Source organism: Calidifontibacter indicus, assembly GCF_003386865.1.
In the GTDB taxonomy this organism is placed as follows: domain Bacteria; phylum Actinomycetota; class Actinomycetes; order Actinomycetales; family Dermatophilaceae; genus Yimella; species Yimella indica.
This window is the reverse complement of record NZ_QTUA01000001.1, coordinates 1646907-1703361: the sequence shown is the minus strand read 5'-3', so window position 1 is coordinate 1703361 and position 56455 is coordinate 1646907. Positions and strand designations below refer to the sequence as shown.

Genomic DNA, 56455 nt, shown 5'->3' with positions numbered 1-56455 from the left:
TCCGGACCCTCACCCAGACCGACGAGCTTCACCGGCACGCCGAGTTCGCGCTGCACGAGCACGACGATGCCGCCCTTGGCGGTGCCGTCGAGCTTGGTGAGCACGACACCGGTGATGTCGACGGCCTTGGCAAACACCTCGGCCTGACGCATGCCGTTCTGGCCAGTGGTGGCATCGAGCACCAGCAGGCACTCGTCGATGGGGCTCTGCTTCTCGATGACGCGCTTGACCTTCGACAGCTCGTCCATCAGTCCGACCTTGTTGTGCAGGCGGCCGGCGGTGTCGATGATCACGACGTCGACCTCTTCGTCGTGGCCGTCCTTCACCGCGTCGAACGCCACCGCGGCCGGGTCGGCGCCCTCCTTGTCGGAGCGGACGGTGGCCACGCCGACGCGGGCGCCCCAGGTCTCGAGCTGGTCGGCGGCCGCTGCACGGAAGGTGTCGGCCGCGCCGAGCAGCACCTCCTTGTCCTCGGCGACGAGCACGCGGGCGAGCTTGCCGACGGTGGTGGTCTTGCCAGTGCCGTTGACGCCCACGACCATCACGACGGCCGGACGGTCGCCCTGGCGGCTGGCCGCGATGCGGCGGTCCATCGTCGGGTCGACGAGCTTGAGGAGTTCGTCGTGCAGCCACATCTCGAGCTGCTCGGGGCTGGCCGAACCCTCGACCTTCACCCGCTGCTTGAGGTTGTCGACCAGCTCGGTGGTGGCCTCGACGCCGAGGTCTGCACCCAGCAGGGTGTCCTCGACCTCTTCCCAGACCGACTCGTCGAGGGTGCCCGCCGCAAGGATGCCGAGCAGGCCCTTGCCCATCGAGTTGTTGGAGGCGGCCAGCCGGCTGCGCAGCCGGGTCATGCGGCCGCGCGCCGACTCCGGCTGCTCGATCGTGGGCTCGGGAGCGGGGGCCGGTTCGGGGGCCTTCGGGGCCGGCTCAACCGGGGGTTCCTGGACGGCGGTGCCGCCCTTGTTCTCGACCGGCTCGGCCGGGGTGACCGGCTTGACCGGAGGTTCGTCACGCTCGTCGGTGTCGGCCGGAGGGGCCGTCGCGGTGGAGCCCTTGCTGGTGTCGATGGTGACACCGGAGCTCGGTTTGTAGGTGTTGGCCTTGCGTTGCGGCGCATCCTTGGCGGCCGGCGGCGGCTCTTGCGGCGGCAGCTCCTTGGTCTTGCCACCGCGTCCGCGTAGGAAGGCGACCGCCAGGCCCACTGCACCGAGCAGGACGACGGTGAGGACTACAAGGATTTCCCAGAGCTGATCCACCCGCCCATCATGGCAAACGAGGCCGACATGGTGTCAGCCCCGGTGTGCATCGCGACTGCGTCGCGTCTGCGCTGCGGGCATCGCCGCAGGTCGCCCCCGTGCGGGGGGTGTCCCTATGGTCTTCGTCAAGCGGCGGCTGGGGTTTTCTGTTGGTAGAGGGTTCCGTCGCGAAGCATCGCGTACAGCACGTCGCAGCGTCGTCGGGCGAGGCAGATGAGGGCGGCGTTGTGCTTCTTGCCTTGGCCGCGTTTGCGGTCGTAGTAGGCCCGCGAGGTCGGGTCGTGCAGTGCGGCGAACGCGGCGAGGAACATCGCTCGTTTGAGGTGCTTGTTGCCGCCTCGGGCGGGGTGCTCACCGCGGATCGAGGTGCCGGATCGGCGGGTGACGGGTGCGAGGCCGGCGTACGCGGCGAGGTGGCCGGAGGTGGGGAAGCTCGAACCGTCGCCGACTTCGAGCAGGATCCGTGCGCCGGTCCTGACGCCGATGCCGGGCATCGAGGTCAGGACCGCGGCAAGAGGGTGGGCATCGAGCATGTCCTCCAGTTGGGTTCCCAGCTCGTCCCGGTCGTGCAGCAGGCGCGCCAGTCCGGTCGCGAGTTTGGGCAGGACGAGCTCGGCGGCTCGGGTGCCAGGGACGGTGACGGTCTGCTCGGTGAGCGCTGTCTGGATGTCGTCGACGAGGCGTTGGTAGGAGCGGGGCGCGCGGGGTTTGGCGACGGCGAGCAGACGTCGCCGGCCGGCCGCGCGCAGGCCGGTCGGGCCACCGAAGCGGGTCAGGAGTTCGAGGGCTGCCGGGTGTTGGATGCGTGGGCCGAGGACACGTTCGAGGGCTGGGTTCACTTGTGTCAGAAGGCCTCTGATCCGGTTTGCTTGCGCGGTGACCTGCCCGGCCAGGTCGTCATCGAAGCCGACGATGACTTCCAGGTCGGCCAGGGTGTCGTCGCCGACATCAACCCGTCGCAGGGCGTGCGGCATCGACCGGGCAGCTTCGGCGATGACGTACGCGTCCCTTGCGTCGGTCTTGGCGTTGCCGGGGTGCAGGTCGGCGATACGGCGCATCGCCAGCCCGGGCAGATAGGCCACATCGATACCCATGGCTCGGGCGACCGCGACGGGCAGCGCGCCGATCGTTGCGGGTTGATCGACCACGACCAGCAGGCGACCGTGCGTGCCGAGTTCGGTCAGCAGGCCACGCAGCGACGACTCGTCTTGGGGCAACGGTTTGTCGTGCAGCCGTGTGCCATCGACGTTCAGCGCGCAGGCGTGGTGCGCCTGTTTGCCGACATCGAGCCCGATGTACACCGCGTAGTCAGGTCGGGACATGGTCCCCTCCTCGTGCGTCCGAGCGGCTGGTCACCAGATCAGGCGCAGGAAGCCGACATCCACGTTACGAAGAGACCTACCCAGGCGTTCGGGCGGCCCGGTCCCTATCAGCGGTCCACCAGCGCCACCAGCACCCGGTGACAACACCCCCCGGATCATGCAAGCGACAGGGGCAGTCAGTCATGCCGGGGCCGGCGACCAGGAGCCTTGCTTCAAGGCCCACCCAAAACGGTAACGGGCGGTCAGCAAGCCCTGATCAGGCCTGCGAGCGCTCGCGCTTGACGGTGCCCACGACGTTCTCGGTGGCGTCCTTGGCGCGGGTCGCGACCTTGTCGGTGGTCTGCGCCACGCTGGTCACGAGGTTTTCCCCACGAGGGGTGAGCACCTGCCGTCCCTCCCTACGGGCGGGCACGGCCACCATGCCGAGGACGGCGGAAGCGAGGGCGACACATACCACGAGCGCAAGGATGAGCCAGAACATGCCTTCATCTTGACCCACAGATTTGTGAGCGCCCAATCAGAAACACCAGAAACACGCGAAATTCTGGTGAATTCGCAGATTTGTGGCCGATCTCACCGCATCAGGCGCCGAGAGCCTCGTCGTCCGGGCGCACATCGCTCATCCGTTGCGACACGACATTGGTCACACCGTCGCCGCGCATCGAGATGCCGTAGAGGGCGTCCGCGACCTCCATCGTGCGCTTCTGGTGGGTGATCACGATGAGCTGGCTGGAGTCGCGCAACTCCTCGAACAGCGTGATCAACCGGCCGAGGTTCGCGTCGTCGAGCGCCGCTTCGACCTCGTCCATGATGTAGAAGGGGCTGGGCCGCGCCTTGAAGATCGAGACCAGCAGCGCGACCGCCACGAGCGAGCGCTCGCCACCCGACAGCAGCGACAGGCGCTTGATCTTCTTGCCCGGCGGCCGGGCCTCGACCTCCAGGCCGGTGGTGAGCATGTTGTCGGGGTCGGTCAGCACGAGGCGACCCTCGCCGCCGGGGAAGAGCCGGCCGAAGACACCTTCGAACTGGCGCGCGGTGTCCTCGAACGCGCTGGCGAACGCCTCCTCGACCCGCCGGTCGACCTCGTCGACGATGTCGAGCAGGTCGCGCTTGGAGGTGCGCAGGTCTTTGAGTTGCTCGACGAGGAACTTGTGCCGTTCCTCCAGCGCCGCGAACTCCTCCAGGGCCAGCGGGTTGACCCGTCCGAGTTGGCCGAGCTTGCGCTCGGCCGAGCGCAACCGCTTCTCCTGGGTTTCGCGCACGAACGGTTTGGGTTCGGGCTGGTCGTCCGGGTCGTCGTCCGGGCCGGGGATGTGCGGGATCAACTGGTGCGGGCCGTACTCCTCGACCAGCACCTCCGGGTCGACCCCGTGCTCCTCGACCGCTTTGGTCTGTAACGCCTCGATGCGCAGCCGCTGCTGCGCCCGCGCCACCTCGTCACGGTGCACCGTGTCGGTGAGTTCACGCAGTTCGTCGCCGATCGCGGTGACGTCCTTGCGGTGCTGGGCCAGCGCCTGGTCGCGCACGGTGCGTTCGCGGTCGGCCTCGGCCCGGCGTGCAGTGGCGAGCGTCAACGCCGACGCGACGTGCTGGGCGAGCTCGGCCGCGGCGCCTTGCACTGTGCGGGCGGTGGCAGCCTCGCGGGCACGCTTCTCCCGCCGCGCCTTCGCCTTCTCGCGTGCCTCCAACTCCGAGCGCGCGGCGGCTTCCAACCCGTCGGCACGGCCCGAGATCGACCGTGCCTGCTCCTCGTGGGTGCGCAACCCGAGCCGGACGTCGGTCTCGCGTGACCGCGCCGCCGCGGCTTCGGCGGCGAGCCGGTCGCGCTCGTCGGTGGTCGGTTCCTCCTCGCTCGGCTCGTCCTGAGCCGACGCGAGCCGCTGCTCGAGGTCGGCGAGTTCAGTGCGCGCGGTGGCGAGGTTCTGCTCGACGGTGGCCTGCGCCTGCACGAGGCGCTCCTGCTCCGAACGCGCGTTCCGCAGGCCCTGGCCGAGGCGACTGAGCTGCTCTCCCACCGAAGCCATCCGGGCGTCGGACGCGTTGAGCCGGTCGAGCGCGGCGTCGAGGTCGACCTGGATCTCCTGCACCGCGTTCTTGGCCTTCTCGACCGCGAACTGTGCCTGCTCACCACGCCGCTTGGCGGCTTCGGCCTTGGCGCGGCTCTCGTCGACCGCCGCTTGGATCTCGAGCAGCGACGGCGCCGACGACGACCCGCCGCGCACATACCCGGACGCGAACACGTCGCCTTCCGGGGTCACCGCGACGACCGAACGGTCCTGGGCAACAAGGGTTTTCGCGGTGTCGACATCGGGCACCAACGCAACCCCGGTGAGCAGGTGAGCCACGGCCGACGCGACATCGTCGTCGGCGGACACGACCCGGGCGGCCCACCTCGAACCGTCCGGCAGGTCGGCCTTGCCGGCCGCGGCCGGTGACCCCGGTGCGGCGATCAGCACCGTGGCACGCCCCGCGTCGTCGTCGCGCAACCGGCCGAGCGCCTGTGCGCCGGCGTCGAGGTCGTCGACCACCACCGCGTCGGCGGCCCACCCGAGCGCCGCCGCGATCGCCGCCTCGTGACCGGCCTCCACCCGCAACAACTCGGTGATCGACCCACGCACCGCGCCCCGCTCCAACAGGTGCGCGGCACCGTCCTTGCGGGTCAGGCTCAACTCGAGCGCCTCGACCCGCGCCTGGTGGGTGGTGCGCTCCTTCTCGGCCTCGGCGAACTGCTGACGGGCCGTCTCCAGGTCCTGCTGGGCGGTCTCCATCCGCTCCTGCGCTGCTTCGTAGGCGGCGTCGAGGCCCTCCTCTCCCTCTTCGTCCTGCGCCACGGTCGACTCCAGCGCACGGTGATCGCGCTCGATCGCGGTGATGCGGTCGGCGACCTCCTTGGCGTTGACGCTCATCCGGCCGAGTTCGGCCTCGCCCGCCTCGATCCGGCTGCGGCGGGCACCGACCTGGCCCTCGAGTTTGGCGAGACCCTCCCGACGGTCGGCGGCGGCACGCGCGAGTTTGGTGAGGCGCTGCTGTTCGGCGGCGTGCGCTTGCTCGAGGTCTGCGCGGCGTTGCACGGCCTCCTCCAACGCGGCGCGGCCCTGCTCGATGCGCTGGTTGAGCTGGGCGAGTTCCTCGCGCGCGGCGGCGGCCTGCTGTCGCAGCTTCTCCGGGTCGCGCCCCGAACCCTGCTGCTGCTCGTGTGCGTCGTCGTCGGCGAGCAGCCGCACCCGCTCGGCCGCGAGACTTGCCGTCGCCTCGACCCGCTCCTTGAGTGACGACAGGGTGAACCATTGGTCTTGCACCTTGGTCTGCAACGGTGCCGCGGCCTGTGCTTCGTCCTCCAGCTCGGCGAGGGTGCGCTGCGCGACCACCAGACGTTCCTGCACCCGCTTCTGCTGCTCCAGCAGGGCCGTCTCGTCGGCCACTTCCTGCTCGAGGGTGTTGGTGAGCTGCACCAGGTCGTCGGCGAGCAGCCGCAGCCGCGAATCGCGCACCTCGGCCTGGATCGTGGCCGCCTTGCGGGCGGTCTCGGCCTGCCGGCCGAGCGGGCCGAGCTGGCGGCGGATCTCGGTCGTGAGGTCGCTGACGCGGGTGAGGTTGCCCTCCATCTGCTCCAGCTTGCGCAGCGCCTTCTCCTTGCGCTTGCGGTGCTTGAGCACGCCGGCGGCTTCCTCGATGAAACCGCGCCGCTCCTCCGGGGTGGCCCGCAGCACCGCGTCGAGCTGCCCCTGGCCGACGATCACGTGCATTTCGCGGCCGATACCGCTGTCGGACAACAGTTCCTGGATGTCGAGCAGTCGACAGGAGGTGCCGTTGATGGAGTAGTCGGACCCGCCGCCCTTGAACATCGTGCGGGTGATCGTGACCTCGGTGTAGTCGATCGGCAGCGCACCGTCGGAGTTGTCGATCGTCAGCGACACCTCGGCCCGACCGAGGGCCGGACGCGTCGGGGTGCCGGCGAAGATGACGTCTTCCATCTTGCCGCCGCGCAGGCTCTTGGCCCCCTGCTCCCCCATCACCCAGGCGAGCGCGTCGACCACATTCGACTTGCCGGAACCGTTCGGGCCGACGATGCAGGTGATGCCGGGCTCGAGCTTCATCGTGGTCGCCGAGGCGAAGGACTTGAAGCCCTTCAGGGTCAGGCTCTTGACGTACACGGTGGTTCGGCGCCTTCCGGCAGGTTCTCGGGTCGGCCCAGCGTACCCGCCGACCACCGGGAACCCGCCGGATCCCGCGACGTTGTTGTGTCCATTCCGTCGTGGCTACCAGGCGGTACCCGCCTCGGCCGGTACCCTACGGCCGTGCAGCACAATGACGAAGCGGCCGAAATGGACGCCACCGACCGCCACCTCCAGGTGTGGGATGCGATGTTCACGGCGCCCGACGGGCGTGACCGCGAGACCGAAGGCGCGCTGCACCGTGCCGTTCGCATCCATCAGGCGTCCGACCGCCGGTTGAAGGTCGTGCTGCAGGACGACCCGATGTCGCACGACGAATACATGACGTTGCACGTGTTGGTCGGCGGCCAGACCAAGGGTCGACCCCGCTCCACCCCCGCCCAGCTCGCCGACCTCGCAGGCGTCAGCCGGGCCGGCATGACGGGGCGGCTCGACAAGCTCGAGCGCTCCGGCCTGGTCACCCGCACCCCCGACAGCGACGACCGCCGCAGCGTGATCGTCGAGATCACCCCCGCCGGCCGCGCCGCCTGGGAGCGTGTCGCGCACCGCTGGTCGAGCGAGGAAGGCACCCTCTTCGACGGCCTGTCGACCGAGGAACTGCGCACGCTCAACGCGCTGCTGCGCAAGGCGTTCGTGGCGCTGGAGCGCACCGACCGCATCTGAGCCGGCGCGATCTGCGTCCGCTCGAAGTCTGCTCAGTCGCGGCCGGTCAGCACCAGTGCATCACCCTCGGTGACCGCGATCGTGTGCTCACTGTGCGCCCCGCGCGAGCCATCGACGCTGCGTAGCGTCCAGCCGTCGGGGTCGGTGTAGATCTCGTCGGTCGACTCCATCAACCACGGTTCGATCGCGATGACCAACCCCGGCTGCAGCTTCAGGCCACGCCCGGCACGCCCGTCGTTGGGCACGTGCGGGTCGCCGTGCATGGTGCGACCGACGCCATGACCACCGAACTGGGTGTTGACGCGGTAACCGGCGCCCTTGCACACCTGCGCGATCGCGGCGGAGACGTCGCCGAGCTTGTTGCCCGGCCGGGCCGCGGCGATACCTGCCTCCAGCGCCCGCTCGGTGGTCTCGATGATCTTCAGGTCCTGCGGACGCGGCGTGCCGACGACGACCGACAGCGCGGAGTCGGCGACCCAGCCGTCGAGTGACGCGGCGAAGTCGACGCTGAGCAGGTCGCCGTCCTGCAAGGCGTAGTCGAACGGCAGGCCGTGCAGCACGGCGTCGTTGACGCTGGTGCACAGCACCTTGCCGAACGGGCTCGCCCCGAAACTCGGGTGGTAGTCGATGTAGCACGACTCCGCGCCGGCATCACGAATCATCTTGTGCGCCAACGCGTCCAGCTCGAGGAGGTTGACGCCGACGGCGGCCTTCTCGCGCAACGCGACGAGCACGTCGGCGACGAGCTTGCCCGCCGGACGCATCTGCTCGAGTTCCTTGGGTGAACGCAGCTCGATCAACGGCTCTCTCCTTCTTCGGTGCCGGTCTACCCGGCGGCGAAACACGGCACGTGGGTCAGCGCGCCAGCCACTCGGCGTACGCGTCGAACGTGTAGTCGCGGCCCAGGAAGTCTCGCACCAACTCGGCGGCGTCCTTGCGGCCGCCCATGCCCAGCACCTTCTCCCGGTAGCGGGTCGCGACGTCCTGGTCGAACAGGTCGGCCGGGTCGAACGCGCTGAACATGTCCTTCGCGATGACCAGCGACCACATATAGGTGTAGTAGCCCGAGCTGTAGCCGTCGAGGTGACCGAACGAGCAATGGAAGTGGTTGTCCGGCAGCGGCGGGAACACCGAGTAGGTGCGTTGGGTCTCCTGCAGGTATGCGGTCATGTCGTCCGGACGGTCGACGTGCAGCCCGAGCGACACCGCCGCGTAGAACATCTGGGTGCGGGCGAGGAAACCCTTGCCGAACTCCTCGGCCTCCTTCATCCTCGCGACGAGGTCGGCCGGGATCGGCTCACCTGCATCGTTGACCGCGAAGGTCGCCAGAACGCTCGCGTCCCAAGCCCATTCCTCGAGCATCTGACTCGGCGCCTCGACGAAGTCCCACTCGGTCGCGACCCCGGAGAAGCGTGCCCACTTGTGCTGCTGTCCACCGAGCACGTGGTGCACCAGGTGGCCGAACTCGTGGAACAGGGTGACGACCTCGTCGTGCTCCATGAGGCCGCGGCTGAAGTTGCAGACCAACACCCCCTCGGGCAGTTGCACCCCGTCGACACCGGAGACGAGGGTGAACTGCGCCGCGTGCTTGAACTTGCCCTCGCGCGGGTGCAGGTCGAGGTAGATGCGTCCGATCTGCTCGCCGTCGCGCACCACGTCGTAGCCGGTGACGTCCTCGTGCCACACCGGAGCGTCGGGCACCTCGCGCCACTCCAGCCCGAACAGCCGGCCGGTGACGTCGAGCAACCCCTGGCGCACTCGGTCGAACCGGAAGTAGGTGCGCACCAGCTGCGCGTCGACGTCGTGCTCTTCCTTACGCACGACCTCGCTGTAGAAGGTGGTGTCGACGGCCGTGACGTCGTCGACCTCGGGGTGGTCGCGGCGCAACCGGTCGAGCAGGATCTGCTTGTCGGCGTGGGCCCGCTCGTCGGCGGCGTCGGTGATCTTGTCGATGAAGGTGCGGATCTGCTTGCCTTCGCCGATCATCTTGACCTCGGCGTCGAAGTCGGCCCAGTTGGCGTAGCCGAGCAGCGCGGCGTGCTCCTGTCGCAGGCCGAACAGCTGCGCCAGCACGGCATCGTTGGCCGGCCACGCGATGTTGTTGCGCTCGTGCGTCATCGCGGCGCGCACACCCCGATCGGCGCAGAAGGTCATCAGCGGCACCGAGTCGGGGTAGTCGGTGGTGACCGTGATGGTGCCGTCGGGCCCGGCCGGGTGGGCGTCGAGCCAGTCCTGCGGCATGCCGGCCAGTTGTTCGGGGCGGACGGTGATCGACCGCACGCCCTCACGGATGTTCTTGGCGAACTGCTGACCGGTCGTGAGCTCGGCACGGGCCAGTTCGCGAAGCCGCTCGCGGTCGGCGTCGGACTTGTCGACGCCGGCACGACGGAAGTCGCGCCGGGTGAGGTCGAGCAGGCGCTGCGCGTCGGGGTCGTCGCCCGCCTCGGCCTTGTCGAGCACCGCGAACAACTCGCCGTCGACGCCGAGCTCGGTGGAGTAGTCGTCGACCCGCTGCGCCGCCTCGTCGGCTGCTTCCCGCACGCCCGCGTCGGGGTGCACCTCGGAGAACAGCGACGCCGCCGCGGCGGCGTTACCCAGCTCGATCTGGACGGCGTTCCAGGTGGCCAGCACATCGGTGACCGTGCCCTGCTTGAGCCGCTCGACCAGGGTGCGGGCGTCGTCGAGCGCACCGTCGCAGCGGTCGGTCAACCAGTCGTGGGCGTCGTCGGTGGGCAGTTCGAGAGCGGTGATCGTCACGGCGCCACCCTAACCGTCGGCCCCGACAGCATGCCCGGCGCGAGCGGCTACTTCCACACGGCGGGCGGGGTGTAGGCGCTCGAGCCGGTGTCGGCGTACTGCATCGCGAAGGTCTCGATGCTCGATCCCTTCGGCACGGCGAACGCAAGGGTCTCCTGGCTCGGCTCGTCGGGCGTCACGAGCAGCGGTGCGAAGGCTTTGATCTTGTCCGTCGGGTCGGTCGGGCAACGGCGTCCGCCACCGGTCAGCACGAAGTCGCTGCGTCCGAGCGAGGCCAGCCACTGGGTCGACACCGTCACCTTGACGTCGACGAAGTCGGTCGGCTCGTCGGCGCTGCCGGCCCGCTTCACAGGCGCGGCGACGGTGACGGTGGCGATCACCCGTCCGTCGCTCATCAGGTTGTGCGGCTTGCCGAACGCGAGCGTGGTCGCTCCGGCCGGGACGGCGGTCTTCGTGCCGGTGCACGCGGTCGGGTCGGCCGATGCGTCGGTGGCTCCGGTGGGCGCGAACAGCGCCACCGCTTTGCCCGAGCCGTCGAGCACCACGGCGCGCACGTCGGTGCCGACCGCCTCGGGCACGTCGAACATGATCGAGTCGTACTGCACCTTTCCAGCAGCCATTGCCTTCATCGGCGGCACGGTCGCGGCGTCACACAGTCGTCCGCCCTCGTCGATCAGCCTGATCACTCCACTGTTGAAGGTGGCGACGTACTCGTCCTTGACCAGCACCCCGAACTTCGCAACCACCCGCTGCTTGCCGTCGGTCGTCGCGCCCGCCGTGGGCGCCGAGACGTTGAGTGCGTAGCGCTTGTCCCACAGCTCGAAGTTGGCGGTGTTGCCCCACTTCGTCGCTTCGGGCAGCGAGCCGACCTGCTCCCCGGAACAGCCGCCACCACCCGCGCTGCTACCGGTGTCGCCGGTGCTGCCAGGTGTCGCCGTGGTCGCCAGGTTCGGTGCCTGCGGCGATTGCGCGGGGTTGCCCGCGTCGTCCGAACCGGCGCAGGCGCTCGCCGCGAGCGCGACTGCCACGATCACGGGCACGGTCGTCATTCCCCTTGTGAGTCTCCCCATGGCTCACACGGTGGCACAGCCGCCCGGGTCAGCGGCCGTTGCCGCCCGCACGAACCACCTGTCGGCCCTATTCGCCGGCGCGGACGGGGCTGACAGACCGGGCAGGAGAACGAACTGCGGTTCATGAACTGCTCGCGCACCATCAGCGCACCGCAACGGTGACACTCCTTGCCCTCCCGGCCGTAGGCGTCCAGCGACCGGTCGAAGTAACCGCTGGCACCGTTGACATTGACGTAGAGCGAGTCGAAGCTCGTGCCGCCCTGCGCGAGCGCCGCGGTCATCACGTCGGTGGCATGTCCGAGCAGTTCGGTGGCGACCTTCGCCGGCACCCTGTCCGTGAAGCGCTCACCGTGCAGCCTTGTGCGCCAGAGGGATTCGTCGGCATAAATGTTGCCGATGCCCGACACGAGGGTCTGGTCGAGCAGTGCCCGTTTGATCTGGGTGTGTTTGCCCCGCAGCCGGCGGACGGTGCCGGTCAGGTCGAACGCGCTCTCCAGCGGGTCGGGAGCGATGTGTTCGACGACGCTGGGCACCCGCGCGCCGGAGTGCCGGTCGGGCACGAGGTCGACGAGTTGCAGACCGCCGAAGGTGCGTTGGTCGACGAACCGCAGCTGCCGTCCGTCGGACAGGTCGAAGAGTGCGTGGCAGTGCTTCTCGCGCGCAGCGTTGGCGTCCTCGACGAGCAACTGACCGCTCATGCCGAGATGCACGACCAGCGCACGGCCCTCGTCGAGTTCCAGCCAGAGATACTTGCCGCGGCGGCGGGCGGCCTCGACGGTGACACCGGTGAGCTCGGCGGCGAGCGCAGCGGGACCGGCCGCGTGCCGACGGGCGACGCGGGCACCGAGCACCTCGGCGGTCTCGAATCGGCGGCCGACGACGTGGTCGGCGAGCCCGCGGCGGACCACCTCCACCTCGGGCAGTTCAGGCAAGCTCGATCTCCTCGCCCGCGTGGTCGGAGGTGCGGGCCTTGAGCGTCTTCCAGGCGGCTTCGGCGGCCACCTGCTCGGCGGCCTTCTTGTTGCGTCCGACGCCGGTGCCGAGCACCTCGTCGCCGAGCAGCACGGACGCGGTGAACACCTTGTCGTGGTCGGGGCCCTCGTCGGTGACCCGGTAGTGGGGTGCGCCGAGGTCGGTGCCGGCGGCGAGTTCCTGCAGGGAGGTCTTCCAGTCGAGACCGGCGCCGAGGTCGGCGGCTTGTTCGATCAGTCCGTCGACCATGTGGTGCACCAGCTTGTCGGCCGCCTCGATGCCACCGCACAGGTAGACGGTGCCGATGACGGCCTCGACGGTGTCGGCAAGGATCGAATCCTTGTCGCGACCTCCGGTGCTCGCCTCGCCGCGTCCGAGCAGGATGTACTCCCCCAGCTCGAGGGCACGGCCGACGCCCGCCAGGGCGCGGGCGTTGACGACGGATGCGCGGAACTTCGCCAACCGACCCTCGGGGAGGTCGGGGTGGGCGAGGTAGAGCGTCTCGGTCACGACCACGCCGAGCACGGCGTCGCCGAGGAACTCCTGGCGTTCGTTGTGCGGCAGGTTGCCGTTCTCGTACGCGTAGGAGCGATGGGTCAGGGCACGCAGAAGCAGCGGCTCGTCGATGTCCGCGCCGCTGATCTGCGTGAGCAGAGCGGCGAGATCACCGACGGGCCGCTGCGAAGCCTTCGCAGAGGCAGCCCGTTTCGACGAACTCACGTCGACCGGGTGTCTCAGGCCTGGTGAGCGGTCTGCTCCGCGGCGCTGTAGTGACGACCCTTGTAGGTGCCGCACGACGGGCACGCCATGTGCGGCTGCGCGAGGGCGTTGCAGTTCGGGCAGGTCGTGGTGGCGACCGGAGTCGTCTTCCAGTTCGCGCGGCGCGAACGGGTGTTGGAGCGCGACATCTTCCGCTTCGGGACGGCCACGTCAGTTCCTCTTCTCGTCGTTCTCGGCGTCGCCGGCAATGCCCGCGAGCGCCGACCATCGGGGGTCGATCACTTCATGGTGGTGGGTCGGGTCGTCCGCCAGGCGTGCTCCGCATTCGGAGCACAGTCCCGGACAGTCGTCCTGACACACCGGCTGGAACGGCAGTGCAGGCACCACCGCATCACGCAGCACGGGTTCCAGATCGGCGAGGTCGCCGTCCAGAGCGTGCAGGTCTTCGTCGTCGTCGGCGGCCACCTCATGGTGGTGAGCCGCGCGGTCGGCGTAAGCGAACAGCTCCTGGAACTCCACATCCACGGGTTCGTGGACGGGCTCCAGGCACCGCACGCAAGCACCGGTCGCCGTGGCGGTGACCGAACCGGAGATCAGCACACCTTCCATCACCGACTCGATCCGCAGGTCGAGCTCGATCGGCTCGCCCTCACGGATCTCGATCACGTCGTTACCGAGGTGTTCCGGTGCCGGAACGGTGCGGTCGATCTGCGCCATCTGCCCCGGACGGCGGCCCAGTTCCTTGGTGTCAAGGACGAGCGGGTTACGCGGGTCGAGGTGCATGTCGGCTCGTTGATCGGTGTGATGAGTCATGGTGAAACGGTCTTACTCGGTTCGGCCCACGTCTCGGACGACGCAGACCGACACACAAGGTTACCGACGGGGAGGCTTTTCCCCAAACCAGCCGGTCAGGCCGACGTCAGTTGCCGCGCATGCGTTCGAGCAGCGGCTCCAGCACCGGCGGCGGCACCATCTTCGACACGTCGGCGCCGTGCTGTGCACAGACCCGGATCAGCGACGAGGAGTAGTGCGACACGGCCGGCGTGGCCGCCATGAAGAAGGTCTCGACGCCGGTCATCTGGGTGTTCATCTGGGCCATCGGCATCTCGTAGGAGAAGTCGGTGCCGTCGCGCAGCCCTTTCACCATCACCGCGGCGTCGACCTCACGACAGACGTCGACCACGAGCCGGTTGCCGAACGCCTGTGCGCGCACGTTGGGCAGGTGCGCCACCGTCTTCTCGATCAGCTCGACCCGCTCCTCGGGGCTGAAGGTGCCCTTCTTGTCCGGGTTGTAGACGACTGCGACGATCACCTCGTCGAACAGCTTCGCGGCCCGCTCGATGACGTCGAGGTGACCCATCGTGATCGGGTCGAAGGAGCCGGGGCTGACGCACCGGCGGGCGGATTCGATGGTCTGGTCACTCACGCGGCATCTCCTTCGGGCACATATTCAGCGAACCACACGGTCGTCTCGCCGTAGCGGCGCGGCCCGATGAGCTCGACGTCGGCCGGCCACACGGGTTCGGGTGACCGCGACGAGCGTTCGACCACGAGCACGGCGTGCTCGGTGAGCAGTCCGTCGGCCAGTTCGGCGAGCACACCTGCGAGCACCTCTTCGCCGAGGTCGTAGGGCGGGTCGATGAACACGAGGTCGAACGGCTCACCGGGCGCGGCTACTACCCGTTCGACGGCCTCGGCGCGCACGCTCACCCCGGCCAGGCCGAGGTCGCGCACGTTGCGTCCGGCGACGGCTGCGGCCTTGCGGTCGCGCTCGACCAGCACCACGCGGCTCGCGCCGCGGCTCGCGGCCTCCAGCCCGAGGGCGCCGGATCCGGCGTAGAGGTCGAGGGTGCTCGCGCCGTGCAGCGCGTCGAGGTGTTCGAGCCGGGCGAAGAGCGCCTCGCGCACCCGTTCGCTGGTGGGGCGGGTGGAGTCTCCGGATGGGGTCGCAAGCCGCCGTCCACCGGCCGTGCCGGCGATGATGCGTGTCACCTCAGCCTCGTTCCAGGAAAGCTACCTGGTCGTCGTCGAGTCGTTCGGCGAGCAGGTCGGCGAGCGCCGGGTGCGCCCGCAGGGTGGGGTCGGTGCCGACGAGTTCGGTGGCGTCGACGCGCGCGAGCTGGATGAGTTCGGCGTCCTTCGGGTGGGTGATGCGCAGCAGACGCAGCCCGGAGCGTCCGCCCGACTGGCTCGCGCCGAGCACGTCACCCTCCTTGCGCAGGTTGAGGTCGAGGTCGGCGAGTTCGAAGCCGTTGTTGCTGGCCGCGACCGCTTCGAGGCGCTGCAGCGTCTCGGGCTTCTCGGTGTCGGTGACCAGCAGACAAAGGCCACCGCCCGCGCCTCGCCCGACCCGGCCGCGCAACTGGTGCAATTGGGAGATTCCGAAGCGGTCGGCGTCCATGATCACCATCATCGTCGCGTTGGGCACGTCGACCCCGACCTCGATGACGGTGGTCGAGACGAGCACGTGCACCTCCCCCGCCGCGAACTCGCCCATCACCCGATCTTTGTTGTCGGCGGACATGCGACCGTGCAGCATCTCGACGCGCAGGCCGGCCAGCGCCGGCTCGGCGCGCAGTTTGTCCAGCGTGCTGAGCACCGAGGCCATCACCGGTTTGCCGTCGTCTTCGGGGTCGTCGTCGGCCCAGGGGTTCTCGATGCCGTACTCATCCAGGAACGCGTCGGGGTCTTCGCCTCCGATCCGCGGGCACACGACGTAGGCCTGATGACCGCGGGCGACCTCCTCGGCGATGCGGCTCCAGGTGCGCTCCAACCAGCCGGGCTTCGCGGCGGGCACGACGTGGCTGACGATCGGCGCACGCCCGGACGGCAGCTGCCGCAACTCGGAGGTGTCCATGTCGCCGAAGACCGTCATCGCGACCGTGCGCGGGATCGGGGTGGCGGTCATGACCAACACATGGGGCGGGTGAATCGCTTTGCTGCGCAGCGCATCTCGCTGCTCGACGCCGAACCGGTGCTGCTCGTCGACGACGACCAGCCCGAGGTCGTAGAAGTCGACCATGCCCTGGATGAGGGCGTGCGTGCCGATCACGATGCCGACCTCGCCGGAGACGATGCCGAGCATCGCCGCCTGCCGGGCCGACTTGCTCATCGAGCCGGTGAGCAGCGCGACCCGCGTGCCGTGTTCGTCGCCGCCGAGCATGCCACCCTCGGCGAGATCGCCGAGCATGCGGCGGATCGAGCGTTCGTGTTGCTGGGCGAGCACCTCCGTCGGCGCGAGCAGCGCCGCCTGGGCGCCGGCGTCGACGGTGGCGAGCATCGCGCGCAGCGCCACCACCGTCTTGCCCGAGCCGACCTCGCCCTGCAACAGGCGGTGCATCGGCCGCTCGCGGGCCATGTCGGCCGCGATCTGCTCGCTGACCTCCACCTGCCCCGCCGTGAGCTGGAACGGAAGGCGCTCGTCGAAGCGGCTGAGCAGACCGCCCTCCCGGGCGACGCGCGGGGTGCCGTGCTGGGCGTCCTGCTCGGCCCGCCGGGCGGCGAGCGCGGTCTGCACCACGAGCGCTTCGTCGTAGCGCAGCCGGCGCTTGCCGCGGCCGATGTCGGCGCGGGACGTGGGCAGGTGCAGCAACCGGTAGGCCTCGTGCAGCGACGGCAGACCGTGGCGGTCGACGAGTTCGGCGGGCACCGGGTCGTCGCCCTCCCACGAGCCGAGCACCTGCTGCATCGCGATCGTGATCGACAGGTCGGTGGTCTTCGGCACGGCCAGGTAGGTGGGGATCAACCCCGAGGCGTAGACCGACGCCGACTCGTCGTCGGCCACGAAGGTGTACTCGGGGTGGGCGAGTTGGAACGACCCGCGATAGGCCTCGAGCTTGCCGCGGAACAACGCCGTCGCCCCGGGGATCAGCTTCTGTTCGTGCCCCCACGCACGGAAGAAGACCAACCGCGCCTGGGCGCCGTCGGCGTCCTCGATGACCGCCTCGAGCATGCGGCCCTTGCGGTTGCGCATCGCGCGACCGTTGGCCTGCACCACGGTGGCGACCAGCACGGCCGTCTCCCCCACCTCGAACTCCGCGAGCCGGCCCGCGGTGTTGGCGTCGATGTACCGCCGGGGCAGGAAGTCGAGGAAGTCGCCCACGGTGTGCACGTCGCGGGCCTCGGCCAACCGCCCGGCGAGTTGCTTCTGGATCACCTTCTCCAGCGGTGTCGACCGGGTGATGCTCACGCTCACTCCACCCCCACGGCCAGCACGTAGGGGCCGCCGCCCGCCACGATCGTGACCTCGAGGTCGGGGTGGGCACGGCCGAGCGAGGTGCGCAGCGTGTCGGCGAGCGTGTCAGGGGCCCTTTCCCCGGCCACCAGCGTGACCATCTCGCAGTCGCGCTCGGACACCAGCGTCTCGACCACCTCGGCGGCGACAGGGAGGGCTTCGGTGCCGACCGCGATGACCTCGCCGTCGATGCGACCGACCACGCCACCCTTGGGGCAGGTGCCCTCGGCCGTCTCGAACTCCTCGGCGGCGATCGTCAGCAACCCCGTCGACAGGTCGATCAATGCGTCGTCGACCGACCCGAGCATCTCCTGGGCACTCTGCTCGGGGTGGGCGACCGCGAGCGCCGAGATGAACTCGACCGGTCCCGACGCGCCGGGGCGCAACACACGAACACCCTTGTCGCGCAACGCCTTCTCCAGCAGGTCGGCGGTGCCGCTGCTGCGGGAGGAGTCGGCGATCAACAGCACGTCGTCGAGTTGGGTCTCGCGGATGGCCCGCACCGCGGACGATCGGGCGATGCGCCCCGCGTCACCGGCGACGACCATGCGCTCCTCTGCGCGAGCGAGGTCGGACAGACCGGGCGATTCGGTCACCGCCACCACGAGCGTGCGAGTCTGCTTCGACACGGCGACCGGGTGACGAGCGGCGATCTCGTCGGCGAACCGGGTGATCTGGAAACGGTGCGGACGCCCGGCGTCGGCCCCCGCGTTGAGGGCACCCGTCACGTCGTCGACGTGCACATGCACCGACCAGGTCTGCGGGCCACCGGCGATGACCAACGAGTCGCCGAGCCGGTCGAGGATGCCCCGCAGGCGGGCGATGCGCTGCTCGTCGGTGTCGGACAGCATGTACATGACCTCGTAACCGGGCCCGTCGCCGTCCTCGTCGTCATCGCCGCAGTCGGTGGTCAGCACCGCCGCTTCCTTGGTGAGCCAGGCGGGAGGTTCGGTCAACGGACGCACCGGCCCGCCGCCGCTCTCGACCACCCGGCGCAGCGACTGCAACACGATCACCAGGCCGGCGCCGCCGGCGTCGACCACACCCGCCTGCCGCAACGACTCCAACTGCTCGGTGGTGTTGACCAGCGCCACCTCGGCCGCCTCCACGGCCGCGACCACGACCTCGAGCAACGAACCGTCGGCGTGCATCGCGGCGCCGTCGGCCGCCGCGCCGGCGACGGTGAGGATGGTGCCCTCGACCGGGCTGCTCACGCTGCGCCACGCGTAGTTGGTGGCCCGCTGCAACGCATCGGCAAGCCCGGATGCGGTCAACTGCTGGTCGGGCGACTCGACCAGCACCTCGGCGACGCCGCGCGCGATCTGACTGATGATCACGCCCGAGTTGCCGCGCGCGGCCATCAACGTGGCCTGCGCCAGATCGGCCGCGGCCCGGCCGAGATCGGCGGGCTGGGAGAAGGTCAACGACCCCATCGCACCGTCGACGGTCATCAGCAAATTGGTGCCGGTGTCGGCGTCGGGCACCGGGAAGACGTTGAGGTTGTTGATGCGCTCGGCGTACGTGGCCAGGTCACTGCGCGCGGCCACGACCCAGCGGCGCAGGGCGTCGAGGTCGAGTACGTCCAGCACCATGTGCCATCCTTCGCAGCATCGGTCGTCAGTCAGTCGGTCGTTTCGTCGGTCGCCCACAGGACCGGTACGACCGATCTTCGGTGTCGCAGGAAGATTAGCCCGCGGCACCGACAGGACGTGACGGAAGCCACTTTCCGATTGCCCGGAGTCGGCCGGTTTGGTGGTGAACGCTCCCGCCGCTATTCTTGTGAAGTTCCCACCTGCGAGCACCGGTACTTTCCGTGTGCCCGAAGACCCCGGGAACGAAACAATTATCGACCAATCTTCAGGAGATCACCGTGGCTGCCACCTGCGACGTCTGCGGCAAGGGACCCGGCTTCGGTCACAACGTCTCGCACTCGCAGCGCAAGACCAAGCGCCGCTGGAACCCGAACATCCAGCGCGTCCGCGCGCTCGTGGGCGAGGCCGGCGTGACCCCGAAGCGTCTAAACGTCTGCACTTCCTGCTTGAAGGCCGGGAAGGTCACCCGCTGACCCGCGCCTCGAGCAAGCACTGACAGCCGATCCCGCAAGGGGTCGGCTGTTCGCTTTCCGGCGCAGTTCCCGGGCGCCGGTCGCCGCCGGAACGGGCTCCCAGTGACCCGGTAGCGAAGTCCGATCCTGACCACGGTCGGGTCACAGGAATCGCACAGCGGCACGCCCGATCGTCGTAGACGTGACGATCTCCCTTTCCCCGCGCTCCGGCGGCGCGCCGACCGCCCCGTTGCCCACGAACGCCACCCGGCGCGCCGTGACGACCGCCCCGCCGCCGGTCACCGTCCGGCCGTGGTGGCGCGACCTGACCGGCGTGCTCACCTGGTCGACGATGTTGTTCGTCGTCGCCCTGTGGGTCTACGGCGGCGGTGTGCAGCAACTGAACTCGTTCGCGTCCGCGGCGAACAGCCTCGGCCGGTTGACCGGTTTGGTCGCCTCCGACCTGCTGCTGATCCAGGTGCTGATGATGGCGCGGGTGCCGATGTTCGAGCGGGCCTACGGCCAGGACGAACTCGCCCGCCGGCACCGGCTGATCGGGTTCACCAGCTTCAACCTGATGTGGACGCACATCGTGCTCATCGTCATCGGCTACGCCTCGGCGCAGTGGTCGCAGCTGTGGTCGACGATCGTCGACCTGGTGCTGAACTATCCGGCGATGCTGCTCGCCGTCGCGGGCACCGTCGCCCTGTGCATGGTGGTCTCGACCAGCGTGAAGAAGGCGCGCGGCAAGCTGCGCTACGAGTCGTGGCACCTCATCCACCTGTACGGCTACCTCGGTGCGGGCCTCGCACTGCCGCACCAACTGTGGACCGGCACCGACTTCATGAACAACACCGCGGCAACGGTGTTCTGGTGGGGTCTGTGGGCGGTCACCGCGCTCGCCGTGCTCGTCTACCGCGTCGGGCTGCCGCTGTGGACGTCGTGGCGGCACGATCTGCGGGTCGCCGGTGTCGACCGGCTCGCACCTGACGTCGTGACGGTCACGGTCACCGGACGTGACCTGCACCGATTCCCGGTGAGCGCCGGACAGTTCTTCCAGTGGCGATTCGCCGGACGCGGCCAGACCCGCGCCCACCCCTACTCCCTGTCGCACGCACCCGACGGGCGCACCCTGCGGATCACCGCACAGGAGGTGGGCGACGGCACCGACGCGCTCGCCTCGCTGCGCCCGGGCACCCGGGCTCTCGTCGAAGGGCCCTACGGACGCATGCACGACGGCGTGCGCACCAAGCGGAAGGTGCTGCTCATGGGGTCGGGCATCGGGGTCACCCCGTTGCGGGCGATGTTCGAGTCGATCCCGGCCGCGCCCGGTGACGTGACGCTGATCTACCGGGCCGGCTCCGACGCGCACCTGCTGTGGGCCGACGAACTCCAGGCGATCGCCCGCCACCGCGGCGCACGGGTCTTCTTCGTCACCGGCCGGCGAGCCGAACGTGGCGGCTGGCTGCCGCAGAACGTCGCGCACCTCGACGATGTCGGTGCGTTGCGACACCTCGTGCCGGACGTCGCGCAGCACGACGTGTTCGTGTGCGGCTCGAACGGCTGGATGAACGCGGTCGAACAGACCCTCACCGCGGCCGGGGTGCCCGACGCGCAGGTGCACATCGAACGCTTCAGCTACTGAAAACACCAACCGGACAACGACATTGCACAAGGAACCAAGATGAAGCGAATCACCTACTGGGGCATGGCGACCGTCACCGTGCTGGTGCTGCTGTTCAGCTACCGCACCAGCTTGCACTCCGATTTCGCCGCGGCCTCGTCGCAGCGCACGGTGCAGTCGAGCTCGGTGGCCACCGGCGTCTCGGCCACCGGCTCGGGCGGCGGGTCGGGCTCGGGGGACGGCGCCGACACTTCCACGGGATCATCGACCGGGTCGTCGGGATCGGCGGGGTCATCCTCCTCCGCCTCGGGCTCGAACTCGAGCGCATCGGGCACGTTCACCGGCGACAGCGTCGACACCCGGTGGGGGCCGGTGCAGGTGCAGATCACCGTGTCGAGCGGCAAGATCACCGCCGTCCAGGCCGTCGTATACCCGACGGACAACCCGCGCGACGTCGAGATCAACAACCAGGCGTTGCCGATCCTGGCCGACGAGGCGGTGAAGGCGCAGAGCTCGCAGATCGACACGGTCTCGGGCGCCACCGTCACTTCCGATGGGTACATCTCCTCCTTGCAGTCCGCGATCGACAAGGCGAACCTGTGATGGTGACCGCAACGAAGACGCCGCGCCGCGCGTGGGTGGAGCAGATCATGGGGCTGCCGATCTCCATCCACCTTCGTGGCGACGACGTGCGGTCGGAGGCGACCGAGGCCGTCGTGGCACGGGTGTACCGGCGGCTGCGTTGGGTCGATTCGGTGTTCTCCACCTACCGGCAGGACTCCACGGTGAGCGCGCTGCGCCGCGGCGAGGTCGAGGTCGACGAGGTCGTCGGCGCGGTGGGTTACATCGTCGACGTGTGTGCCGAGGCGAGCCGGGTCACCGGCGGCTGTTTCAGCGCCGACCTACCCGACGCCGACGGAGTGCGCCGGTTCGATCCGAGCGGCGTGGTCAAGGGTTGGGCGATCGGCGAGGCGGCCAAGTTGCTCGGCGAACTGCCCGGGCATTCGTACTGCATCAACGCCGGTGGTGACATCGCGACCGGGTACGGCCCCGACTGCCCGCGCGAGGTGCGTGACCAGGCCTGGCGGGTGGGGCTGCAGAGCCCGCACCGCGCTGACGCGATCGTCCGCACCGTCGAACTGCACACCGGCGGGCTCGCGACGTCCGGCCTCTATGCGCGCGGCAACCACATCTACGACCCGCGCACCGGCACCTACCCGACCACGACCGGTTCGGTCACGGTGAGCGGGCCGGACGTCATGTGGGCGGACATCTGGGCGACTGCGCTCTTCGTCGGTGGCAAGGAGTCGGAAGAGCTTCTGCACCAATGGGATCCGCGGTACAGCGTGATCCGATTGACCTGACGCCGAATCGGCCTCGACCTCGCGCTCATGCCGAATGAGCACTTGCGGGCAAGGTGTGCGCCAACCAGTCCAGGCAGTGCGGGATCAGCCCGCCCCACACCCCCATTCGGTGTCCGCGAGCATAAGACGTGATTCGGCGTCGGCGCTGGACGTCCGCTGACGGCCGGCTGGGACGCCCGGCACCGATATGCGGTGGCCCGCAACCGGGCGCTCGGTTAGCGTCAGCCGCACGACAAACGAAGGGCACTCCATGAAGGGCACGATCGTCACGCTTGGCGGCGGCGGTTTCTCCATGTCGGACGACGGCAGTTCCGCCATCGACGACCACCTGCTCCAGCTCACCGGAGCCGACATGCCGAAGGTGTGTTTCGTCCCGACCGCATCGGGCGATGACGCCGGTTACATCGACAGGTTCGAGCACGCGTTCGCCGGACGCGCGCAGACCTCGGTGCTGTCGCTGTTCACCAAGACCGAGCACGTCGATCCACGCCACGTGCTCGACCAGCACCTCGTCTACGTCGGCGGCGGTTCGACCGCCAACCTGCTGGCCGTCTGGCGATTGCACGACTTGCCCCGCCACCTGCTCGCGGCCGCCGCGAACGGCACGGTGCTCGCCGGCATCAGCGCCGGGATGAACTGCTGGTTCGAGGCGTCGTCGACCGACTCGTTCGGTGCGCTCGCGCCGCTGCGCGACGGACTCGGCTGGTTGCCCGGCGGCGCCTGCCCGCACTACCTGGGTGAGTCGGAACGTCGCGCCTCGCTGCTGACGTGGGTCGGCGCCGGAGAACTGCCCGACACGTACGCGGTCGACGACCACAGCGCGCTCGTGTGGCGCGACGGCAAACTCATCGAGGCGATCACCGAAGCGCCTGGGCACCCCGTGTATCGGGTTGTGCGAGAAGGTGATTCAGCCCACGAAACGGAGATCTCGACGCGACTGCTCGGCACGTGACTGACGCCGGCGGCGGCAGGGCCGGTGTCAGCCGCCGAAGTGGTCCCAGCCGCCGCCCTGCTGCGGCTGCCCGTCGAGCGTCACGTCGCTGCCCTCGACCACCCGCCCGACGAGCGACCAGCCTTGCGGCACCACGTCGTCGGGGAAGGTCGCGAGGAGGGTGTGCTCCTCACCCCCGCTGAGCACGCAGGCCCAGGCGTCATCGCCGACGGCGGTCTCGAGGCGCCGGGCGAACGGCGTGAGCAACTCGCGCGAGAGGTCGATGCCGACCCCGCTAGCCGTAGCGATCCGGCGTCCGTCGCGCACCAACCCGTCGCTGATGTCCATCAACGCGGTCGCGCCGGCGGCTGCGGCGTCCGGGCCGGCTGCCAAGCGCGCCACCGGACGCCGGTGGAACGCGACGAGTTCCGGCGCACGGTCGGTGGTGCCCGCCTGCAGCAGTCGCAGGCCGGCGTCCGAGCGACCGAGGCTGTCGCTCACGGCGACGACGTCGCCGACGCGGGCGCCGTCGCGGCGCACCGCGGACGACCCGTTCAGTTCCCCGAGCGCGGTGATGCTGACCACCCGCACATCGTCGGGCGCCGAACTCAGGTCACCACCGAGCACGGCGACGTTCTCGGCCCGGCACGCATCGGCGATGCCCTCGTTCAGCTCCCGGCACCACGCGACGGTCGTGTCGCGGCCGGCGATCAGCGACACCACGACCCCGGTGCAGACGCCGCCCATCGCGGCGATGTCGGCGAGGTTCTGGGTGACGACCTTGTGACCGACATCGGCGCCAGTGCTCCAGTCGTCGATCCAGTCGCGGCCGAGCACCATCGAGTCGGTGGTCACCAGCACCGCGCCGCTGGGCACCTGCAGCAGGGCCGTGTCGTCGCCGACCCCGATGAGCACCTCCGGACGGGTCGGCAGAACGGGGAAGATCGACGCCAGCAACTCCTGCTCGCTGGTCTGTGCGAGCGTGCGTCCATCAGGCGGAATCATTCAGACCCTCTCGTCCTCGGCTGTGGTCGCACGGTAGCGTCATCGCAACGAGCCCTCGACACGCGGCTCATCGTGTAACACCGTCCACACCGTTGCGCACCGTCGGGTGCCGCCGGTGCAACGAATTCCGAACGGCCACATCTGATCGGCCACGACGTAGTGGGAGAAAGCATGGTCCAGGCGTACATCCTGATCCAGAGCGAGGTCGGAAAGGCGCACGCCGTCGCGACCGCGGTCGCACAGATCAACGGCGTCACCCTGGCCGAGGACGTCACCGGCCCCTACGACGTGATCGCCCGCCTCGAGGCCGAGACCGTCGACGAACTCGGCAAGCTCGTCATCGCGCGCATCCAGGAAGTGCCCGGCATCACCCGCACCCTCACGTGCACCGTCGTCAAGGTCTGATCCTCGGCTCCGTGCTGGCCACCGCACTGCTGACGGCGTGCGGTGGCTCTGCCGTGTCCGTTACACCCGCCGACGGTCACGCCGACCCGCTGTGCGCGAAGGTCGCCGACCTCTGGCCCGACAAGGTCGCCGGCCAGGAACGCCGCTCCGTGTCGACCAAGGGCGGCACCGAGGCGGCCTGGGGTGACCCCGCGATCATCGCCCGCTGCGGCGTCACCTCCCCCGGCGCCGACGAAAACTGCGTCGAGGCCAACGGGATCGACTGGATCTACAGCGAGTTGTCCGACGGGGCGAGCTTCGTGACCTTCGGTCGCACCCCGGCGATCCAGGTGCTCGTGCCCAAGAACTACGCCGGCGATGCGATCGGGGCGTTCGGCAAGGCCGCAGCGGTGGTGCCGCAGGGCAGCCACCGCTGTTCGTAACTCCGCTATCCGCAGACCGCGCGGTAGCGCTGCACCCAGTCGTCGGCGACCTGGTCGCCGTCCGGGAGCTGCGCTGCCCTGCGGCGTCCGGCCTCACTCAGGTGCGTGACGAGGTCGGGGTCGTCGAGCAGTCGCCGGATGCCGGCGGCGAGCGCATCGGCGTCGCCGACCGGCACCAGCAGCCCGGCATCGCCGACGAGTTCGGGCAGCCCACCGGTGTCAGTGACCACGCACGGCAGGCCACCCGCCAGCGCCTCCTGCACAACGAGCGACCGGGCCTCCCACCGGCTCGGCAGCGCCAGCAGCCTCGACGCCGCGATGAACTGCGGCACCTGCGCACTGGCACCGACGAGGTGCACCGGAAGGTGCTCTGCCTCGATGCGGGCACGCAGTTGCTCGGTGAGCTCGGGATCGCCGTCGCCGACCACCACGAATGCTGCTCCCTCGACCTTCGCGGACGCGTCGAGCAAGGTGGGCAGATCCTTCTGAGGCGCGATGCGACTGACCGTCAACACCCACGGACGGTCGGCCGGAAGCCGGTGTGCCGCAGCGAGTTCCGCCTTCGCTGCAGCGGGATCTCCCGACCACGGCGTGAGGTCGGCGGCCACCGGGGTGAGCGTGGCGTTCTTCGCCCCGAGCTCCCGGGCCCGCTGCACCAGGTCGGCGCTGGCACCGGTGACGAGGCGGGCCCGGGCGACCTGCAGCCGCTCGGCGGCCGCACCGGCAACGCCGGCCGCACCACCGGCGAGCAGCGCGTTGTGCCAGGTGATCACCACCGGCGGCGCCGACCGCAGCCCCGCGGTCGCGAGCACCGCCTGCACACCCGCCTGATGTCCGTGCGCGTGCACCACGTCTAAATCGCCGACGAGACGACGCAACGCCCGCACACTCGACGGCATCGACCGGCCCGACCGCAACACCGGGAAGACCTCGCCGTCGAACCGCAGCCGGGCCGCCGACGATGGTGTCGTCGCGACTGCGACGGGCACGGCGCACGCCGTCAGTCGGTGCGCCAGGTCGACGACATGTCCGGCGATGCCGCCGCTCGCCTCCGCCATGACCAGCAGCACCCGCGGGGCGCCGTCGACTGTCATCGCGACGAGGGTCAGCGCAGACCGACGCGGCGCTGCAACGCCAGCTCGATGAGTTCGGTGATCAGGCTCGCGTAGTCGACACCCTCGGCATCCCACACCCGCGGGTACATCGACGACGGCGTGAAGCCGGGCATCGTGTTGATCTCGTTGAGGGTGAGCGTGCCGTCGGGCGAATAGAACCAGTCGACCCGGGCGAGACCCTCGCAGCCGGCCGCTTCGAACGCCCGGATCGACTGCTCGCGGATCTGCTGCGCGATGTCGTCCGGCAGGTCGGCCGGGCAGGTCAGCGAGGCGGAGTCGTCGAGGTACTTCGACTCGAAGTCGTAGAAGGTGTGCGTGCCCTCGGTCACGGTGATCTCACCGATCTGGGAGGCACGGGGCGGCCGGCTGCCGCGGCCTTCGAGAATGCCGCACTCGACCTCGCGGCCGACGATGCCGGCCTCGACGAGCACTTTCGGGTCGAACCGGCGGGCCTGCTCGATCGCGGCCTCCAGACCGTCCTGGGAGTCGACCCGGCTGACCCCGAAACTGCTGCCGGCGCGGGCGGGCTTGACGAAGACCGGCCAGCCGAGCGCCGCCACCGGATCCATCGCGGCGCCCTTGTCGCGCTGCCATTCCTTGTCGGTGATGAGCACGTACGGCCCGACCGGCAGTCCGGCCGCGCGGAACACCACCTTCATCAGGTGCTTGTCCATCATCACCGCAGACGCCGAGACGCCCGACCCGACATAGCGGGTGTCGGACAGCTCGAACAGACCCTGGATCGTGCCGTCCTCACCGAACGGTCCGTGCAGCAGCGGGAACACCACATCGACGTCGCCGAGTTCGCGCGGCACCTCACCCGGCTCGCGGACGGTGAGTCCGCGTCGGGCCGGGTCGGCGCTCAGCAGCACCTCGGTGCTGCCCTGCACCGAGGGCGTGTGGGACGCGGTGAGCTGCAAGGGTTCGGGATCGTCGGCCATGAGCACCCAGCCACCCTGCTGGGTGATGCCGATCGGCAGCACGTCGAACTTGTCCCGGTCGATCGCACGCAGCACGCTCGCGGCGGTGGCGCACGACACGACGTGCTCGGAGGAACGTCCGCCGAAGACGAGGGCGACGACCGGTTTGCGGTCGCTGGACTGGGGCGCGGGCTGGCTGTTCATCGCGTGCAGCCTAGCCCGGGAGGCGGCCCGAACCGTGACACCAGGTGGGCCGTGCCGTCACGCGTCGGACCGGTTCTGCGACGCTTGCGCCCATGAGCGCCGAGCACGACCCGAGCCTGTCCCCCGCCACCGCCGTCGTCGCCCTGGGGCGTCCCGAGCGCACCCCCGGCGCGTCTGTCGGCCCGGCGGTGGAGTTCACCTCCACCTTCGTCACCGGGGGCGCGAACGCGTACGCCCGCTTCGACAACCCCACCTGGAACGGTTTCGAGGAGGCCGTCGGACGGCTCGAGGGCGGCACCGCACTCGCCTTCGCCAGCGGCATGGGAGCGATCCGCGCGGTGGTCGAACTCGTACCGGTCGGCGGCACGGTGCTGGTGCCCCAGCACTCCTACAACGGAACCACGGGTCTGCTGGCGGCACTGCAGGAGACCGGACGGCTCACCATCCGTCGCGCCGATGTGTCGGACGAGACCGCGTACCTCGATGCGATGGACCACGTCGACATGGTGTGGCTGGAGTCGCCCACCAACCCGATGCTCGAGGTCGCCAACCTGCCCCAACTGATCGAAGCCGCCCGCAAGTCGGGGGCTATCTCGGTGTGCGACAACACTTTCGCGACACCGCTGTTGCAGCGGCCGCTCGAGCTCGGCGCCGATGTCGTGGTGCACTCGGCCACGAAGTACCTCTCGGGCCACTCCGACCTGATCATGGGCGTCACCGTGACCACCGACCCGCAACTGCAGGAGAAGCTGCACGCCACCCGCACCCTCGGCGGCGCGATCCCCGGACCGATGGAGGCCTGGCTGGCGCTGCGCGGGTTGCGCACGCTGCATGTGCGCTTCGAACGAGCCTGCGCCAACGCGGCCGAGTTGGCCGCGCGTTTGGCGCAGCACCCGGCCGTCACCAAGGTGCGTTACCCCGGCTCCGGCGCGATGATCGCGATCGAGGTGGCCGGTGGTGTGCGGGCCGCCGAAGCCGTCGAACAGGCGATCCGGGTGTGGCTGCCGGCCACCAGTCTCGGCGGGGTGGAGTCGATGCTCGAGCGCCGGCGCAGGCACGCGTCCGAACCGCAGACCGTGCCGGACAACCTGCTGCGACTGTCCGTGGGCATCGAGGACGTCGACGACCTCTGGACCGACCTCGACCGCGCGCTGCGCGGTTGAGCCACCTCGTCGTCGCAGGTGTGGCCGCTCGGTCGCGTGCGCTGCGCGAGCGACCGAACGGCGCTCAGTTCGACTCGAGCTTGCGCGCCCGCGACATCAACGCGGTGACCACCTCGCGGGTCGAACGCCCCTCGTAGACAACGGCTTCGACGTTCTCGACGATCGGCACGTCGACATCGACCGAGCGCGCGAGCTCGAGGATCGACTTGCACGACTTCACGCCCTCGGCCACCTGCTTGGTGGCCGCGATGGTCTCCTCCAGCGTCTTACCCTGACCGAGCGAGTAGCCGAAGGTGCGGTTGCGAGACAGCGGCGACGCGCACGTGGCCATCAGGTCACCGACCCCGGCGAGCCCGAGGAAGGTCTGCGGGTCGGCACCGAGCCCGGTGCCCAACCGAGCCGTCTCGGCGAGGCCACGGGTGATCAGGCTGGCGAGCGTGTTGTCGCCCATGCCCATGCCCGACGCCATGCCGCACGCGAGCGCGATGACGTTCTTGGTGGCACCGGCGATCTCGGTGCCGACGACGTCACCGCCGAGGTAGGGCCGGAAGTACGGCGTGGCGCACGCTTCGGCCACCCGGGCCCGCATCCGGGGGCTGGTCGACGCCACGACGGACGCGGCCGGCTGACGCGCGGCGATCTCCTTGGCGAGGTTCGGGCCCGACACCACGACGACCCGCGCAGGGTCGATGTCGCCGGCGTCGGTGATGACCTCACTCATCCGCTTGCTGGTGCCGAGCTCGATGCCCTTCATCAGCGACACGACGGCCGACTCCTGTGGGATGTGACCGCCCCAGTCACCGAGGTTGTCCCGCAGGCTCTGCGACGGCACCGCGAGCACCACGATCTCGGCGGAGTCGAGCGCCTCGCCGACGTCGCTGGTGGCCCGCAAGTTGTCGGGCAACTCGGTGTCGGGCAGGTAGTCGGCGTTGCGTCGGGTGTCGTTGATCGTCGCCGCCACCTCCTCGCGCCGAGCCCACAGCGTGACGTCCTGACCGGCATCGGCCATCACCATCGCGAATGCCGTGCCCCAACTACCACTACCCAGAACTGCGACGCTCATGACTTCTCCCCACCGTCGGTCGCTTCGGTGCTGTGTTCACTGCCCGGCTCCGTGCCCTGCCCGGCGTCCGCCCCGGTGTCACGGGGTGCACGCGGCGGCGCCTGCTCGCCCCGCGCCGTCTCCAGCAGGCCGGTGATGGCTGCCATCAGCCGGTCGGTCGCGATTCGCAAGGTCTCGCTGGTCACCGGGCCGTCACGCAGATCGTCGAGGTCGACCGGCGGGCCGGCGTAGACCTTGATCGTCTTGCGCGGGAAGAGCCGCGGCGCGACGTCCTTGTACGGGTACAGCACCTCGTGGGTGCCCCACATCGCGATCGGCACCACCGGGCAGCCGGTCGACAAGGCGATGCGTGCGGCACCGGTCTTGGCGGGCATCGGCCAGAGGTCCTTGTCGCGGGTCATCGTGCCCTCGGGCAGCACGCAGACACAGTCGCCCTGCTTGATCGCCTTCAGGGCGGCTTCATAGGCGTGCACCGCCTTGCTCGACCCACGCACCACCGGGATCTGCCCGGTGCCGGTCATCACCGACTTCACCCCCGGAATTCCGAACAGGGCCGACTTCGCCAGGTAGCGGGGTGCGCGGCCCTGCGCCACGAGGAACTGCGCGAGCGTGAACGCGTCGACGTACGACAGGTGGTTGGACGCGGCGACGAACCCGCCGGTGCGCGGAATGTTCTCCCCGCCTCTCCAGTCGTGTCGCCAGGTGCGCAGCAGAACCGGCCACAGCCCCTTGATGATGTTGCTGTACATCGGGGTGATGTCCTCGCTCAACTCAGGGTGCGCCACCTGGTCTCCTCCGCCTCGGGTCGGTTTCTGCTGCAGTCCGGTTCATCATGCTGGCCGACGGCGGTCGATGTCGACTTCCTGCCCGCCGATCGGGCTCGACGCGTTTCCACCCGCGGGTGGCCACGCCGGGGCTCGGCGGCCGATCTGGGACGATGAGCGGGTGAGCCCGACCCTGACCTCGACCTGGCATCTGGTGGTGCCGGTGAAGCACACCGCCCGCGGCAAGAGCCGATTGACCCCGCCTGCCGGCGTGGAGCGGTCGGCCCTCGCGCTCGCCATGGCGCTCGACACCCTGGACGTCGTGCTGCAGGTCGTGCCCGCCGCACAGGTGTTCGTGGTGACCGACGACCCGACCGTGCGCACCAACGCCGAGGCGCTGGGTGCCACCGTGGTGGACGATCCCGGACGCGGACTCAACCCGGCCATCGAGGCGGGCCTCGCGCACCTGGTGCGCACCTCCCCCGGCGCGGCCGGCGCGGTGCTGCTTGGCGACCTGCCCGCGCTCACCGCAGACGTGTTGTACGACGGTCTACGGGCTTGCGCTGCAACCGAATCCAGCGTGGTGCCCGACGAGTCGGGTGACGGCACGGTCTTGCTGACCCACCATGACGCGGCCCGGCTGGTGCCGCGCTTCGGTGCCGGATCGGCCGCCCGGCACAGCCGCACGGCGACCGTGCTGACCCTCGATCTGGCGCCTCTTCGCACCGACGTCGATGACACCGACGCATTCGAGCGCGCCACCCGGTTGGGCCTCGGTCCGCGCACCGCCGGGCTGCTCGACAGCACCGGCGCACCGCGCGCCCACAACCACGAAGCCGGAGTGAGTTGATGCAGGCGACCGTCCACACCTTCGACCCCGCCGCCGGCACCGGCAGCGTGCTCACCGACAACGGCCGCGAACTCGAGTTCGGAGCACAGGTGTTCGCTGCGACCGGCATGCTGCATCTGCGTCCGGGACAGCGGCTCAACATCGAGGTGGGCGCCTCGGGCATCAGCCGGATGTGGATGGAAGGCATCGGCCCGGGCCAGCGCATCCGCTGACGACCGATCACCACCGACCACAACCGACCACAACCGACCACAACGCCGAACGGCCCCGCTCACCGGAGCGGGGCCGTTCGTGGTGCGTGCTGCGACTACTTCTTCGCGGCGCGGGTGGTCTTCTTGGCGGCCGTCTTGGTGGCGGCCGTGGTCTTCTTGGCCGGAGCCTTCTTCGCCGCCGTCTTGGTGGCGGTGGCCTTCGTCGCGGTCTTCTTGGCCGCAGCCTTCGTCGCGGTCTTCTTCGCCGCGGCCTTCTTGGCAGGCGCTGCCGTGCCGGCGGTGCCGGCGGCTGCGCGACCGGCGGCATTTCCGGTCTTCGGCAGGCTGCTCGGCTTGGCCACGACGGCCTTGAAACCGGTGCCCGGCTTGAACTTCGGCACAGCCGACTTCTTGATCGGCACCGTCTCGCCGGTGCGCGGGTTGCGGCCGGTACGGGCCGCACGGGTCACCTTCTCGAAGGTGCCGAAACCGGTGATCGTGACCTTGTTGCCACGAGCCACCTCACGGATGATCACGTCGAGCACGGCGTCGACGGCGTCGGTCGCCGCCTTCCGCCCACCGAGACGAGTCTCGATGGCGGTCACCAGATCTGCCTTGTTCACAACTGACACCCCTTCGGGTTACCGGGGCCCGGTGGTCCGGAAGTCTCCCCTGTCCGATGAACCGCCCGTTGTCGTACGGCTCAGAACAGACGTTAGGGCCGACCCCCGACACTGGCAACCATCAGATTCCCCGCAATACGTTGTGCCGCAATGACATTCACGCAGTCACCGAACCCTTCGGCAGACCCCCCGCCCCGTGCCCACCACCGGCACGTTCTGGCCAATACCACTGGCCATCAACGCAATTGGCCCCGAACCGCGTGGTTCGGGGCCAATTGTTCGTCGTCGATCAGGCGGGCTCGACGGCCGGTTTCCAGCTCGGACGGGTCGATTCGAATTTTTCGATCTCGTCCGCGTGTCGCAGCGTGAGGCTGATGTCGTCGAGGCCTTCGAGCAGGCGCCACCGGGTGTAGTCGTCGACTTCGAAGGCGAAGGTGTGCTCGCCGGCGGTCACCGTGCGCTCGACCAGGTCGACCCGCACCTGCGTGCCCGGCTCGTTCTCCAGCAGCTTCCACAGCAGCTCGATGTCGTCCTGCCGCAGCTGCGCGGTGAGCAATCCGGCCTTGCCGGAGTTGCCACGGAAGATGTCGGCGAAGCGCGAACTCAGCACGACCTTGAAGCCGTAGTCCATCAGCGCCCAGACGGCGTGCTCACGCGAAGACCCCGTGCCGAAGTCGGGACCGGCGACGAGCACAGACCCGTCCGCGAACTGCGGGTTGTTGAGCACGAAGGTCTCCTCACCGCGCCACGCGGCGAAGAGTCCGTCCTCGAACCCGGTGCGGGTAACCCGCTTGAGGTAGACCGCGGGGATGATCTGGTCGGTGTCGACATTGCTGCGGCGCAACGGAACTCCGACACCGGTGTGTGTCTCGAACTTCTCCATCGTCACTTTCCTTCCACCAGGTCGGCCGGGCTCGACAGCGTGCCGCGCACGGCGGTCGCAGCCGCGACCAGCGGGCTCACCAGGTGGGTGCGGCCACCCTTGCCCTGGCGTCCTTCGAAGTTGCGGTTGGACGTCGACGCGCTGCGCTCCCCCGGAGCCAGCTGGTCGGGGTTCATGCCGAGGCACATCGAGCAGCCGGCCAGGCGCCACTCGGCACCGGCCTCCTCGAAGACCTTGTCCAGACCCTCGCCCTCGGCCTCGAGCCGCACCTTGGCCGAGCCGGGCACGACGAGCATGCGCAACCCATCGGCCACCTTGCGACCCTTGATGATGTCGGCGGCCGCGCGCAGGTCCTCGATGCGTCCGTTGGTGCACGAACCGAGGAAGACCGTGTCGATCGCGATCTGCTTCAACGGCATTCCCGGCGTCAGGCCCATGTACTCGATGGCCTTCTCGGCGGCGAAGCGCTGGTTGTCGTCACCGATCTTGTCCAGCTCGGGCACGGACGCCGACAACGGCAGTCCTTGGCCCGGGTTCGTGCCCCAGGTGACGAACGGCGACAACTCGCTGGCGTCGATGTCGACGACCGTGTCGAACTTCGCGTCGTCGTCGGTGACGAGTTCGCGCCAGGCCGCGACGGCGGCGTCCCAGTCGGCTCCCTGCGGCGCGTGGTCGCGACCCTTGAGGTAGTCGAACGTCGTGTCGTCCGGGGCGATCATGCCGGCGCGGGCGCCGGCCTCGATCGACATGTTGCACATGGTCATTCGCGCTTCCATCGACAGCGCACGGATGGCCGAGCCGCGATACTCCAGCACGTAGCCCTGGCCGCCGCCGGTGCCGATCTTGGCGATCACGGCGAGGATGATGTCCTTCGCGGTGACGCCCTCAGGGAGTTCACCCTCGACGTTGATCGCCATCGTCTTGAACGGCTTGAGCGGCAGCGTCTGGGTGGCGAGCACGTGCTCGACCTCGCTGGTGCCGATGCCGAACGCGAGCGCGCCGAATGCACCGTGGGTGGAGGTGTGGCTGTCACCGCAGACGATCGTCATGCCCGGCTGGGTGAGGCCCAGCTGCGGACCGATGATGTGCACGATGCCCTGCTCGGCCGAGCCCATCGGGTAGAGCCGCACGCCGAACTCCTCGCAGTTCTTGCGCAGCGTCTCGACCTGGGTGCGGCTGACGACGTCGGTGATCGGCCCGGGGGTCGTCGGAACGTTGTGGTCCTCGGTCGCCAGCGACAGGTCGGGACGACGCACCGGCCGACCGGCCAGGCGGAGGCCGTCGAAGGCCTGCGGGCTGGTCACCTCGTGCAGGAGGTGGAGGTCGATGTAGAGAAGATCCGGTTCTCCTTCGGCATGTCGCACGACATGCTGTTCCCACACCTTCTCCGCGAGCGTGTGTCCCATGACCCACCCTTTCCTGCAAATCGAAAACACCTACATCAGCAGAATCGCCGACTGATTGCCGTCCCGAACTTGCGTCTCGCTCAATGAGACGGCAATATCATTACATGGACAACACTAGCGGTGTCGGCGTCCTGGACAAGGCCGCCGTCGTACTTGCAGCTCTCGAGGCAGGTCCCTCGACCCTCGCCCAGCTGGTGGCGCACACCGGCCTGGCCCGCCCGACGGCGCATCGACTCGCGGTCGCGCTCGAGCACCACCGACTCGTCGCGCGCGATCTGCAGGGTCGGTTCATCCTCGGCCCGCGCCTGGGTGAACTCGCCTCGGCCGCAGGCGAGGACCGCCTCCTCGCCGCCGCCGGCCCGGTGCTCGGCGCGCTGCGCGACCACACCCACGAGAGCGCACAGCTGTTCCGTCGTCAGGGTGACCAGCGCATCTGTGTCGCCGCGGCCGACCGACCGATGGGCCTGCGCGACTCGATCCCGGTCGGGGCGACGTTGTCGATGCACGCCGGCTCGGCGGCGCAGGTGTTGCTCGCCTGGGAGGAGCCCGACCGCCTGCACCGCGGCCTGCAGGGCGCGAAGTTCTCGGCCACCATGCTGTCGGGTGTGCGCCGTCGCGGCTGGGCGCAGAGCGTCGGTGAGCGCGAGCAGGGCGTCGCTTCGGTATCGGCCCCGGTGCGCTCCCCCTCCGGACGCGTCATCGCCGCAGTGTCGATCTCGGGTCCGATCGAGCGGGTTTCTCGCCAGCCCGGACGACTGCACGCCGCGACGGTCGTGGCGGGAGCGAACAAGCTGACCGAGATCCTCGCCCGCGCGCACGCCGCACAGCAGCGCCCGCGTCAGGCGTCGGACGTCGGCTGACCTGGCCCCGGAGGCTCGATCAGTTCGGTCGGCCGGTCGGTTCGGTAGGTAACGTCACGGAGCGTGACTGACGAACTGGTCTGGTACGCCGCATACGGGTCGAACCTGTCCGCCGAACGCTTCGCGCGCTATCTCGAGGGCGGCACAGCTGCCGGCGCCAAGCGCGCACACGAAGGGTCGCGCGACCCCCGTGCACCCCGGCAGATCCGGCCGATCGAGCTGCCCGGATCGGTGTTCTTCGGATGGGAGTCGTCGACCTGGGGTGGCGGTGTGGCGTTCTACGACCCCGATCTCGTCGGCCGGGCCCTCGCCAGCGCCTACCTGATCACCCACACCCAGTTCTGCGACCTGGTCGCCCAGGAGATGCACCGCGCCGTTGGAGACGACATCGATCTCGAGCCGCTGTGGCACGAGCGCGTGCACGAACTCGGCATGGGGCGTTACGAGCGGCTGCTGGTCGTCGACGAACTCGACGACCTCCCGGTAGTGACGTTCACCTGTCCTGCCGGTCATCGTCCGCCGCTGAATGCGCCGAGCACCGCCTACCTCGACACGATCGCGCGCGGTTTACGCGAGACGCACCACCTCGACGACGAGGCGATCACGCACTACCTTGACTCGCTTCAGGCATGAAAAAGCTCAAACCCCCTGCATTGCAGAGGGTTTGAGCTGGTTGTAGCCCCGACGGGATTCGAACCCGCGCTACCGCCTTGAGAGGGCGGCGTGCTAGGCCGCTACACAACGGGGCCGCACTTCGCGCCACTTGGCACGTGGAGAAACTTTACCGGATCGGCGTTGTTTCTCCGAATCGAGAATCGCTTCTCGAAAGCTGGGGTACCAGGACTCGAACCTAGACTAACTGAACCAGAATCAGTCGTGCTGCCAATTACACCATACCCCAAGAGGGTATCGACCTACTCGCGCGTCCGGAGACCTTCGGGTGGGGCGAACCGAGGCGTTACATTACCCGAGCCGGTCCGTACTGCCCAAATCGGGCGTTCTGTCGAACCGTGCGGGCCGGCGAGCGCGTCGATCAGCGGCACGTCGTTCGCTATGGACGGTGCCTGGACGGCCCACCAGTCACCCGGACGTCGGCGCGTTCCACCCTGAACGAACGAGCGACCCGGCCTGCGAGACAGACCGGGTCGCTCGTCATGTGCTCTCAGAGCTCGTCGTGCAGTCGCTTCAACCGGTTGATCGTGGCGGCCTTGCCGAGGATCTCCATCGACTCGAACAGCGGCGGCGAGATCTTCTGACCGGATACCGCAGTGCGCAGCGGACCGAACGCCAGGCGGGGCTTCACGCCCAGGCCGTCGACGATCGCAGCGCGCAGTTCCTGCTCGATGCGCGCGGCGGTCCACTCGATGCCCTCACCGAGCGGAGTGCCGAGCGAACCACTGATCGGCTCGAGCGCCGTGATCGCGGCGGCGAGCACGTCCTTGGCGTTGTCCTTGAGTTCTTTACGCGCGTCGTCGGCGATCTCGAGGTCTTCGTCCTCCACGTAGAACGGCTTGACCAGCGGCGTCGCCTCGGACAGCAGTGTGATGCGGGTCTGGATGAGTTCGGCGACCAGCTTGAGTCGGCCGAGCTCCGGCAGCGACGGGTGGGCCTCGAGCACACCGTCGGCGTGCAGGAAGGGCAGCAGCCGGGTGGCGAAGTCGCCGACCTCGAGCTCCCGGATGTAGTGCCCGTTGAGCCAGTTGAGCTTGTCGAGGTTGAAGATCGCGCCCGCCGGGTTGATCTTGCCCCAGTCTAAACGCTCGACGAACTCGTCGAACGTGAAGATCTCACGCTCGGTGCCGTCGGCCTCGATCACCGGCGGATGTCCTTGCAGCGCAAGGAAGTTGACGAGCGCCTCGGGCAGGTAGCCCTGCTCCTTGAACCACGTGAGGCGGGCCCACGGGTTCTTACGCTTGGAGATCTTGGCCTTCTTCTCGTCGCGCAGCAGCGGCATGTGGGCGAACTGCGGTGCGTCCCAGCCGAGCCACTTGTAGAGCAGCAGGTGCTTGGGCGTGCTGGAGATCCATTCCTGACCGCGCACGACGTGGCTGATCTTCATCAGGTGGTCGTCGACGACGACCGCCATGTGGTAGGTCGGGAACCCGTCGGCCTTGAGGATGACCTGGTCGTCGGGCTTGGGCGCCGACGTGCGGCCGAGGATGAGGTCGTCGAAGGTGAGCTCGACGTCGTCGGGCACGAGCATGCGCACGACCGGGGTCTCGTTGAAGCCGGGCAGCTCACGCCGCTCCTGCTCGGTCTTGCCGTGGCAGAGACGGTCGTAGCCGGTGGGCAGCTTCAGCTTCTGCTGACGCTCGCGCATCTCGGCGAGGCGCTCGGAGGAGCACCAGCAGTAGTAGGCGTGACCGTCGGCGAGGAGTTGGTCGACGTACGGCTTGTAGGTGTCGAGGCGCTCGGACTGCCGGTAGGGCGCGTACGGGCCACCCTTGTCGGGGCCTTCGTCCCAGGTCAGTTGCAGCCACTCAAGGGTGTCGTACAACTGCTGCTCGCTGTCCTCGCGGAACCGCGCGCGGTCGGTGTCCTCGATGCGCAGCAGGAACTTGCCACTCTGCTGGCGGGCGTAGGCGAGGTCGAACATCGCCATGTAGGCGGTGCCGACGTGCGGGTCGCCGGTGGGCGACGGCGCGACGCGCAGGCGGACAGGAGCGTCTTCGGAGTGCTTCGTCATGGTGTGCACATCCTACTGAGCGGTGTCGGTGCTCCCGGCGAACATCGAATCGGGCGCCAGGACGGCCACGACGGTGCCACTCGCGCACTGCTGCCCGTCGGCCGAGAGGGTGATGTCGACCACGACCTTGCGCTCCTTCACCTCGGTCGGCACGCCACGCAGTTCGAGCGGAACACCCATCGGCGTGGGGCGCTGGTAGTCGACGTGCAGCGACGCGGTGACGAACCGCAGCGGCGGTTCGCTGCCCAGCGGACGGCCCGCCGCACGGTAGGCGGCCGCCGAGGCGGTGCCGGTGCCGTGACAGTCGATGAGGGAGGCGACGAGTCCGCCGTAGACGAAGCCCGGGATCGCGACGTACTTCGGGTCGGTGTGGTGCACGGCGACCGATTCCTCGCCGTCCCAACGGGATCGGACATGCAGACCCTCGGTGTTGAGCCGTCCGCAGCCGTAGCAGTGGCTGGTCTCGTCGGGGTAGTTGTCCTGGAAGTACTCGGACTCGGTCACGGCGTGCTCCTTCGGCTGGGGTGGGTCGGCGATCGTCTTGGGTGTGCTCACTCGGTGAGGGCGAGCGCGAGCGATTCCTGCAGCCAGGTGAGGAAGTCGTAGTAGAGGCCGATCGCCAGCCGCTGCTGGTCGGGACCGGTCATCGCCTCGAGGTCGGCGTGCAGTTGTTCGCTGTCCTCGTCGGTGCGCAGTTCGAGCCGCTCGCCCAGGGCGAGCCGCACGTCGGCCAGCGCCATCATCAACGTGATCGCGTCGGGCACCTCGAACGACAACTTGTCCTGGTTGTCGGGCACCCCGAGCAGCAGGTCGATCGCGGCGGTCAGCTTGCGGGTCTTCTGCTCGCGCAGTGTGCGCTCGGTGGCGGCCCGGAACTCGGCGGCGGCCTCCTGATCGTCGCGGTGTCCGTCGGGCAGCAGGCGACGCACGACGGGGTCGCGCTCGGCCACCTCGGACGGGTCGTAGCTGTCACCGAGGGTGCTGATCAGGTCGGTGAACGCGTCGCCGGTGGCCGCCTGCTGTTCGGGGGCGACCATCTCGCGGGTCTGCGCCATGAGTTCGATGACGATCGAGCGTTCGGTCTGATCGAGTCGCCCGACCAGCCGGTCGCGCTTGCGCTGGAAAGCCTGCGCCATCACTCGTCCTTCTGGAAGGTCGCCCACAGCGAATAGCCGTGCATCGCAGCGGTATCGGTCTCCATGCGTTCGCGTGTGCCCTGCGAGACGACGGCACGGCCCTCGGTGTGTACGGCCATCATCAACTGTTCGGCCTTCTCCTTGGAGTAGCCGAAGTAGGTCTGGAACACCCAGGAGACGTAGGACATCAGGTTGACGGGGTCGTTCCAGACGATCGTCACCCAGGGTTTGTCGACCTCGACGTCGAAGGATTCTTCGACGACCTTCTCGACCTCGGGGGGAGCCACGGACACGGCTCCCACCTTAGGCTGAGCGCCGTGACCGAGAACAAGGACGCCGTCGACCGCGCTGCTGCAGCGGCGAGCACGGCATTGCTGACCGACCACTACGAGCTCACGATGCTGCAGGCGACGCTGAAGAGCGGCACCGCGCACCGCCGCAGCATCTTCGAGGTGTTCGCTCGCCGCCTGCCCGAGGGACGCCGGTACGGCGTCGTCGCCGGCACCGGGCGCGTGCTCGACGCGATCGCGAACTTCCGGTTCGACGAGGCCGAGCTGGCCCACCTGGAGAAGACCAAGGTGGTCGACCGGGCGACCCTCGACTGGCTGGCCGACTACCAATTCTCCGGCAACATCTGGGGCTATGCCGAGGGCGAGATGTTCTTCCCCAACTCCCCCATCCTGGTGGTCGAGTCGAGCTTCGCCGAAGGCGTGATCCTCGAGACCCTCGTGCTCTCGATCCTCAACCACGACAGCGCGATTGCCGCCGCGGCCTCGCGCATGACCGCCGCCGCCGACGGGCGCCCCTGCATCGAGATGGGCTCGCGGCGCACGCACGAGTGGTCGGCGGTCGCCGCCGCACGGGCGGCGTACATCGCCGGGTTCGGCACGACGTCCAACCTCGAGGCCGGACGCAGCTACGGCGTGCCGACCGCAGGCACCGCCGCGCACGCCTTCACCCTCGTGCACGACGACGAGCGCGAGGCGTTCCAGGCACAGGTCGACAGCCTGGGCAAGGGCACGACGCTGCTCGTCGACACCTACGACGTCACCAACGCGGTGAACCTCGCGGTCGAGATCGCCGGCACCGAGCTCGGCGCGGTGCGCCTCGACTCCGGTGACCTGTTGGTGCAGGCCCGCGAGGTGCGCGAGCAGCTCGACTCGTTGGGTGCGACCGAGACGAAGATCGTCGTGACCTCCGACCTCGACGAGTACGCGATCTCGACCCTGCAGGCCGGCCCCGTCGACGTCTACGGCGTCGGCACCTCGCTGGTGACCGGTTCAGGTGCCCCGACCGCGGGCATGGTCTACAAGCTCGTGCAGCGCGAGGACGACAACGGCACGATGGTCGGCGTCGCGAAGGCCAGCAAGGACAAGAAGTCGGTGGGCGGCCGCAAGTACGCCATGCGCCGACTGGGCGCGTCGGGTCTCGCGGAAGCCGAGATCATCGGCATCGGCGAGGTGCCCCAGGGCGACTCGAACGACCGCCACCTGATGGTCGAACTGGTGAAGGGCGGCGAACGCGTCGACCAATCGACGCTCGACGACGCCCGCGACCGGCACGCCGCGTCTCGGGCCGAACTGCCGGCGAAGGCGTTGCAGATGTCGCGCGGCGAAGCGGTCATCCCGACGATCTTCGAAGGCTGACCTCGACCCGCCCGACCACTGAGCCCGGTGCCACCCGGCCCCTACCATCGTCAGATGCTCCCGCTGCCGCTCGTCATGCCCGTGCCCGACCCGGAGCACGGACGCGTTCGCTTGCGCGCGTTCCGCGCCGACGACGTGCCGATGCTGCGTGACATGTCGACCGACCCGCACGTGCCACTCATCGGCACCCTGCCCGGCAACGCCGACGCACAAGACGCACTCGCGTACATCGACCGGCAGCATTCCCGGCTGGTCGGCGGCGCAGGATGGTCGTTCTGCATCGCCGACGCGGCGACCGACGCGGGGGTCGGGCAGATCGGCCTGTGGATCGGCGCGATCGAGCACGGACGAGCAACGGTGGGTTACTCCACAGCGCCGCGTTTCCGACGGCGCGGTTACACCGCGGACGCGCTGGCCGCTCTCGTCGAATTCGCCTGGACCATCGACGGATTGCACCGCCTCGAGGCCTACATCGAGCCGTGGAACGCGGGCTCGGCCAGCACGGCCCGGGCCGGTGGGTTCGAGTTCGAAGGCACGCTGCGCAGCCACCAGGAAATCGGTGGCCGCCGGCGCGACATGCAGTTGTGGGCGATCGTTCGTGACAGCTGATCTATGCACCGGCCCGGCCTGGGTCGACCGAAATCCCGTCCTGCGTTTCGACGGACGGGCTGCCCTCGACCTGCTCGGTCGCCGGCTGTCCTTCGAGGCACACCCCGAGCGTGAATGCACCGGTGCGAGCGTCGCCGATGCATCGGGGTCGTTGACTCACCGTGCGTGCCCGCGTGGGCGCCCGGCGACCCGCGGACGCCAGTGTGCCGAGTGCACGGCCGACGACCAGTTCCGGTTCGCCCACCACGCGCACCGAGGCGGTTACGTGCCGGCTGCGCTCGACGACTATCTGCGTTCGCCGCACTTCGTCTACGTGGCCACCTTTGCCGACGGTGTCAGCAAGGTGGGCACGGCCGTCGACCATCGGAAGGTCGGGCGCCTCGACGAGCAGGGGCCGCTCGCGGCGACCTTCGTCGTGGCTGCGTCGGACGGCCGCGCCGCCCGCGGGTTCGAAGACCTGGTGACCGATCGTCTCGGCCTCACCCAGTTCAAGAACCGCAGTTCCAAGGTCGCCGCGCTGCTCACGGCAACGTCGCGCGTCGAGGTGCTCGGGCTGCATGAGCAAACCGTGAGTGATTCCCTCGATGCGCTGGCCACCGAACCCGAGGCCGAGCTCATCCGCGAGTCGTGGGTGCCACCGGCCGCGCAGTCCGACCTGTTGCATGCGCTGGACGCGAGTTCCGTGGGCCGCTACCCACATCCACTCACCGAGGGTGAGCACTGCCTGACGGTGCGCGCGATGGCGGGTGCGACCGCGCTCGTGACGGTGAACGACGACGACGCGCTGTTCCTCGCCGACCTCGGATCACTGGCCGGTCATCGGCTTCGGCCGGGCGATGTGCGCTCCGCGCCGGTGCCCACTCAGCTCGGGTTGTTCTGAGTAGGGCTGCTCGATCGCTGGCTGATGGTTTCCTGGATCGTTCGGTCAGTCGCGTACTCAGTCGCTGCGGAGGTCGTGCCAGGTTTCGGTGAGTCCTGGCGTGGTGCGGTAGGTGTGGCCGGTGGGTGAGGTCCACTCGACGATCCCGTTGGGGTGCAACCGGATTCGCCACTGGGTTTGCTTCATCCGGTGGTGACGTCGGCACAGGCATTCGAGGTTGACTGTTGCGGTGGGCCCTTGGGGCCACTCGACGGCGTGGTCGAGGTCGACGTTCTTGATCGCGGGACGGTCACAGCCGGGTGCCCGGCACCGTTGGTCCCTCGTTTTCACGTACCTGGCCATCGTGGGTGGTGGCCGGTAGCTGTCGCTGCCCATGATGTTCGCGGTGGGTTCGCCGGAGACGGGGTCGAACTCGAAGCTGCTCACGGTGACCTTGTCGGCGAACCTGGCCAGGTCGGCCAGGCTGTCGGCGTCGATCGCACCGGCGCGGGCGTGGACGCTGGTCGCGCCGCGGTCACGCATGTCGGACACGAAGTCGCGGCCGTCACGATTTCGTCCACCGAAGGCTGCCGGTTTCTCGGGCTTACTGGTCGGCTCGGCCGGCGGAGTGCTGGGTGGTCCTGTGTCGGGACCGGGGCCGGACGGTGGCCCGCCACCGGCGTCACCCTCTTCACTCTCGTCATCACGGCCACCGTCGGCGGCACGGTCGCCGTCGTCATTGCCGGTATTGCTGTCGTCGGCATGGCCACTGTCGTCAGTACCGCCACCGTCGTTGCCGGCGGTCCTGCTCTTGCTCGCCTGGCCTGCACTCCCGGCAGTGTCCGCGGGGGTCGGTGCCTTGTTGGCGGGCTTGGTCCAGGTGTTCCCGGCGGTCCCGAAGGTCGGGGTGAGCACTTGGATGTCGAGGTTCAGGGTCACGTTGCGCATCGCGAGGTCGAAGAACGCATCGACCCGGTACTCGCCCAACGTCTTGTCGGACTCGTCGCCGTGTTTCATCGCGAACGCCAACTGGTCGATCGCGTCCTTCACCGCGGTGACCTGCCCGTTGTCCCCGATGATCGTCAGCATCGACAACCCCGGTGTGGGGTGCGGGTCCTGGAACACCCCACACTGCTGCGCCCTCGTCTTCCGTGCCGTTTCCCGCGCCGCGGAGGGTTGATGCTTCCCCACCAACGTCCGGCACGATTTGCGTGCCTGACCCCTGGTTGTCTGGTGGACTCCCCGGCCGAGGATCTCCGCTTCAACGGTTTCGCACACATCAGGGGAGGCGTCCTGCAACTCCGTCGCAATATCCGCGGCAGTGTCCAAGTTCGCGCGGCCCGCGGCGACTTCCCGCAACAGGTTCGGAGTGCGGGTCACCATCCGGGCGGAGCGTTGCACCAGGCCGATCCCGGCCTGGATCCCCAACCCCAACTCCGCGGCCACGGTGTCGGCGGAGTACATGCTCGTGAACCCCTGACCGTGCCGCACCCACGGCGTCTTCCTCGTGCCCTGCGGACCGTCCGGGTGCTCCCACCGAGCGAACTCCGCGATCGAACGAGCCCGCACCGCTTCCATCGACTGCGCTGCTTGATGCGCGAACCGGGTCGCGTCCTCGAACAACGTCATCCGATCGAACACCCGCGACTCCGCCACCACCACCTCATCCAGACCAGCGTCCGAATCGAGGTCCGTTCCCAGCTCCGCTCCCAGGTCGAGGTCGAGGTCGAGGTCCAGGTCGGTGTCCAGCGAGTCGCCGGCCGACCCGCCACCCACAGCACCCGCAGCAGCCGTAAACGGGGCCGATCCCGCCGGGACAGCCGGGGCTGTGGTCTCGGGGAACAGGTCGTACCCGAGCAGCGCGTCGGGTTCGTCGACCGTGAACGGGTCGTCCTGCCCCAGCAGTTCGTAGGCGTGGGCGCTGAGGATCTTGGAGATGATCAGCATGATCGTCACCGGGTTCGCACCCGGCACCAAATGAGGCTGGGACGCCAACTCGATCGCTGCGTCCAACCCGTCTTCGAAGATCACAGATTCGAGCAACTCGGCCGGGTCGATACCGCCCGGTCGAGCCTCGAATTCTGGTGTCCCCTCCATGCACTGATCATACGCGTGTTCGAACCACTTGGGAAGGGTTTCAACAGGCGAATTTGGTTGATTTCTCAAGGGTTTTCGCGGATTTCGACTTGATCTGCGCCGGCGCACGATTCGGCCCACCAAGGGGCACCGCCGGCGCTCCGAGAAGCTCAACCAATGCGCTCCGCGAACCGCCGAAGGAGTCCAACCAACAGGGGGCCAGACGGCCTCAATCAGTCGGGCTCGGCGGCATCGTGCGCCCGGTTCAACTCGACCTCCGCCACCACTGCGACCGGCCCAACCAGCCGCACCTCGACAGCCGTCCACACGAGGTGCACGGACGCCCCGACGCTAAGCCGGCTTGCGCCTCGAAGCCGCCGCGATCTCGCCGGCGGTCCACAGCGCATCGATCACAAGCACCAGGGTCCACGCGGCGGCCGTCCCGCCGAAGGTCTCCCAGGCCGCAGAGGTTCCGACCAGCGCACCCGCGCAGATCAACAGCGCGCCGCCGACCGCCCAGGCAACGAGGTGCCGCGTGATGCCGCGACGCTCGTGCGCGACGCGCGCCGCTCCCCAACTCGGCTTCGGCGCAGGGGCAGGGCCGTCGGCGAATCGGTGCGCGAACCGGACGTCGGCCCAGTGCACCATCGAATGCCCGAAGCCGACGGACACGCCGATGTAGATCGCAGCGAGCACGTGCGCGAGACCGGGCGCCGCTCCGCCGCGCAGGTCGATGACGGCGGCCGTGAGAGTGACGAGATCGACCAGCGGCGCACAGATCAGCAACACCGAACTCAGTCGCTTGCGGCGCAGCAAGTACCGCGCGGCCAGGCCGCCGAACAGGAACACCCAGAACATCACCTCGGACCCGACGATGACCGCGTAGAGCATGACCAAACCTTTTCCGTACGACTGTGTTGTAAAACTAAAATAGCACAGTCGTGTCATAATCGCTCCATGCCGAAGATCGTCGACCACGAGGAACGCCGCCGGCTGATCGCCGACGCCTTCGCCACCGTCGTCCGTCGCGACGGGGTGGCGGGTGCCTCGGTGCGCGCGGTCGCCGCAGAGGCCGGCATCTCCCCCGGAGCCATGCGGCACTACTTCGACACCCAGACCGGGTTGCTGCGGTTCGTCGCACAAGACCTCACCGAGCGGCTGACCGCACAGATGGCCGCGCTGGCACCGGAGGCCACCGGCACCGACTCGGTCGTGCTGCTCGAGGAACTCGTGCCGCTCGACGCTCGACGACAGGCCGACTTCGACGTCTGGCTCGCGCTGGTGGTGGGCGGTCTCACCGAGCCCGCGCTCGCCGAGATCTCGGCCGAAGCCCATGCCGCGATCCGCAACGTGTGTCGACACGTGCTCAGGGAACACGGGGTACGCCGTCCGACCCCCGATCAGGTGCGACGCCTGCACGCGTTCGTCGACGGCATCTCGATGCACCTCGCGCTCTACCCCGACGTCGTCTCCCGAGCGGCAGCCAAGCGCAGCCTGCGAGCCGAGATCCCCGCGATCGCGGGCATTACGCTGAGTCCATGACGCGCGCACTGATCATCGTCGACGTTCAGAACGACTTCTGCGAGGGTGGCTCGCTGGCGGTCGCCGGCGGCACGAAGGTGGCCGAGCAGATCGCCCATTACGTGACGAGCCAGGGCGAGGACTACCGCACGATCGTCGCGACGGCCGACTGGCACGTCGACCCGGGCGACCACTGGTCGGACGAACCCGATTTCAACCACAGCTGGCCGGTGCATTGCAAGGTCGGCACCGACGGAGCCAGCTTCCGCCCGGAGGTCGGGCCGGCCATCTCGCTGACCGACCGAATCTTCCGCAAGGGTGAGCACGAAGCCGCCTACAGCGGCTTCGAAGGCCACGACGAGCACGGCGCAAGCCTGGAGAGCTGGCTGCGCGACAACGAGGTCGACACCGTCGACGTCGTCGGCATCGCCACCGACTTCTGCGTGAAGGCGACCGCCCTCGATGCCAACCGCGCCGGGTTCGAGACGTCCGTGCTGTTGCAACTCACCGCCGGGGTCTCCGCCGAGACCACCGCGTCCGCCCTCACCGAACTGCGCGAGGCGGGCGTCGGCCTCACCGGCGAACCCGTCGTCGAAGCCTGACCCCCAACCGCAAACGCTGCACTCCCCTGCAGACGCTGCTGTTGCAACAGCGGCGTCTGGCGGGAAGTGCAGCGTTTGCGGGTGGTGCGGTGTTGCTGAGGGCGCTCGTCAGGGGGTGACGACCAGCGGCGCGGTGCCGTAGGTCAGCTTCCAGTCGACGGCGTGGAAGGTGGCCGGGTCGATCACCTTGTTCGCGGCCACCCAGTCGATGATCAGCTGACGGATCTCGTTCTGGCGGTTGTAGACGACCGGTGCGGTGGTGACATCCGGGAAGCCGCCGCCACCGGACTGGCGGTAGTTGTTGATCGCGATCACGTAGCTGTCGCCGTCCGCGACCGGGGTGCCGCCGTACGACAGGTTGCGGATGCGGTTGCCGGCCGGCACCGACAGGTCGATGTCGTAGGTGAGCGGCTTGTCGAGCCCGCCCATGACGTCGTAGTTGTAGTCGGGCGTGCCGCTCGGGGCCGCCGGGGTCACCGCGTTGGTGACCTGCGCCGACGGCACCGGGCCGGCGCTGCTGACCTGCCGGAAGTACTCGACCGACTTCTCCAGGTAGGCCTTCACCTGCTTGCCGGTGAACTTGATGCCGAGCAGCGTGTTGTCGAAGACGTACAACCCGGCCACGTCGCGCACCGTGACGTCACCTGCGGGGATGCGCGCCGTGCGGCTGAACGGTGCCGCGATCGAGAGCACCGGGGTGTTCTCCTCGGCGGTGCCGACGAGGCCGGCCTTGACCGCCTGGGCCTGCACGTAGTTGATGAGGTCGACCGCGGCGGAGTCCTCCCAGCACGCGGTCGCGCCGGTCATCTCCTGCTTGCAGGTGCCGATGACGCCGTTGACGTACTCGAGCACCTTCTGGTGCGCCGGGCGGACGAGGTCGGCGACCTGCTTGTCCTCGGGAACGGTGTTGGCGTTCAACAAGGTTGCGGACGCCGAAGCGACCTCCCACTGACCGCGCACCTTGGTGAGGTCGAGGTCCATGACGGTGACCCGCATGCCCCAGTACAGCGGCTCCGAGAGCAGCACCTGCTTGCCGGTCGCCTTGTTGACGACATAGCGCTGCGGGATCTCCTTGTGCGCGTGACCGACCAGGATCGCGTCGATGTCGGCGACCTCCTCGGCCAGCTGGGTGGCGGCGTTCTCGACGAACGGAATCGCGTCGCCCCACGACGACGAACCGTCGGCACCGGAGTGGGCCGACACGATGACGACGTCGGCGCCGGCCTTCTTCACCTGCGGCACGACGATCTTCGCCTGCTCGACGATGCCGTTGAACTTCACCTTGCCTTCGACATTGGCCTTGTCCCAGATCGAGACACCCGGGGTGACCAGACCGACGATGCCGACCTTGATCGGCTTGCTCCCCTTCAGGTTGACCGTCTTGATGATGTAGGTCGGGTAGACCGATCGGCCCGTGTTCCAGTCGAGCGCGTTCGCGCACAGCAGCGGGAAGCGCAGCTGGCGGCGGAAGGTGTCGAGGGTGTCGAGGCCGTAGTTGAACTCGTGGTTGCCCATTGCGGCCGCGTCGTAGCCGATCGCGTTCATCGCGGTGGCCATCGGGTGGGTCGATCCCTTGGTGATCGGGTCGATCTTCGCGTAGTAGTACGCCAGCGGGGTGCCCTGGATGGTGTCGCCGGCATCGAGCGTCACACACGAGTCGGCGCCCCGCTCGGCGCGCATCGCCTTGATCAGCGTGGCGCACTTGGCGACGCCGATGTCGTTGCTCGCGGCGTCGTTGTACTCGGCGTTCTTGAAGTAGTCCCAATTGAGAACGTTGCCGTGCAGGTCGGTGGTGCCGAGCACGGTGAGCCGAACGCCCGCCGGATCGGCTTGTGCGGCAGGCACCTTCGCCGCGAACAGTCCGGCCCCTCCGATCACCGCCATCCCCAGCATCTGACGGCGGCTTGCAGTGAGGTCAACGGACATGACTCTCCCGGTGTGGTTCGCGTCGTGCGGGGCGCCTGATCCGGCCCCGCGGTGACGCTAGACCTCTCAGCGCGCCGACATGCCGTTGGGAGGCACCCAATCGCATCGTTCACCTGAATATCGCGCGAACGTCACCGGCCACCGACCCAGCTCCAGGCGTACTTGCCGTCGTCGACGGCCGTGCCCGCTTCGCCGAGTTCGAGCGGGCGGAAGGTGTCGACCATGACCGCCAGTTCGTCGAACCGCTCGACCCCGATCGACGCCTCGGTCGCCCCGGGTTGCGGACCGTGCGCGTGACCGCCGGGGTGCAGCGAGATCGACCCCTTGCCGATGCCCGAACCTTTGCGCGCCTCGTAGTCGCCGTCGACGTAGAACATCACCTCGTCGCTGTCGACGTTCGAGTGGTAGTAGGGCACCGGGATCGACAGCGGGTGATAGTCGACCTTGCGCGGCACGAAGTTGCAGATGACGAAGTTGTAGCCCTCGAACACCTGGTGCACCGGCGGCGGCTGGTGCACGCGTCCGGTGATCGGCTCGAAGTCGGCGACGTTGAAGGCGTATGGGTAGAGACAGCCGTCCCAGCCGACGACCTCCAGCGGGTGGTACGGGTAGGTGTAGACCGTGCCGACGATGCCGGTCGACGTCCGGTGCTTGATGTAGACCTCCGTGGCCGCCTCGGGATCGGCCCCGATGTCCTCGGCGAGCAGCGGGCCCTCCGGCCCGCGCAGGTCGCGCTCGCAGTACGGCGCGTGCTCCAGCAACTGCCCGAACTTCGACAGGTAGCGCTTCGGCGGTGCGATGTGGGAGTTGGCTTCGATCGCATACGCACGCAGCGGTTCGGCGAAGCCTTCGTCGCCGGCCACCAACGGCAGCCATCGATGGGTGGTGGCCCGCGGGATCACCAGGTAGTCACCCTCTCCCACGACGAACATCCCAAACACCGTCTCGACCCGGGCACCGCCGCGCTCGACGTAGATGCACTCATCGCCAATTCCGTTGCGATACCACGGACTCGGCGCGTCGGCGACGACATAGGAGATACGCACGTCGCCGTTGCCGAGCACCAGCCGACGTCCGGTCACGACGTCGACACCATGGCTGTCGGCATCGAACAGGTCGTGCAGCTTCAGATGCCGCGGCAACAACGGATGGTTGGGTGTCGTGCGCAGGTCGAGTGGCCATTCACGCGCATCACTGATCGCTGACGGGATGAAGCGGTGGTAGAGCAGCGAGGAGTCTGACGAGAAGCCTTCCTCCCCCATCAGCTCCTCGTAGAAGAGCCCGCCGTCGTCGCCCCGGTGCTGGGTGTGCCGCTTCGGCGGCACCGATCCCTGTGCTCGGTAGAAGGCCATGGCCACATCCTTCGTGCATCCGATTATCGGACGCTAATACTTGTTTATCGTTACAAGCATGCGGCTAGGGTGTGACCCATGTCAATGCGCTCGCCCATGCGCCCGCAACCGCCTGCAGTGGCTGTGCCGACCCTCTTCGCAACGTGCTCGCCGCGATCGACGCCCTGATGACCTCCACCGACGACGCGAGCACCGTCCTCGACGAACGCCGCCCCGGCGGTTACGGCTGTTGCGACGTCGACGAACCCATCGCCGAGTTACGCACGCTCGGCCTCATCGACCCAACCCCCGAGGAGCATCAGTGACCACCCTGCCGACGACCGAACTCTTCGGGCTCGACAACCTGCCGTACGGCATCGCGTCGAAACCCGGCCACGCCCCGCACGTCGTGGCGCGCCTGCGTGACCACGCGATCGATCTCGCCGGGCTCGCGGCCGATGCGGGAGGCGATGCGTGGATCGATGCCTGGTCGCAGTCGACGCTGAACTCCTTTGTCGCCCAAGGACGCCCGTCGTGGAGGGCCGCCCGCGCGTGGCTGCGGGACACACTGCGCGACGAGTCCCGAGCCGAGGTGGTCGCGGCCCGGCTGCACCCGCTCACCGAAGTCACCCTGCATCTGCCGATCGCGGTGGCCGACTACGTCGACTTCTACGCCAGCGAGCAGCACGCGACGAACGTCGGCAGGATCTTCCGACCGGACGGCGCCGCGCTCACCCCCAACTGGAAGCACCTCCCGATCGGCTATCACGGCCGTGCGGGCACGGTCGTCGTCTCCGGCACGGACATCGTCCGACCGTGCGGCCAGCGCAAGGCGCCCACCGACGCCGAACCGACCTTCGGCCCCAGCATCCGACTCGACATCGAGGCCGAACTCGGCTTCGTCGTCGGCGGCGACACCGCGATCGGCACGCGGGTCGGCGTCGACGAGGCCGCCGATCACCTGTTCGGCGTGGGGCTGTTCAACGACTGGTCGGCACGCGACATTCAAGCCTGGGAGTACGTGCCGCTCGGGCCGTTCCTCGGCAAGTCGTTCGCGTCGTCGCTGGCGGCATGGATCACCCCGATGGACGCCCTCAGCGCCGCGAGAACCGCTGCCCCGCAGCAGGATCCGCAACCACTCCCCTACCTGCGGGGCGAGGATCGGTTCGGGCTCGACATCGACATCGAGGTCGAGCTGGGCGGCACCGTCATCAGTCGCCCGCCCTACTCGACGACGTACTGGTCGCCCACCCAGATGCTCGCCCATCTCACCGTCAACGGCGCTTGTCTGCGCACCGGCGACCTGTTCGCATCGGGCACCGTGTCAGGCACCGAGGCCGACCAGCGCGGCAGCCTGCTCGAACTCACCTGGAGCGGCAAGGAACCCCTGCAACTCGCCGACGGTTCGACCCGGTCGTTCCTGGAGGACGGCGACGTCGTGACCCTGCGCGCCACCGCACCGGGCACGGACGGCGGGCGGATCGGACTCGGTGAGGTGACCGGGCGGATCCTGCCCGCCCGCACCTGACCGCCCACACCTGACCGGCCGCACGCGACGGCCCGTACGAGCCCGCCCGAACAGGACCCGCTACCTGCGCGGCTTCTTCGTGCTGCGCACGACGTACGTCTGCGACCAACTGTCGTGGAACGACTGCTTCATCCGGTCGCTGAGCGGACGCAGGTAGTCGACGATCTGGAAGACCCCCACGAGCAGGCTGACCAGCGGGATCATCCCGAAGATCGAACTCACCTGCTTGACCACGAACCGATAGATCGCGGCGACCAGCGTGGGCGGACGTTCGTCGGACTCGCGCCGCACCTTGATGCCGGTGATCATCTTGCCGACGGTCTGCCCGCGCCAGGTGGTCAGCGCCACTTCGTAGACGAAGTAGACCGCGACGAGCACCGCACCGAACTGCCACGGGAAGTCGAACAGGGCCGACGGCACCTCCGGCGTGCTGCCACCGGTGCGGCTGGCGTCGAGGGTGTCGGAGATGAAGTCGCGGTAGGTCTCGACCCACGGCGACAGCCACGTCCAGGCCAACGGGACGGCGATCGCGAAGGTGATCAGGTTGTCGATGACGAACGCCGCCGCCCGGCGCCACCACCCGGACAACTGCTGCCCGTCGGGGGTGACCGCGATCATCAGCCGGGTCTGGACGGCCGGGTGGTGTCCCGGGTAGGGCATGTTCTGCGGGTACTGGTGCTGCACCGGCGGCTGCGGCGGCGCCCCGAGCGTCGACTGTTCCAAGCCGGGCTTGATCCGCGGCATCGTGCGGTCGGTCCACAGGATGCCGTCCCAGTACCGGAGGGTGTCGGGGTCGTTCGGGTCCGGGTACCAGCCCGACGCCTGTTCACTCATGGACGCATTGTCGCAAGCCGCGATCGCTGCTCCGGTGACCGACCCACGTGCGAGCGCCCGACTGACGACCTACGCGGGCGTCGACCGTCCGGCGGCCAGCTCGATCTCGTCGTGCTGTCGCAGCAAGGTGAGGACGGTCGACCACTGTGCAGCCTCGATGAAGCCCCGACTCCCCGATCTCAGCTGCCATCCGGATGGCAGCATTGAGGTTCGGTATGACCTCGTGCAAGCCAGGCAGATCGCCTCGGCAAAAAGCCACGTCACCGTGCGTTCGCGGGTGACCGAGATGATCTTGCAGCGTGACCGCATCAAGCTTCCAGACCTGCAACCGGAAGGATCCGATGAGCTCCGTGACCAACGTCCCCGTCGACCAGGCACTCGACCAACTCGACTTCTGGCTGGCTGCGCCGTGGCCGATGAGCGAAGAAGCGGCCGGGGAGATGGCCTCGGCGCTCGGTTGGACCATCGAGGGAGAGTGGATTTATGCCCGTTGCAACGACGTCCCCTTCCAGACGGTCCTCGGGCTCTCCAAACGGGACAGCGAGGTCACTGCCTTCTCCTTCTCGTTGACCGGCGACGTCGAGCAGGATGACGGGGAGGCCATGGATGCTCTCAAGGATGCCTTCAGCGAGTACGTCGCCGGGGGTCGCTCACGGTGGGGTAAACCTGCAATGAACCGCGGCGCAGTTCCTGCCGCCCGGTGGGATCTCGGCGAGCGTGGAGGCATCCGCATCCACCACACCACCGCCGTGGTCGCCACGTACGTCACGCCGAACGACCTCACGGCGCTCAAGGTCATGAACGACTGGTGACGATCGCCTCCGGCGGCCGCACCCCAGACAGACAACCGTGGAGAAAGCCTCAGCGCATGGACTGGACCGAATTCACCACCCGCCTCGGCCGGACGATTCGGGATCTGGAGGACCGCGTGTTCCTCATCATCGAGGAATCATCCTCCGGGGTATACGTGCAATTCGCGGCCGACACCGACACCGTGTCCGCCGAGTGCGTCGCCAACACCAGCACGGCGCTCAAGCGCCCGGCCGACCCCGCCGGTGAACTGCGCCTCGTCGAACTCGGATGGACCCCCTACACACCGCTCGACCGGAACTGGACGACGTCACTACAACTGCCCGCGACCCTCGCACAGTCGGGACAGATCGCGGACATGTGCGTGATCGCCCTCCGCGACGTGTACGGCGTCGCCACCCCTGACAGCCTCACCTACAAGGCATGGCGGGGCCCCGAACCGCCTCGCGCGCTGTGGGCGGACGACGACACCGACGAGTTTGCCTTTTTCGCAGAACCCCTCGATCCGGGACAGAACCCGCTCCCGTTGCCGGGCCTCGGCCTGGCACGCCAATGACCCACCTGCGCCGACCGAGGTCGCTCTTGTAGCGGACTGACCACCCCGCCTCGTTGATGAACGTCGGCGCAAGGCGCACGTCCCAGGCTGACGGTGCACACTGAGCCGGTGTCCGCACGCACCGACGAACTGATCCGCCGCTGGGAGACCTCCCGCATCGGCCGTCTCTACAACGAATCGGTCGAACTCGAACTCGGAGTGCACTCGCTCGCGCTCGCCGCGCAGCACGTGCTGTGCGCCGCGCCGTTCCTCGTCGCCATGTCGGCCCTCGCCCGCGAGTGGCACGTGGGTGACGTCGCGTTCCTGCTCTCGGACACGATGGGCCTGCACGGCGACGCAGAGAACGAACTCATGCGGTTGTTCCGTCCGAGCAAGCACGACACGATCGGGTCGTTCGTCGTCGGTTTCCTGATTGCGTTCGCCTTCGCCACCGGCTTGTCCGCCACCATGCAGCGCACCTTCGAACGGATCTGGCGCCTCCCCCACGCCGACTGGCGCAGCGCGTGGCGACACCTCGTCTGGGCTGTGATGACCTCCGCCCTGTTCGCGTTCGGGCTGTGGATCAACAAGGCCACCCACCGGTGGGAGATCTCCGGCGCGAGCGAGGTGGCCGTCGAGTCGACCGGCACCGGGCTCGCGGCGTTCGCATACTTCTGGTGGACGCAGCGAATCCTGTTGCGCGGCAAGGTGCGTCGGCGACAGCTACTCCCCGGAGCCGTGCTCATCGGTCTCGGCACGACGGTGCTGCTCGTCGCCGTCCAGATCGTCGCGCCGGAGCAGATCACCGAGGAGGTCGCCGACTACGGACTCGTCGGTGCAGCGTTCATCCTTTCGGCGATCCTGGTGGCGTTCAGCACGATCGTGTTGTGGGGCGTGTTCCTCGGGCGCGAGGTCAGTCGCTGGGCGACAGTCCGCCGCGGCGGCGACCTCACGACCGTCCAACCGGCGGTCGAGGTGGGCGAACCCGGCCCGGTCGAGGCAACCCGCCCGGCCTGAGCGGCTCGGACGGCTGTCGCCGGCGGGTCACCCGCCCCTGGATCAGCCGGTCGGCGTCGTGGCCTCGAGGCGCCGCGGTCCACGCAACGCGAGCACCACCGCGGCGAGCAGCGCGCTCGCCCCACAAATCGCCCACACCGTCATATAGCCGCCGAGCGAGGCGTGGTTCTCGGCGGCGTCGGCGTCGATCGAGCCGGTCGTCGACAACGCGATGGCGAACACGCTGCTGGCGAGCGCGCCGCCGACGGTCTTGGTCATGTTGGTCATGCCGGTGACGAAGCCGGTGTGTTCGGTCGGTGCCTCGGCGGCTGCGGCAGCGGGCAGGGCCGCGACGAGCAGGCCGGAGCCGAGGCCGGCCACCGCCATGTTAAGCATCAGCTGGCTGAGTCCGTCGTGCAGCGGGAGGAACATCAGGTAGCCCAGACCGACGAGGGTTGCGCCGAGAGTCAGGGCTCCGGTCGGCGACAGCAGTCGGGCCAGCGTCGGCAGGCTGAGGGCGCCGATCGCGAGGGTGATGACGTAGAGACCGATGATCGACGACACGCTCGCGGCGGTGGCGCCGAGCCCGTAGCCGGTAACCGCCGGGTCGGTGCGGGCGAAGGTCGACAACGGGATCTGTGCGCCGAGCACCGACACCCCGAGCAGGAACGCGGTCAGTTGGATCGGCCACTGCCGCGCGGCGCCGAGCACCCGCAGGTCGACCAGCGGCTCGCGGTGACGCAGTTCGAATCGTCCGAACAGCACGAACGCACCGACCGCCAACACCAGGAGCAGGAGTGCCCAGGGACTGGTCGGTCCGTCGAGGCGCACCACGATCAGCCCGCCCATCAGCAGGGCGAGGGCGAGCGTGATCAGCCAGAAGCCGCCGAGGTCGAGGCTCGCCTTGCGTGCGGGCGGCACCTCGGGCACACCGAACCAGATGGCGGGGAGCGCCAGCGTGACGACGACGGCCGGGATCGACAGCAGCGCGGTCATCGACAAGGTCTCGGCGAGGGCACCGGCCGTGAGCGCGGCGGCGATCACCGACAGTTCGAGGGCGAAGACGAGCACGGCGGCGGCCATCCGGGTGCGTTTCGGGTCGCCGTCCGTGCGGCGGTGGATGATCGCCACCTCCAGCGGCAACCAGACGACGTAGAAGCCGGCGAACGCCCAGGCGATCAGGAAGGTCCAGAAGTTCGGTGCGAACGCGACGGCCCACGACGCGACCGCCGTCACCAGGGTCGCGATGAGCAGCACCTTGCGGTGGCCGATCACGTCACCCAGCCGGGCCAGCACCGGCACCACGAGCGCCGAGACCGTCAGCTGAGCGGCCTCGAACCAGTTGACGTCGGCGTCGCGGATCTCCAGGTGTCGGGCGATGTCGGTGAACAGCGGTGTGTAGTAACCCTGCAGGGCGCCACTGGCGATCTCGACGCAGACCAGAAAGCCGACGATGGCGCCGATGCCCTTGAGCGCACTCCCGCGCGACGGCTTCAGATCCGGCGCAGCAACGTTGTGTACCAATCGATTCCCTCCAGGTACGACGACACCTCGAGGCGTTCGTCGACGTTGTGCAGACTGTTGCGCTGCGACTCGGTCATGCGGAACGGGTTGAACCGGTACACCGGGGCCCACACCCGCTGGAAGTGGCGTGCGTCGGTGGCCGCCATCACGACGTACGGTGTCGGCGCGACGTCGGGCATGACCTCGGCGGTCACCTGCTCCAACAGGTCGTACGCCTCGCCGATCGGGGCGACCGGGCTCGGTTCGTAGGCGTCGAGCACCTCGACCTGCACGTCCTTGCCGACGGTCTTGCGCACCCGCGCGACGGCGGTGTCGACGTCGTCGTCGACGGCCACCCGCATGTTGACGGTGGCGGTGGCGGTGCTGGCCAGCACGTTCTGCGCAGGCGACCCGGCCAACTGCGTGATCGCGTACGTCGTGCGCACGAGCGCCGCGGTCACCGGGCCGAGCTTCGCCAGCGCGGCCGCCGCCGGTTTACGGGCGCGGTCGACGTTCGCGAGCACCTGACGCATCGGCGGACGGGTCAACGGTGCGAGCCGTTCGAGCATCCGCACGCTCGGGTCGGGCAGGCTCGCCGGGGCGGGTCGCTTCTCCAGCGCCAGCACCGCCTTCGCCAGGATGGCGGGCGCACTCGGGGTCGGCGGAGTCGAGGCGTGACCTCCCGCGCCGGTCGCGGTGAGTTCGAGCACCACCAGCCCCTTCTCGGCCAGGCCGATCACCGCCATCGGTTCGCTCACGCCGGGGAAGGCTCCGGTGACCGCCATGCCGCCCTCGTCGAGCACCAGCCAGGGATCGACGCCGCGTTCCTGCAGCGCGGCGACGGCGAG

General features: G+C 68.8%; 57 protein-coding genes and 2 tRNA genes (2 of these 59 only partly in view). 23 read left to right on the top strand and 36 right to left on the bottom strand.

Annotated features, from left to right (window positions below; all coding sequences use genetic code 11):
- The 4 genes from ftsY to smc all read right to left on the bottom strand — a co-directional run.
- Positions 1 to 1259, bottom strand: partial view of a signal recognition particle-docking protein FtsY gene (gene ftsY, locus DFJ65_RS08085; RefSeq protein WP_115922586.1) — the 5' portion only. It extends 52 nt beyond the left edge of the window; 1259 of the gene's 1311 nt are visible here — the first part of the coding sequence; the start codon lies at positions 1257 to 1259; the stop codon falls past the left edge of the window.
- A gap of 125 nt (positions 1260 to 1384) precedes the next feature.
- Positions 1385 to 2581 (bottom strand): IS110 family RNA-guided transposase, encoded by a 1197-nt coding sequence (locus DFJ65_RS08080; RefSeq protein ID WP_115922585.1) that lies wholly within the window; start codon positions 2579 to 2581, stop codon positions 1385 to 1387.
- A gap of 256 nt (positions 2582 to 2837) precedes the next feature.
- On the bottom strand, positions 2838 to 3062 hold the full coding sequence (locus DFJ65_RS08075) for a hypothetical protein (protein WP_115922584.1): 225 nt from the start codon (positions 3060 to 3062) through the stop codon (positions 2838 to 2840).
- A 100-nt stretch (positions 3063 to 3162) separates the two neighbouring features.
- A complete protein-coding gene (smc, locus tag DFJ65_RS08070) occupies positions 3163 to 6735 on the bottom strand; it encodes a chromosome segregation protein SMC (RefSeq protein ID WP_115922583.1) in 3573 nt (1190 codons plus the stop codon).
- A gap of 144 nt (positions 6736 to 6879) precedes the next feature.
- On the opposite strand from smc, the gene DFJ65_RS08065 reads away from it, so the two are divergent.
- The gene (locus DFJ65_RS08065) at positions 6880 to 7419 is read left to right on the top strand and encodes a MarR family winged helix-turn-helix transcriptional regulator (RefSeq protein WP_147301353.1); all 540 of its coding nucleotides are present in this window, start codon (positions 6880 to 6882) and stop codon (positions 7417 to 7419) included.
- 32 nt (positions 7420 to 7451) lie between these two features.
- Here DFJ65_RS08065 and map read toward each other — a convergent pair whose 3' ends face one another.
- The 11 genes from map to DFJ65_RS08010 form a co-directional block, all read right to left on the bottom strand.
- Positions 7452 to 8219: a type I methionyl aminopeptidase gene (gene map / locus DFJ65_RS08060; protein WP_115922581.1), complete on the bottom strand. Its 768-nt coding sequence runs from the start codon at positions 8217 to 8219 to the stop codon at positions 7452 to 7454.
- Between the two features lie 55 nt (positions 8220 to 8274).
- Positions 8275 to 10176: a M3 family metallopeptidase gene (locus tag DFJ65_RS08055; RefSeq protein ID WP_115922580.1), complete on the bottom strand. Its 1902-nt coding sequence runs from the start codon at positions 10174 to 10176 to the stop codon at positions 8275 to 8277.
- Positions 10177 to 10223: 47 nt separating this feature from the next.
- A complete protein-coding gene (locus tag DFJ65_RS08050; protein ID WP_115922579.1) occupies positions 10224 to 11225 on the bottom strand; it encodes a hypothetical protein in 1002 nt (333 codons plus the stop codon).
- Positions 11222 to 12178 (bottom strand): bifunctional DNA-formamidopyrimidine glycosylase/DNA-(apurinic or apyrimidinic site) lyase, encoded by a 957-nt coding sequence (gene mutM / locus DFJ65_RS08045; RefSeq protein WP_115922578.1) that lies wholly within the window; start codon positions 12176 to 12178, stop codon positions 11222 to 11224. Before mutM ends, DFJ65_RS08050 begins: the two co-directional genes overlap by 4 nt.
- Entirely contained in the window at positions 12171 to 12938 is a 768-nt protein-coding gene (gene rnc, locus DFJ65_RS08040) for a ribonuclease III (RefSeq protein ID WP_115922577.1), read from the bottom strand. Before rnc ends, mutM begins: the two co-directional genes overlap by 8 nt.
- A 14-nt stretch (positions 12939 to 12952) precedes the next feature.
- A complete protein-coding gene (rpmF, locus tag DFJ65_RS08035) occupies positions 12953 to 13147 on the bottom strand; it encodes a 50S ribosomal protein L32 (RefSeq protein WP_115922576.1) in 195 nt (64 codons plus the stop codon).
- 1 nt (position 13148) lies between these two features.
- Positions 13149 to 13751, bottom strand: a complete 603-nt coding sequence (locus DFJ65_RS08030; RefSeq protein ID WP_245950107.1) for a YceD family protein — start codon at positions 13749 to 13751, stop codon at positions 13149 to 13151.
- Between the two features lie 106 nt (positions 13752 to 13857).
- On the bottom strand, positions 13858 to 14364 hold the full coding sequence (gene coaD, locus DFJ65_RS08025) for a pantetheine-phosphate adenylyltransferase (RefSeq protein ID WP_115922575.1): 507 nt from the start codon (positions 14362 to 14364) through the stop codon (positions 13858 to 13860).
- Positions 14361 to 14930 carry a 16S rRNA (guanine(966)-N(2))-methyltransferase RsmD gene (rsmD, locus tag DFJ65_RS08020; RefSeq protein ID WP_115922574.1) on the bottom strand — a complete coding sequence of 190 codons (570 nt, stop codon included), beginning with the start codon at positions 14928 to 14930 and terminating at the stop codon, positions 14361 to 14363. The genes coaD and rsmD overlap by 4 nt, the downstream gene beginning before the upstream one ends.
- Before the next feature lies 1 nt (position 14931).
- Positions 14932 to 17127, bottom strand: a complete 2196-nt coding sequence (locus DFJ65_RS08015) for an ATP-dependent DNA helicase RecG (protein ID WP_245950106.1) — start codon at positions 17125 to 17127, stop codon at positions 14932 to 14934.
- A gap of 2 nt (positions 17128 to 17129) precedes the next feature.
- Positions 17130 to 18764, bottom strand: a complete 1635-nt coding sequence (locus tag DFJ65_RS08010; RefSeq protein ID WP_115922573.1) for a DAK2 domain-containing protein — start codon at positions 18762 to 18764, stop codon at positions 17130 to 17132.
- A 278-nt stretch (positions 18765 to 19042) separates the two neighbouring features.
- On the opposite strand from DFJ65_RS08010, the gene rpmB reads away from it, so the two are divergent.
- From rpmB to DFJ65_RS07985, 5 genes are all read left to right on the top strand, one after another.
- Complete coding sequence (rpmB, locus tag DFJ65_RS08005) at positions 19043 to 19237, top strand: 50S ribosomal protein L28 (protein ID WP_115922572.1); 195 nt, start codon at positions 19043 to 19045, stop codon at positions 19235 to 19237.
- A gap of 181 nt (positions 19238 to 19418) precedes the next feature.
- Positions 19419 to 20861, top strand: a complete 1443-nt coding sequence (locus DFJ65_RS08000; RefSeq protein WP_245950104.1) for a ferredoxin reductase family protein — start codon at positions 19419 to 19421, stop codon at positions 20859 to 20861.
- Between the two features lie 39 nt (positions 20862 to 20900).
- A complete protein-coding gene (locus DFJ65_RS07995) occupies positions 20901 to 21443 on the top strand; it encodes an FMN-binding protein (protein ID WP_115922571.1) in 543 nt (180 codons plus the stop codon).
- Between the two features lie 2 nt (positions 21444 to 21445).
- Positions 21446 to 22204, top strand: a complete 759-nt coding sequence (locus DFJ65_RS07990) for an FAD:protein FMN transferase (RefSeq protein ID WP_245950102.1) — start codon at positions 21446 to 21448, stop codon at positions 22202 to 22204.
- 250 nt (positions 22205 to 22454) lie between these two features.
- On the top strand, positions 22455 to 23156 hold the full coding sequence (locus DFJ65_RS07985; protein ID WP_115922569.1) for a Type 1 glutamine amidotransferase-like domain-containing protein: 702 nt from the start codon (positions 22455 to 22457) through the stop codon (positions 23154 to 23156).
- A gap of 27 nt (positions 23157 to 23183) precedes the next feature.
- On the opposite strand, the gene thiL is transcribed toward DFJ65_RS07985, so the two are convergent.
- Positions 23184 to 24140: a thiamine-phosphate kinase gene (thiL, locus tag DFJ65_RS07980; protein ID WP_115922568.1), complete on the bottom strand. Its 957-nt coding sequence runs from the start codon at positions 24138 to 24140 to the stop codon at positions 23184 to 23186.
- Between the two features lie 171 nt (positions 24141 to 24311).
- Here thiL and DFJ65_RS07975 point away from each other — a divergent pair, with 171 nt between their 5' ends.
- Both DFJ65_RS07975 and DFJ65_RS07970 read left to right on the top strand, forming a co-directional pair.
- Positions 24312 to 24545, top strand: coding sequence for an Lrp/AsnC family transcriptional regulator (locus DFJ65_RS07975; RefSeq protein ID WP_115922567.1), 234 nt, complete (start codon positions 24312 to 24314; stop codon positions 24543 to 24545).
- Between the two features lie 11 nt (positions 24546 to 24556).
- The gene (locus DFJ65_RS07970; RefSeq protein ID WP_245950100.1) at positions 24557 to 24967 is read left to right on the top strand and encodes a DUF3515 family protein; all 411 of its coding nucleotides are present in this window, start codon (positions 24557 to 24559) and stop codon (positions 24965 to 24967) included.
- A 5-nt stretch (positions 24968 to 24972) separates the two neighbouring features.
- Here the strand turns inward: DFJ65_RS07970 and DFJ65_RS07965 are convergent, their stop codons facing one another.
- Positions 24973 to 26061: a glycosyltransferase family 4 protein gene (locus DFJ65_RS07965; protein ID WP_115922565.1), complete on the bottom strand. Its 1089-nt coding sequence runs from the start codon at positions 26059 to 26061 to the stop codon at positions 24973 to 24975.
- 11 nt (positions 26062 to 26072) lie between these two features.
- Positions 26073 to 27206: a D-alanine--D-alanine ligase family protein gene (locus DFJ65_RS07960; RefSeq protein WP_115922564.1), complete on the bottom strand. Its 1134-nt coding sequence runs from the start codon at positions 27204 to 27206 to the stop codon at positions 26073 to 26075.
- 92 nt (positions 27207 to 27298) lie between these two features.
- Here DFJ65_RS07960 and DFJ65_RS07955 point away from each other — a divergent pair, with 92 nt between their 5' ends.
- A complete protein-coding gene (locus tag DFJ65_RS07955; RefSeq protein ID WP_115922563.1) occupies positions 27299 to 28369 on the top strand; it encodes a trans-sulfuration enzyme family protein in 1071 nt (356 codons plus the stop codon).
- Between the two features lie 64 nt (positions 28370 to 28433).
- Here the strand turns inward: DFJ65_RS07955 and DFJ65_RS07950 are convergent, their stop codons facing one another.
- Together DFJ65_RS07950 and DFJ65_RS07945 are read right to left on the bottom strand one after the other, a co-directional pair.
- A complete protein-coding gene (locus DFJ65_RS07950) occupies positions 28434 to 29432 on the bottom strand; it encodes an NAD(P)H-dependent glycerol-3-phosphate dehydrogenase (RefSeq protein WP_115922562.1) in 999 nt (332 codons plus the stop codon).
- A complete protein-coding gene (locus DFJ65_RS07945) occupies positions 29429 to 30217 on the bottom strand; it encodes a lysophospholipid acyltransferase family protein (RefSeq protein ID WP_211308395.1) in 789 nt (262 codons plus the stop codon). Before DFJ65_RS07945 ends, DFJ65_RS07950 begins: the two co-directional genes overlap by 4 nt.
- 160 nt (positions 30218 to 30377) lie before the next feature.
- On the opposite strand from DFJ65_RS07945, the gene cofC reads away from it, so the two are divergent.
- Both cofC and DFJ65_RS07935 read left to right on the top strand, forming a co-directional pair.
- On the top strand, positions 30378 to 31046 hold the full coding sequence (cofC, locus tag DFJ65_RS07940; protein ID WP_170144033.1) for a 2-phospho-L-lactate guanylyltransferase: 669 nt from the start codon (positions 30378 to 30380) through the stop codon (positions 31044 to 31046).
- Positions 31046 to 31258, top strand: coding sequence for a hypothetical protein (locus DFJ65_RS07935; protein WP_115922561.1), 213 nt, complete (start codon positions 31046 to 31048; stop codon positions 31256 to 31258). The genes cofC and DFJ65_RS07935 overlap by 1 nt, the downstream gene beginning before the upstream one ends.
- 95 nt (positions 31259 to 31353) lie before the next feature.
- Here DFJ65_RS07935 and DFJ65_RS07930 read toward each other — a convergent pair whose 3' ends face one another.
- The 3 genes from DFJ65_RS07930 to leuC all read right to left on the bottom strand — a co-directional run bounded on the left by DFJ65_RS07930 (position 31354) and on the right by leuC (position 34149).
- Positions 31354 to 31860 (bottom strand): HU family DNA-binding protein, encoded by a 507-nt coding sequence (locus DFJ65_RS07930; protein WP_115922560.1) that lies wholly within the window; start codon positions 31858 to 31860, stop codon positions 31354 to 31356.
- Positions 31861 to 32149: 289 nt separating this feature from the next.
- Entirely contained in the window at positions 32150 to 32743 is a 594-nt protein-coding gene (gene leuD / locus DFJ65_RS07925; RefSeq protein ID WP_115922559.1) for a 3-isopropylmalate dehydratase small subunit, read from the bottom strand.
- Positions 32744 to 32745: 2 nt separating this feature from the next.
- The gene (gene leuC / locus DFJ65_RS07920) at positions 32746 to 34149 is read right to left on the bottom strand and encodes a 3-isopropylmalate dehydratase large subunit (protein ID WP_115922558.1); all 1404 of its coding nucleotides are present in this window, start codon (positions 34147 to 34149) and stop codon (positions 32746 to 32748) included.
- A gap of 104 nt (positions 34150 to 34253) precedes the next feature.
- Here leuC and DFJ65_RS07915 point away from each other — a divergent pair, with 104 nt between their 5' ends.
- On the top strand, positions 34254 to 35009 hold the full coding sequence (locus DFJ65_RS07915; protein ID WP_115922557.1) for an IclR family transcriptional regulator: 756 nt from the start codon (positions 34254 to 34256) through the stop codon (positions 35007 to 35009).
- A 63-nt stretch (positions 35010 to 35072) separates the two neighbouring features.
- Positions 35073 to 35642 carry a histone deacetylase gene (locus tag DFJ65_RS07910; RefSeq protein ID WP_115922556.1) on the top strand — a complete coding sequence of 190 codons (570 nt, stop codon included), beginning with the start codon at positions 35073 to 35075 and terminating at the stop codon, positions 35640 to 35642.
- A 43-nt stretch (positions 35643 to 35685) separates the two neighbouring features.
- On the opposite strand, the gene DFJ65_RS07905 is transcribed toward DFJ65_RS07910, so the two are convergent.
- The 6 genes from DFJ65_RS07905 to clpS all read right to left on the bottom strand — a co-directional run bounded on the left by DFJ65_RS07905 (position 35686) and on the right by clpS (position 39124).
- A tRNA-Glu gene (locus tag DFJ65_RS07905) sits at positions 35686 to 35758 on the bottom strand.
- Positions 35759 to 35838: 80 nt separating this feature from the next.
- Positions 35839 to 35910 (bottom strand) — tRNA-Gln (locus DFJ65_RS07900).
- 261 nt (positions 35911 to 36171) lie between these two features.
- Complete coding sequence (gltX, locus tag DFJ65_RS07895) at positions 36172 to 37695, bottom strand: glutamate--tRNA ligase (RefSeq protein ID WP_115924187.1); 1524 nt, start codon at positions 37693 to 37695, stop codon at positions 36172 to 36174.
- A 12-nt stretch (positions 37696 to 37707) separates the two neighbouring features.
- On the bottom strand, positions 37708 to 38199 hold the full coding sequence (locus DFJ65_RS07890) for a PaaI family thioesterase (protein WP_115924186.1): 492 nt from the start codon (positions 38197 to 38199) through the stop codon (positions 37708 to 37710).
- Positions 38200 to 38246: 47 nt separating this feature from the next.
- A complete protein-coding gene (locus DFJ65_RS07885) occupies positions 38247 to 38831 on the bottom strand; it encodes a DUF2017 family protein (RefSeq protein WP_115922555.1) in 585 nt (194 codons plus the stop codon).
- Entirely contained in the window at positions 38831 to 39124 is a 294-nt protein-coding gene (clpS, locus tag DFJ65_RS17775; protein WP_425452970.1) for an ATP-dependent Clp protease adapter ClpS, read from the bottom strand. Before clpS ends, DFJ65_RS07885 begins: the two co-directional genes overlap by 1 nt.
- A 24-nt stretch (positions 39125 to 39148) precedes the next feature.
- Between clpS and DFJ65_RS07875 the strand changes: the two genes are divergently transcribed.
- From DFJ65_RS07875 to DFJ65_RS07865, 3 genes are read left to right on the top strand one after another with little or no spacing between them, the layout of a single operon-like run.
- The gene (locus DFJ65_RS07875) at positions 39149 to 40477 is read left to right on the top strand and encodes a nicotinate phosphoribosyltransferase (RefSeq protein WP_211308393.1); all 1329 of its coding nucleotides are present in this window, start codon (positions 39149 to 39151) and stop codon (positions 40475 to 40477) included.
- Between the two features lie 54 nt (positions 40478 to 40531).
- Complete coding sequence (locus DFJ65_RS07870) at positions 40532 to 41086, top strand: GNAT family N-acetyltransferase (RefSeq protein WP_115922553.1); 555 nt, start codon at positions 40532 to 40534, stop codon at positions 41084 to 41086.
- Positions 41076 to 41966 carry a DUF2797 domain-containing protein gene (locus DFJ65_RS07865; protein ID WP_115922552.1) on the top strand — a complete coding sequence of 297 codons (891 nt, stop codon included), beginning with the start codon at positions 41076 to 41078 and terminating at the stop codon, positions 41964 to 41966. Before DFJ65_RS07870 ends, DFJ65_RS07865 begins: the two co-directional genes overlap by 11 nt.
- Before the next feature lie 57 nt (positions 41967 to 42023).
- Here DFJ65_RS07865 and DFJ65_RS07860 read toward each other — a convergent pair whose 3' ends face one another.
- Both DFJ65_RS07860 and DFJ65_RS07855 read right to left on the bottom strand, forming a co-directional pair.
- Positions 42024 to 44042, bottom strand: coding sequence for an HNH endonuclease signature motif containing protein (locus DFJ65_RS07860; protein WP_115922551.1), 2019 nt, complete (start codon positions 44040 to 44042; stop codon positions 42024 to 42026).
- Between the two features lie 330 nt (positions 44043 to 44372).
- The gene (locus DFJ65_RS07855; protein ID WP_115922550.1) at positions 44373 to 44912 is read right to left on the bottom strand and encodes a hypothetical protein; all 540 of its coding nucleotides are present in this window, start codon (positions 44910 to 44912) and stop codon (positions 44373 to 44375) included.
- 66 nt (positions 44913 to 44978) lie between these two features.
- On the opposite strand from DFJ65_RS07855, the gene DFJ65_RS07850 reads away from it, so the two are divergent.
- Positions 44979 to 45563, top strand: coding sequence for a TetR/AcrR family transcriptional regulator (locus tag DFJ65_RS07850; protein WP_115922549.1), 585 nt, complete (start codon positions 44979 to 44981; stop codon positions 45561 to 45563).
- A complete protein-coding gene (locus tag DFJ65_RS07845) occupies positions 45560 to 46144 on the top strand; it encodes an isochorismatase family protein (protein ID WP_115922548.1) in 585 nt (194 codons plus the stop codon). Before DFJ65_RS07850 ends, DFJ65_RS07845 begins: the two co-directional genes overlap by 4 nt.
- Before the next feature lie 108 nt (positions 46145 to 46252).
- Here DFJ65_RS07845 and DFJ65_RS07840 read toward each other — a convergent pair whose 3' ends face one another.
- Entirely contained in the window at positions 46253 to 48070 is a 1818-nt protein-coding gene (locus DFJ65_RS07840; RefSeq protein ID WP_115922547.1) for a bifunctional metallophosphatase/5'-nucleotidase, read from the bottom strand.
- Positions 48071 to 48201: 131 nt separating this feature from the next.
- Entirely contained in the window at positions 48202 to 49422 is a 1221-nt protein-coding gene (locus DFJ65_RS07835; RefSeq protein ID WP_115922546.1) for a homogentisate 1,2-dioxygenase, read from the bottom strand.
- A 71-nt stretch (positions 49423 to 49493) separates the two neighbouring features.
- Here DFJ65_RS07835 and DFJ65_RS18040 point away from each other — a divergent pair, with 71 nt between their 5' ends.
- Positions 49494 to 49727 (top strand): hypothetical protein, encoded by a 234-nt coding sequence (locus DFJ65_RS18040; protein ID WP_245950098.1) that lies wholly within the window; start codon positions 49494 to 49496, stop codon positions 49725 to 49727.
- Positions 49724 to 50929, top strand: coding sequence for a fumarylacetoacetase (gene fahA, locus DFJ65_RS07830; protein WP_245950096.1), 1206 nt, complete (start codon positions 49724 to 49726; stop codon positions 50927 to 50929). Before DFJ65_RS18040 ends, fahA begins: the two co-directional genes overlap by 4 nt.
- Before the next feature lie 60 nt (positions 50930 to 50989).
- On the opposite strand, the gene DFJ65_RS07825 is transcribed toward fahA, so the two are convergent.
- On the bottom strand, positions 50990 to 51763 hold the full coding sequence (locus DFJ65_RS07825; RefSeq protein ID WP_115924184.1) for an RDD family protein: 774 nt from the start codon (positions 51761 to 51763) through the stop codon (positions 50990 to 50992).
- Between the two features lie 299 nt (positions 51764 to 52062).
- On the opposite strand from DFJ65_RS07825, the gene DFJ65_RS07815 reads away from it, so the two are divergent.
- The 3 genes from DFJ65_RS07815 (at position 52063) to DFJ65_RS07805 (ending at position 54125) form a co-directional block, all read left to right on the top strand.
- Positions 52063 to 52575, top strand: a complete 513-nt coding sequence (locus DFJ65_RS07815) for a DUF6301 family protein (protein WP_115922543.1) — start codon at positions 52063 to 52065, stop codon at positions 52573 to 52575.
- Positions 52572 to 53129: a TY-Chap domain-containing protein gene (locus DFJ65_RS07810; protein ID WP_147301352.1), complete on the top strand. Its 558-nt coding sequence runs from the start codon at positions 52572 to 52574 to the stop codon at positions 53127 to 53129. Before DFJ65_RS07815 ends, DFJ65_RS07810 begins: the two co-directional genes overlap by 4 nt.
- A gap of 108 nt (positions 53130 to 53237) precedes the next feature.
- Positions 53238 to 54125, top strand: coding sequence for a hypothetical protein (locus DFJ65_RS07805; protein ID WP_170144032.1), 888 nt, complete (start codon positions 53238 to 53240; stop codon positions 54123 to 54125).
- A gap of 42 nt (positions 54126 to 54167) precedes the next feature.
- Here DFJ65_RS07805 and DFJ65_RS07800 read toward each other — a convergent pair whose 3' ends face one another.
- Both DFJ65_RS07800 and DFJ65_RS07795 read right to left on the bottom strand, forming a co-directional pair.
- A complete protein-coding gene (locus DFJ65_RS07800; protein ID WP_245950094.1) occupies positions 54168 to 55628 on the bottom strand; it encodes an MFS transporter in 1461 nt (486 codons plus the stop codon).
- A protein-coding gene (locus DFJ65_RS07795; RefSeq protein ID WP_115922540.1) for a M20/M25/M40 family metallo-hydrolase crosses the window boundary here: on the bottom strand, positions 55598 to 56455 show its 3' portion. The gene runs 498 nt beyond the window's last position; 858 of the gene's 1356 nt are visible here — the last part of the coding sequence; its start codon lies beyond the right edge, outside the window — the gene reads right to left on this strand; its stop codon occupies positions 55598 to 55600. Before DFJ65_RS07795 ends, DFJ65_RS07800 begins: the two co-directional genes overlap by 31 nt.

What these genes read in the sequence shown, in the direction of transcription:
- DFJ65_RS08080 (WP_115922585.1), bottom strand. Translation starts at nt 2,581, where the DNA reads ATGTCCCGACCTGACTACGCGGTGTACATCGGGCTCGATGTCGGCAAA.
- DFJ65_RS08075 (WP_115922584.1), bottom strand. Translation starts at nt 3,062, where the DNA reads ATGTTCTGGCTCATCCTTGCGCTCGTGGTATGTGTCGCCCTCGCTTCC.
- DFJ65_RS08050 (WP_115922579.1), bottom strand. Translation starts at nt 11,225, where the DNA reads ATGACGACCGTGCCCGTGATCGTGGCAGTCGCGCTCGCGGCGAGCGCC.
- DFJ65_RS08030 (WP_245950107.1), bottom strand. Translation starts at nt 13,751, where the DNA reads ATGACTCATCACACCGATCAACGAGCCGACATGCACCTCGACCCGCGT.
- DFJ65_RS08010 (WP_115922573.1), bottom strand. Translation starts at nt 18,764, where the DNA reads ATGGTGCTGGACGTACTCGACCTCGACGCCCTGCGCCGCTGGGTCGTG.
- DFJ65_RS07995 (WP_115922571.1), top strand. Translation starts at nt 20,901, where the DNA reads ATGAAGCGAATCACCTACTGGGGCATGGCGACCGTCACCGTGCTGGTG.
- DFJ65_RS07985 (WP_115922569.1), top strand. Translation starts at nt 22,455, where the DNA reads ATGAAGGGCACGATCGTCACGCTTGGCGGCGGCGGTTTCTCCATGTCG.
- thiL (WP_115922568.1), bottom strand. Translation starts at nt 24,140, where the DNA reads ATGATTCCGCCTGATGGACGCACGCTCGCACAGACCAGCGAGCAGGAG.
- DFJ65_RS07975 (WP_115922567.1), top strand. Translation starts at nt 24,312, where the DNA reads ATGGTCCAGGCGTACATCCTGATCCAGAGCGAGGTCGGAAAGGCGCAC.
- DFJ65_RS07965 (WP_115922565.1), bottom strand. Translation starts at nt 26,061, where the DNA reads ATGACAGTCGACGGCGCCCCGCGGGTGCTGCTGGTCATGGCGGAGGCG.
- DFJ65_RS07960 (WP_115922564.1), bottom strand. Translation starts at nt 27,206, where the DNA reads ATGAACAGCCAGCCCGCGCCCCAGTCCAGCGACCGCAAACCGGTCGTC.
- DFJ65_RS07955 (WP_115922563.1), top strand. Translation starts at nt 27,299, where the DNA reads ATGAGCGCCGAGCACGACCCGAGCCTGTCCCCCGCCACCGCCGTCGTC.
- DFJ65_RS07950 (WP_115922562.1), bottom strand. Translation starts at nt 29,432, where the DNA reads ATGAGCGTCGCAGTTCTGGGTAGTGGTAGTTGGGGCACGGCATTCGCG.
- DFJ65_RS07935 (WP_115922561.1), top strand. Translation starts at nt 31,046, where the DNA reads ATGCAGGCGACCGTCCACACCTTCGACCCCGCCGCCGGCACCGGCAGC.
- leuD (WP_115922559.1), bottom strand. Translation starts at nt 32,743, where the DNA reads ATGGAGAAGTTCGAGACACACACCGGTGTCGGAGTTCCGTTGCGCCGC.
- leuC (WP_115922558.1), bottom strand. Translation starts at nt 34,149, where the DNA reads ATGGGACACACGCTCGCGGAGAAGGTGTGGGAACAGCATGTCGTGCGA.
- DFJ65_RS07915 (WP_115922557.1), top strand. Translation starts at nt 34,254, where the DNA reads ATGGACAACACTAGCGGTGTCGGCGTCCTGGACAAGGCCGCCGTCGTA.
- gltX (WP_115924187.1), bottom strand. Translation starts at nt 37,695, where the DNA reads ATGACGAAGCACTCCGAAGACGCTCCTGTCCGCCTGCGCGTCGCGCCG.
- DFJ65_RS07885 (WP_115922555.1), bottom strand. Translation starts at nt 38,831, where the DNA reads ATGGCGCAGGCTTTCCAGCGCAAGCGCGACCGGCTGGTCGGGCGACTC.
- DFJ65_RS07870 (WP_115922553.1), top strand. Translation starts at nt 40,532, where the DNA reads ATGCTCCCGCTGCCGCTCGTCATGCCCGTGCCCGACCCGGAGCACGGA.
- DFJ65_RS07860 (WP_115922551.1), bottom strand. Translation starts at nt 44,042, where the DNA reads ATGGAGGGGACACCAGAATTCGAGGCTCGACCGGGCGGTATCGACCCG.
- DFJ65_RS07855 (WP_115922550.1), bottom strand. Translation starts at nt 44,912, where the DNA reads ATGCTCTACGCGGTCATCGTCGGGTCCGAGGTGATGTTCTGGGTGTTC.
- DFJ65_RS07850 (WP_115922549.1), top strand. Translation starts at nt 44,979, where the DNA reads ATGCCGAAGATCGTCGACCACGAGGAACGCCGCCGGCTGATCGCCGAC.
- DFJ65_RS07845 (WP_115922548.1), top strand. Translation starts at nt 45,560, where the DNA reads ATGACGCGCGCACTGATCATCGTCGACGTTCAGAACGACTTCTGCGAG.
- DFJ65_RS07840 (WP_115922547.1), bottom strand. Translation starts at nt 48,070, where the DNA reads ATGTCCGTTGACCTCACTGCAAGCCGCCGTCAGATGCTGGGGATGGCG.
- DFJ65_RS07835 (WP_115922546.1), bottom strand. Translation starts at nt 49,422, where the DNA reads ATGGCCTTCTACCGAGCACAGGGATCGGTGCCGCCGAAGCGGCACACC.
- DFJ65_RS07825 (WP_115924184.1), bottom strand. Translation starts at nt 51,763, where the DNA reads ATGAGTGAACAGGCGTCGGGCTGGTACCCGGACCCGAACGACCCCGAC.